The sequence below is a fragment of the Nocardioides faecalis genome, assembly GCF_018388425.1.
GTDB classification, from domain to species: domain Bacteria; phylum Actinomycetota; class Actinomycetes; order Propionibacteriales; family Nocardioidaceae; genus Nocardioides; species Nocardioides faecalis.
In genome coordinates this window covers 3,182,203-3,239,435 of the sequence record NZ_CP074406.1, presented here as the reverse complement: position 1 = coordinate 3,239,435, position 57,233 = coordinate 3,182,203, and the positions used below count along the sequence as shown (strand labels likewise).

General features: G+C 72.7%; 52 protein-coding genes and 1 tRNA gene (2 of these 53 only partly in view). 29 read left to right on the top strand and 24 right to left on the bottom strand.

Annotation, left to right across the window (positions count from 1 at the left end):
• The 4 genes from rlmB to KG111_RS15215 form a co-directional block, all read left to right on the top strand.
• Positions 1 to 495, top strand: the 3' portion of a protein-coding gene (gene rlmB / locus KG111_RS15230; protein ID WP_205289629.1) for a 23S rRNA (guanosine(2251)-2'-O)-methyltransferase RlmB. It extends 468 nt beyond the left edge of the window; only the last 495 of its 963 coding nucleotides appear in the window; its start codon lies beyond the left edge, outside the window; it ends in the stop codon at positions 493 to 495.
• 15 nt (positions 496 to 510) lie between these two features.
• Positions 511 to 2,202 carry a metallophosphoesterase gene (locus KG111_RS15225; RefSeq protein WP_205289628.1) on the top strand — a complete coding sequence of 564 codons (1,692 nt, stop codon included), beginning with the start codon at positions 511 to 513 and terminating at the stop codon, positions 2,200 to 2,202.
• Positions 2,203 to 2,261: 59 nt separating this feature from the next.
• Positions 2,262 to 3,410 carry an acyl-CoA dehydrogenase family protein gene (locus KG111_RS15220; protein ID WP_205289627.1) on the top strand — a complete coding sequence of 383 codons (1,149 nt, stop codon included), beginning with the start codon at positions 2,262 to 2,264 and terminating at the stop codon, positions 3,408 to 3,410.
• A 47-nt stretch (positions 3,411 to 3,457) separates the two neighbouring features.
• Positions 3,458 to 3,536 (top strand) — tRNA-Gln (locus KG111_RS15215).
• Here KG111_RS15215 and KG111_RS15210 read toward each other — a convergent pair.
• The 3 genes from KG111_RS15210 to KG111_RS15200 all read right to left on the bottom strand — a co-directional run bounded on the left by KG111_RS15210 (position 3,525) and on the right by KG111_RS15200 (position 5,927).
• Positions 3,525 to 4,298 (bottom strand): potassium channel family protein, encoded by a 774-nt coding sequence (locus KG111_RS15210; RefSeq protein WP_205289626.1) that lies wholly within the window; start codon positions 4,296 to 4,298, stop codon positions 3,525 to 3,527. The two genes, KG111_RS15215 and KG111_RS15210, sit on opposite strands and share 12 nt — an antisense overlap.
• Before the next feature lie 86 nt (positions 4,299 to 4,384).
• Complete coding sequence (locus tag KG111_RS15205; protein WP_205289625.1) at positions 4,385 to 4,576, bottom strand: hypothetical protein; 192 nt, start codon at positions 4,574 to 4,576, stop codon at positions 4,385 to 4,387.
• 28 nt (positions 4,577 to 4,604) lie between these two features.
• Complete coding sequence (locus KG111_RS15200) at positions 4,605 to 5,927, bottom strand: HNH endonuclease signature motif containing protein (RefSeq protein WP_205289624.1); 1,323 nt, start codon at positions 5,925 to 5,927, stop codon at positions 4,605 to 4,607.
• A 127-nt stretch (positions 5,928 to 6,054) separates the two neighbouring features.
• Between KG111_RS15200 and KG111_RS15195 the strand changes: the two genes are divergently transcribed.
• Positions 6,055 to 6,747, top strand: a complete 693-nt coding sequence (locus KG111_RS15195) for a CPBP family intramembrane glutamic endopeptidase (RefSeq protein WP_205289623.1) — start codon at positions 6,055 to 6,057, stop codon at positions 6,745 to 6,747.
• Between the two features lie 35 nt (positions 6,748 to 6,782).
• Here KG111_RS15195 and KG111_RS15190 read toward each other — a convergent pair whose 3' ends face one another.
• The gene (locus tag KG111_RS15190; RefSeq protein WP_205289622.1) at positions 6,783 to 7,691 is read right to left on the bottom strand and encodes an NAD(P)H-binding protein; all 909 of its coding nucleotides are present in this window, start codon (positions 7,689 to 7,691) and stop codon (positions 6,783 to 6,785) included.
• 61 nt (positions 7,692 to 7,752) lie between these two features.
• Entirely contained in the window at positions 7,753 to 7,932 is a 180-nt protein-coding gene (locus KG111_RS15185; protein ID WP_205289621.1) for a DUF5999 family protein, read from the bottom strand.
• 178 nt (positions 7,933 to 8,110) lie between these two features.
• Here KG111_RS15185 and KG111_RS15180 point away from each other — a divergent pair, with 178 nt between their 5' ends.
• Positions 8,111 to 9,313 carry an oxygenase MpaB family protein gene (locus KG111_RS15180; protein ID WP_205289620.1) on the top strand — a complete coding sequence of 401 codons (1,203 nt, stop codon included), beginning with the start codon at positions 8,111 to 8,113 and terminating at the stop codon, positions 9,311 to 9,313.
• A gap of 32 nt (positions 9,314 to 9,345) precedes the next feature.
• Here the strand turns inward: KG111_RS15180 and KG111_RS15175 are convergent, their stop codons facing one another.
• On the bottom strand, positions 9,346 to 10,374 hold the full coding sequence (locus KG111_RS15175; protein WP_205289619.1) for a hypothetical protein: 1,029 nt from the start codon (positions 10,372 to 10,374) through the stop codon (positions 9,346 to 9,348).
• A 93-nt stretch (positions 10,375 to 10,467) separates the two neighbouring features.
• On the opposite strand from KG111_RS15175, the gene glmU reads away from it, so the two are divergent.
• Both glmU and KG111_RS15165 read left to right on the top strand, forming a co-directional pair.
• Positions 10,468 to 11,934 (top strand): bifunctional UDP-N-acetylglucosamine diphosphorylase/glucosamine-1-phosphate N-acetyltransferase GlmU, encoded by a 1,467-nt coding sequence (gene glmU, locus KG111_RS15170; RefSeq protein WP_205289618.1) that lies wholly within the window; start codon positions 10,468 to 10,470, stop codon positions 11,932 to 11,934.
• 136 nt (positions 11,935 to 12,070) lie between these two features.
• Positions 12,071 to 13,051, top strand: coding sequence for a ribose-phosphate diphosphokinase (locus KG111_RS15165; protein WP_205289617.1), 981 nt, complete (start codon positions 12,071 to 12,073; stop codon positions 13,049 to 13,051).
• A gap of 33 nt (positions 13,052 to 13,084) precedes the next feature.
• On the opposite strand, the gene KG111_RS15160 is transcribed toward KG111_RS15165, so the two are convergent.
• Positions 13,085 to 13,714, bottom strand: coding sequence for a maleylpyruvate isomerase family mycothiol-dependent enzyme (locus KG111_RS15160; RefSeq protein WP_205289616.1), 630 nt, complete (start codon positions 13,712 to 13,714; stop codon positions 13,085 to 13,087).
• Between the two features lie 481 nt (positions 13,715 to 14,195).
• Here KG111_RS15160 and KG111_RS15155 point away from each other — a divergent pair, with 481 nt between their 5' ends.
• The 4 genes from KG111_RS15155 to KG111_RS15140 all read left to right on the top strand — a co-directional run bounded on the left by KG111_RS15155 (position 14,196) and on the right by KG111_RS15140 (position 16,910).
• The gene (locus tag KG111_RS15155; protein WP_205289615.1) at positions 14,196 to 14,828 is read left to right on the top strand and encodes a 50S ribosomal protein L25/general stress protein Ctc; all 633 of its coding nucleotides are present in this window, start codon (positions 14,196 to 14,198) and stop codon (positions 14,826 to 14,828) included.
• A 122-nt stretch (positions 14,829 to 14,950) separates the two neighbouring features.
• Positions 14,951 to 15,553 carry an aminoacyl-tRNA hydrolase gene (pth, locus tag KG111_RS15150; protein ID WP_205289614.1) on the top strand — a complete coding sequence of 201 codons (603 nt, stop codon included), beginning with the start codon at positions 14,951 to 14,953 and terminating at the stop codon, positions 15,551 to 15,553.
• Positions 15,554 to 15,623: 70 nt separating this feature from the next.
• The gene (locus KG111_RS15145; protein ID WP_205289613.1) at positions 15,624 to 16,433 is read left to right on the top strand and encodes a 3'(2'),5'-bisphosphate nucleotidase CysQ; all 810 of its coding nucleotides are present in this window, start codon (positions 15,624 to 15,626) and stop codon (positions 16,431 to 16,433) included.
• Between the two features lie 66 nt (positions 16,434 to 16,499).
• A complete protein-coding gene (locus KG111_RS15140; protein WP_205289612.1) occupies positions 16,500 to 16,910 on the top strand; it encodes a VOC family protein in 411 nt (136 codons plus the stop codon).
• A gap of 33 nt (positions 16,911 to 16,943) precedes the next feature.
• Here the strand turns inward: KG111_RS15140 and KG111_RS15135 are convergent, their stop codons facing one another.
• The 4 genes from KG111_RS15135 to KG111_RS15120 form a co-directional block, all read right to left on the bottom strand.
• Entirely contained in the window at positions 16,944 to 17,582 is a 639-nt protein-coding gene (locus KG111_RS15135; RefSeq protein ID WP_205289611.1) for an alpha-ketoglutarate-dependent dioxygenase AlkB, read from the bottom strand.
• Between the two features lie 83 nt (positions 17,583 to 17,665).
• The gene (locus tag KG111_RS15130; protein ID WP_205289610.1) at positions 17,666 to 18,034 is read right to left on the bottom strand and encodes a DUF8819 family protein; all 369 of its coding nucleotides are present in this window, start codon (positions 18,032 to 18,034) and stop codon (positions 17,666 to 17,668) included.
• Positions 18,035 to 18,125: 91 nt separating this feature from the next.
• Entirely contained in the window at positions 18,126 to 18,812 is a 687-nt protein-coding gene (locus KG111_RS15125; protein ID WP_240195196.1) for an HD domain-containing protein, read from the bottom strand.
• Between the two features lie 95 nt (positions 18,813 to 18,907).
• Entirely contained in the window at positions 18,908 to 20,107 is a 1,200-nt protein-coding gene (locus KG111_RS15120) for an RtcB family protein (protein ID WP_205289609.1), read from the bottom strand.
• Positions 20,108 to 20,346: 239 nt separating this feature from the next.
• Here KG111_RS15120 and KG111_RS15115 point away from each other — a divergent pair, with 239 nt between their 5' ends.
• The gene (locus tag KG111_RS15115; RefSeq protein ID WP_372440109.1) at positions 20,347 to 20,649 is read left to right on the top strand and encodes a chorismate mutase; all 303 of its coding nucleotides are present in this window, start codon (positions 20,347 to 20,349) and stop codon (positions 20,647 to 20,649) included.
• Between the two features lie 37 nt (positions 20,650 to 20,686).
• On the opposite strand, the gene KG111_RS15110 is transcribed toward KG111_RS15115, so the two are convergent.
• The 3 genes from KG111_RS15110 to KG111_RS15100 form a co-directional block, all read right to left on the bottom strand.
• Complete coding sequence (locus KG111_RS15110; RefSeq protein ID WP_205289607.1) at positions 20,687 to 22,966, bottom strand: SpoIIE family protein phosphatase; 2,280 nt, start codon at positions 22,964 to 22,966, stop codon at positions 20,687 to 20,689.
• A gap of 156 nt (positions 22,967 to 23,122) precedes the next feature.
• A complete protein-coding gene (locus KG111_RS15105; RefSeq protein WP_205289606.1) occupies positions 23,123 to 24,778 on the bottom strand; it encodes a DNA repair helicase XPB in 1,656 nt (551 codons plus the stop codon).
• A gap of 69 nt (positions 24,779 to 24,847) precedes the next feature.
• Positions 24,848 to 26,989 (bottom strand): helicase-associated domain-containing protein, encoded by a 2,142-nt coding sequence (locus KG111_RS15100; RefSeq protein ID WP_249666159.1) that lies wholly within the window; start codon positions 26,987 to 26,989, stop codon positions 24,848 to 24,850.
• Positions 26,990 to 27,169: 180 nt separating this feature from the next.
• On the opposite strand from KG111_RS15100, the gene KG111_RS15095 reads away from it, so the two are divergent.
• The 4 genes from KG111_RS15095 (at position 27,170) to KG111_RS15080 (ending at position 31,600) form a co-directional block, all read left to right on the top strand.
• A complete protein-coding gene (locus tag KG111_RS15095) occupies positions 27,170 to 28,018 on the top strand; it encodes a PP2C family protein-serine/threonine phosphatase (RefSeq protein ID WP_205289605.1) in 849 nt (282 codons plus the stop codon).
• Complete coding sequence (locus KG111_RS15090; RefSeq protein WP_205289604.1) at positions 28,015 to 29,718, top strand: FHA domain-containing protein; 1,704 nt, start codon at positions 28,015 to 28,017, stop codon at positions 29,716 to 29,718. Before KG111_RS15095 ends, KG111_RS15090 begins: the two co-directional genes overlap by 4 nt.
• Positions 29,719 to 29,756: 38 nt before the next feature.
• Positions 29,757 to 31,118, top strand: a complete 1,362-nt coding sequence (locus tag KG111_RS15085; protein WP_213450000.1) for an RDD family protein — start codon at positions 29,757 to 29,759, stop codon at positions 31,116 to 31,118.
• A gap of 86 nt (positions 31,119 to 31,204) precedes the next feature.
• Positions 31,205 to 31,600: a cold-shock protein gene (locus KG111_RS15080; RefSeq protein ID WP_205293120.1), complete on the top strand. Its 396-nt coding sequence runs from the start codon at positions 31,205 to 31,207 to the stop codon at positions 31,598 to 31,600.
• A gap of 42 nt (positions 31,601 to 31,642) precedes the next feature.
• On the opposite strand, the gene KG111_RS15075 is transcribed toward KG111_RS15080, so the two are convergent.
• A complete protein-coding gene (locus KG111_RS15075) occupies positions 31,643 to 33,169 on the bottom strand; it encodes an MFS transporter (protein WP_249666158.1) in 1,527 nt (508 codons plus the stop codon).
• A 105-nt stretch (positions 33,170 to 33,274) separates the two neighbouring features.
• On the opposite strand from KG111_RS15075, the gene KG111_RS15070 reads away from it, so the two are divergent.
• Positions 33,275 to 34,063, top strand: a complete 789-nt coding sequence (locus KG111_RS15070; protein ID WP_249666157.1) for a DUF3027 domain-containing protein — start codon at positions 33,275 to 33,277, stop codon at positions 34,061 to 34,063.
• 218 nt (positions 34,064 to 34,281) lie between these two features.
• Here the strand turns inward: KG111_RS15070 and KG111_RS15065 are convergent, their stop codons facing one another.
• Entirely contained in the window at positions 34,282 to 34,902 is a 621-nt protein-coding gene (locus KG111_RS15065; protein ID WP_205291093.1) for a class I SAM-dependent methyltransferase, read from the bottom strand.
• Positions 34,895 to 35,194: a DUF2530 domain-containing protein gene (locus tag KG111_RS15060; protein ID WP_249666156.1), complete on the bottom strand. Its 300-nt coding sequence runs from the start codon at positions 35,192 to 35,194 to the stop codon at positions 34,895 to 34,897. Before KG111_RS15060 ends, KG111_RS15065 begins: the two co-directional genes overlap by 8 nt.
• A gap of 92 nt (positions 35,195 to 35,286) precedes the next feature.
• Between KG111_RS15060 and KG111_RS15055 the strand changes: the two genes are divergently transcribed.
• The 10 genes from KG111_RS15055 to KG111_RS15010 all read left to right on the top strand — a co-directional run bounded on the left by KG111_RS15055 (position 35,287) and on the right by KG111_RS15010 (position 46,616).
• Positions 35,287 to 35,754: a MarR family transcriptional regulator gene (locus KG111_RS15055; protein ID WP_205291091.1), complete on the top strand. Its 468-nt coding sequence runs from the start codon at positions 35,287 to 35,289 to the stop codon at positions 35,752 to 35,754.
• A 140-nt stretch (positions 35,755 to 35,894) separates the two neighbouring features.
• Positions 35,895 to 37,139 (top strand): MFS transporter, encoded by a 1,245-nt coding sequence (locus tag KG111_RS15050; protein ID WP_205291121.1) that lies wholly within the window; start codon positions 35,895 to 35,897, stop codon positions 37,137 to 37,139.
• A complete protein-coding gene (locus tag KG111_RS15045) occupies positions 37,136 to 38,614 on the top strand; it encodes an NCS2 family permease (protein WP_205291090.1) in 1,479 nt (492 codons plus the stop codon). The genes KG111_RS15050 and KG111_RS15045 overlap by 4 nt, the downstream gene beginning before the upstream one ends.
• A 219-nt stretch (positions 38,615 to 38,833) precedes the next feature.
• Entirely contained in the window at positions 38,834 to 39,208 is a 375-nt protein-coding gene (rpsL, locus tag KG111_RS15040; RefSeq protein WP_109692297.1) for a 30S ribosomal protein S12, read from the top strand.
• A gap of 1 nt (position 39,209) precedes the next feature.
• Positions 39,210 to 39,680 carry a 30S ribosomal protein S7 gene (gene rpsG / locus KG111_RS15035; protein WP_205291089.1) on the top strand — a complete coding sequence of 157 codons (471 nt, stop codon included), beginning with the start codon at positions 39,210 to 39,212 and terminating at the stop codon, positions 39,678 to 39,680.
• An 80-nt stretch (positions 39,681 to 39,760) separates the two neighbouring features.
• The gene (gene fusA, locus KG111_RS15030; protein ID WP_205291088.1) at positions 39,761 to 41,884 is read left to right on the top strand and encodes an elongation factor G; all 2,124 of its coding nucleotides are present in this window, start codon (positions 39,761 to 39,763) and stop codon (positions 41,882 to 41,884) included.
• Between the two features lie 87 nt (positions 41,885 to 41,971).
• A complete protein-coding gene (gene tuf, locus KG111_RS15025) occupies positions 41,972 to 43,165 on the top strand; it encodes an elongation factor Tu (RefSeq protein ID WP_205291087.1) in 1,194 nt (397 codons plus the stop codon).
• Positions 43,166 to 43,395: 230 nt separating this feature from the next.
• On the top strand, positions 43,396 to 44,121 hold the full coding sequence (gene trmB / locus KG111_RS15020; RefSeq protein ID WP_205291086.1) for a tRNA (guanosine(46)-N7)-methyltransferase TrmB: 726 nt from the start codon (positions 43,396 to 43,398) through the stop codon (positions 44,119 to 44,121).
• A 211-nt stretch (positions 44,122 to 44,332) separates the two neighbouring features.
• Positions 44,333 to 45,661 (top strand): RNA 5'-3' helicase PhoH2, encoded by a 1,329-nt coding sequence (gene phoH2 / locus KG111_RS15015; protein ID WP_249666154.1) that lies wholly within the window; start codon positions 44,333 to 44,335, stop codon positions 45,659 to 45,661.
• 289 nt (positions 45,662 to 45,950) lie between these two features.
• A complete protein-coding gene (locus tag KG111_RS15010; protein WP_205291085.1) occupies positions 45,951 to 46,616 on the top strand; it encodes an aggregation-promoting factor C-terminal-like domain-containing protein in 666 nt (221 codons plus the stop codon).
• A gap of 92 nt (positions 46,617 to 46,708) precedes the next feature.
• On the opposite strand, the gene KG111_RS15005 is transcribed toward KG111_RS15010, so the two are convergent.
• From KG111_RS15005 to KG111_RS14980, 6 genes are all read right to left on the bottom strand, one after another.
• Entirely contained in the window at positions 46,709 to 48,154 is a 1,446-nt protein-coding gene (locus KG111_RS15005; protein WP_205291084.1) for an acyl-CoA synthetase, read from the bottom strand.
• Positions 48,155 to 48,300: 146 nt separating this feature from the next.
• On the bottom strand, positions 48,301 to 49,704 hold the full coding sequence (locus tag KG111_RS15000) for a class II fumarate hydratase (RefSeq protein WP_283770566.1): 1,404 nt from the start codon (positions 49,702 to 49,704) through the stop codon (positions 48,301 to 48,303).
• A 332-nt stretch (positions 49,705 to 50,036) separates the two neighbouring features.
• Positions 50,037 to 50,309, bottom strand: coding sequence for a TFIIB-type zinc ribbon-containing protein (locus KG111_RS14995; protein ID WP_205291083.1), 273 nt, complete (start codon positions 50,307 to 50,309; stop codon positions 50,037 to 50,039).
• Between the two features lie 101 nt (positions 50,310 to 50,410).
• Positions 50,411 to 52,564, bottom strand: coding sequence for a PAS domain S-box protein (locus KG111_RS14990; protein WP_205291082.1), 2,154 nt, complete (start codon positions 52,562 to 52,564; stop codon positions 50,411 to 50,413).
• 92 nt (positions 52,565 to 52,656) lie between these two features.
• On the bottom strand, positions 52,657 to 54,348 hold the full coding sequence (locus KG111_RS14985) for a fumarate hydratase (RefSeq protein ID WP_205291081.1): 1,692 nt from the start codon (positions 54,346 to 54,348) through the stop codon (positions 52,657 to 52,659).
• 29 nt (positions 54,349 to 54,377) lie between these two features.
• A complete protein-coding gene (locus tag KG111_RS14980) occupies positions 54,378 to 55,061 on the bottom strand; it encodes a YdeI/OmpD-associated family protein (protein WP_205291080.1) in 684 nt (227 codons plus the stop codon).
• 59 nt (positions 55,062 to 55,120) lie between these two features.
• Between KG111_RS14980 and KG111_RS14975 the strand changes: the two genes are divergently transcribed.
• On the top strand, positions 55,121 to 56,137 hold the full coding sequence (locus KG111_RS14975) for an asparaginase domain-containing protein (protein ID WP_205291079.1): 1,017 nt from the start codon (positions 55,121 to 55,123) through the stop codon (positions 56,135 to 56,137).
• A 28-nt stretch (positions 56,138 to 56,165) separates the two neighbouring features.
• Here KG111_RS14975 and KG111_RS14970 read toward each other — a convergent pair whose 3' ends face one another.
• Positions 56,166 to 57,233, bottom strand: the 3' portion of a protein-coding gene (locus tag KG111_RS14970) for a DUF4032 domain-containing protein (protein WP_205291078.1). Its footprint extends 144 nt past the window's final position; only the last 1,068 of its 1,212 coding nucleotides appear in the window; the start codon falls outside the window, past its right edge; its stop codon occupies positions 56,166 to 56,168.

The following is a 57,233-nucleotide window of genomic DNA, read 5'->3' as shown; positions in this document are numbered from 1 at the left end:
GCCGCCGACGAGATCGGCGAGGCGCCGCTGGTGGTGCTCCTCGACTCGATCACCGACCCGCGCAACCTGGGCGCGATCGTGCGCAGCGCCGCCGGGTTCGGCGCGCACGGCGTGGTCATCCCGGAGCGGCGTGCCGCCTCGATGACCGCCGCCGCGTGGAAGACCTCCGCCGGTGCCGCCGCCCGCTGCCCTGTCGCGCAGACGGTCAACCTGACCCGCCAGATCAAGGCCTACCAGGACGCCGGCTGCTTCGTGCTGGGCCTGGCCGCCGACGGCGACCTGACCCTGCCCGAGCTCGTCGCCGACACCGACCTGGTCACCGGACCGCTGGTGCTCGTCGTCGGCTCCGAGGGCGACGGGCTGTCCCGGCTGGTGGCGGAGAACTGTGACCGGCTGCTGTCCATCCCGATGGCCGGCGTGCTGGAGTCGCTCAACGCCGGTGTCGCCGCCTCCGTCGCCCTGTACGCCGTCGCGGACGCCCGCGAGCGCGCCTAGGCCGCTATCGATCCCGTGCCGGCCGAGAAGGCGGAACAGGCGGAGCAGGAGCGAGCGCACCCGGTCCCGGGCCGGCGCGCGCTGGTGCTGCGCGTCCTGGTCGGCGTGCTCGTGTGGCTGGTCTGCTCGACGGCAGCCGGGCTCGCGATCTTCGTCGCCAGCGAGCGCTCGATCGACCTGGCCAGCCACGACGCGGTGATCTCCCCGGACTTCTCCGGGGACCTGGTCCTGCACACCGGACCGGTGCTGCCCGACGTGCGGACCGACTCCGGCTCGCGGCTCGGGGTCACCGTGGACCTGGGCAAGTCCGACACCGCCTCGGTGGAGGAGCTGACCCAGCGCTACGCCGCCATCGCCTCCCACCCTGACGGCCAGGTCGCCGTGGTGGAGCGCGCCGTGCGGTCGATGGCGGTGTCCGCCGCGGTGCAGGGCGCCGGCATCGGGGCCGTGCCGCTGCTGGCGTGGCTGGCGCTCGGGCCCGCCCGGCGCCGCGAGCTGCTCGCAGGCCTGCGCAGCCGGCGCGGCGCGGCCGGTGTGACGCTGGTGGTGGTCGTGGCCGCCGCGGTGGTGGTGCCCACCCGGCTGGGCCGCGCCGAGCCCACGGAGCAGCGGTGGCTCACCCTGTCGGAGTTCGTCGGGGACGCCGTACCGCTGCCGGAGGAGGTGCGCGAGGTGCAGGTCACCGGCGACGCAACCACCGAGCAGACCCGCCGCCTCATCGAGAGCGCGGTCAGCACCTACGACAAGAGCAAGGCCTTCTACAACGAGGCCGCCGAGGACGCCGCCTTCCTCGACCTGCGCCAGCCGAAGGCCGACGAGACGGTCGTCCTGCTGATCTCCGACCGGCACGACAACGTCGGCATGGACAAGGTCGCCCGCGCCATCGCCGACGCCGGCGGAGCGACCGCGGTCTTCGACGCCGGCGACGACACCTCCACCGGTGAGCGGTGGGAGGCGTTCTCCCTGGACTCGGTCTCCGCGGCCTTCGCCGACCTCGACCGCTGGGCGGTCGCCGGCAACCACGACAACGGCACGTTCGTCCGCAAGCACATGTCCGACCTGGGCTGGACCTACTTCGACGAGGACGTCGTCGACGGGCCCGGCGGCGCCCGGCTGCTCGGCATCGACGACCCGCGCTCGAGCGGCCTGGGCAACTGGCGCGACGAGACCGGCCTGAGCTTCGTCGAGGTCGCCGACCGGGTGACCGAAGCGGTGTGCGCCGCCAACGACGAGGGCGAGCGGATCTCCACCCTGCTCCTGCACGACGCCAACCTCGGCGACGGCGCGCTGGCCGCCGGCTGCGTCGACCTGGTCCTCGGCGGGCACGTGCACGTCTCCAGCGGACCGACGGCGGTGGTGGGGGAGAACGGCGACGTCGGCTACCGCTACACCGTCGGCACGACGGGAGGGGCGGCGTACGCCATCGCGATCGGCTCCAAGCTGCGCCGCGCGGCCGGGCTCGCGCTGCTCACCTACCGCGACGGCCGGCCTGTGGGGATCCAGGAGGTCACCTTGGAGACCAACGGCCGGTACGACGTCGCCGACTGGGTGCCGCTCGACTACACCGTGCCCGGGGACGAGCCCGGCGACGAGCCCGGGGACGAGACCGGTGAGCCCGGCGAGCAGGGAGCCGGCACCCCGGCCGCCGAGGACTCCGGCACCCCGAGTGCCACCCCGAGCGGACGGACGACCGAGCCGGGCGAGTGACACCGGCCGGCCCTCGGCCCCCGGCGGGGTGCGGAGAGCACCGTGCGAAGGTAGGCGCCATGGGAACCACCGTCGACCGTCTGCTGCCCAGCGAGGAGGCCACGGAGCTGCTGGCTCTGGCCCGTGAGATCGCGACCAAGGAGCTGGCGCCGCAGGTGGCCGAGGCCGAGGAGCGGGCCGAGTTCCCCGCGGCGGCCTACCGGCTGCTGGGGCGCGCGGGGCTGCTGAGCCTGCCGTTCGACGAGGAGCACGGCGGGGGCGGGCAGCCCTACGAGGTGTACCTGCAGGTGGTCGAGGAGATCGCCACCGCCTGGCCGAGCGTCGGGGTCGGCACCAGCGTGCACGCGCTGACCGCCACCGTCGTGGCCGCCAACGCCTCGCAGGAGGTGCGTGGGGCCTGGCTGCCGCGGATGCTGTCGGGTGACTGGCTGGGTGCCTACGCGTTGTCCGAGCCGCAGGCCGGCTCCGACGTCAGCGGCATCCGCACCGCCGCCCGCCGCGACGGCGACGACTACGTCCTCAAGGGCGTGAAGCAGTGGATCTCCAACGGTTCCTGCGCCGACTACTACATCCTCTTCGCGCGCACCGCCGAGGACCCCAAGCGCGGCCTGTCCGCGTTCGTCGTCCCGGCCGACACCGCAGGCATGAGCTTCGGTGCGCCGGAGAAGAAGATGGGCCTGCACTGCGACGTCACCACCCAGGTGATCTTCGACGACGCCCGGGTGCCCGCCGCGAACCTGATCGGGGAGGAGGGCGCCGGCATGAAGGTCGCGCTGTCCGCCCTCGACGCCGGCCGCCTCGGCATCGCTGCCGTCGCCACCGGCATCGCGCACGGCGCGCTGGCCTACGCCGTGGAGTACGCCAAGGAGCGCCAGCAGTTCGGCAAGCCGATCGGGGAGTTCCAGGGCCTGCAGTTCCTGCTCGCCGACATGGCTGCGGAGGTGGAGCGGGCCCGTGCGTCGTACCTGCACGCGGCGCGGCTCAAGGACGCCGGGCGGCCCTTCTCCCGCCAGGCCTCCATCGCCAAGCTCACCGCCACCGACGCCGCGATGCGGGTGACCACGGACGCCGTGCAGGTGCTCGGCGGCAACGGCTACACCCGCGAGTACCCGGTGGAGCGGATGATGCGCGACGCCAAGGTCACCCAGATCTTCGAGGGCACCAACCAGATCCAGCGGATGGTCATCGGGCGCGACCTGCTGCGCTGAGCCATTTGCTCCAGCGGTGCCGCCGGGCTCTAGGCTTTGGGCACCGATCCCCGGTTGGTCTGCCGGCAGGGCCCGCCTGACTTTGAATCAGGACAAGCGACGTAGGTTCGACTCCTACCCGGGGAGCTCGTCAGTCTCGGTCGGTGTCCCCGACGAGGGAGGCGCTGACACCGAGGCGGTGTCGGTCTCGTCGCTGGCCTTCCGGTGGGCTGCCTGTTCTTCTGCAACGCGCCCGAGGATCCACGTCGCCACGGTGGCGGTCACCGTGCCCACGAGCCCGATGCCCACCACCATCAGCACCCCCGCGACCAGCCTTCCCTCCAGCGTCACCGGGAAGCGGTCGCCGTATCCCACGGTGGTGACCGTCGCGCACGCCCACCAGATCGCGTCCCCGAACGTGGTCAGGTTCGCGCCGTCGGCGTCTCGCTCGGCGTCGAGCACCGCCAGGGACCCGAGCAGCACGGCAAGACTCGTCGCTCCCGAGACGTAGACGAGCACCCGGCCGGCGAGGTTGGACGAGGCTGAGCGGTCGAGGATGCGGACCAGGGCCAGCAGCCTCAGCAGGCGCAGCGGGCGAAGCAACGGCAGCGCGACCAGAGCGACGTCGTACCAATGGCTGAGCGCGTAGCGGCGCCGGTCCTGCGCGAGCACGAGCCTGATCAGCAGGTCGGCGGCGAACGCTACCCAGACCGCCCACGAGACCCACGTCAGGAAGAGGCGCAGGTCAGCATCGATCCGTGGGTCGAGCACCGGCCAGGCGTAGGCGACAAGGAACGCGAGCGCAAGCAGGATCAGCGGTACCTCTGACCGGCGCTCCCACTGCTCGACGTCGATCCTGCGCCGCCGCGGCGCCGGCAACGCGGCGACCCGGGGTCGGAAGAGCGACACGGGCGCAGTCTGACACGCGCGAGGGGGTGCAAGAGGTCAGTCGCGCGACAACCCACCGGTCCCATGCGCCGGTGTTGCTCCGGTCATCAGCCTCGGTGCGCGCGGTTCCAGGGCAGCACCTCGCTGCGGTGCCGCCCGCCGTGAGCCCGCGCAACCCGACGGCGGAAGATCCAGGGGCCGAGGATCAGCCACGCCGCGAGCAGCACGGTGCCGACGGCGGCCAGTGCTGAGGGCAGGTTGTCGAGGTTGCCGGTGACGGTGAGGGCGACCACGTACACCGGGGCGATGAGCAGTGGGCGGTGGCCCTCAGCCGCCGGGGTCTCGCCGCCGCGGTAGGTCGAGTGCCCGCGTGCCGGACGGTCCGACGTGGAAGAGGCGCCCGTGGGGACTGCGCCAAAGCAGGTTCCCGGGTTCGAGGACGGTGTAGGTCCAGTCGGAGTGGGTCTTGGCGCGGTGATGTCGCCTGCAGCACGGGAACTCGTTGCAGGGGCAGGTCGGGCCGCCCTCGGAATGGGGGATGCGGTGGTCGAGGTCGCAGCGTTCGGCGCGGGTGGTGCAGCCGGGGAACCGGCAGGTGGTGTCGCGCAGCTCGACCTGCTTGCGATGCCTGGTGGGGATCTCGTACCGGTCGACCGGGTCGCAGCCAGCGAGGTCGATCACCGGTTGCACGGTGATCGAGGTGGCGGTGCGCAGCCACTCGCGGATCTGGTCCTTGAGCACCGGCCGGCGGCTGTCGTGCCAGCGGCCCACGGGGTTCGTTTCGCCCAGCATCGTGTCGGTGATGTGCACCGCGATCTCGGCCTTGCGGCCGGCGGAACGGACGGTGACCTCGCCGGTCTCGACGTCGGTGGTGAGCAGGTCGAGCTCGAGGTCGTTGCGCGCGAGCTCACCGACTGCGACGGCACGCCGCACGTCGAGGGAGTCCTCGGAGCCGAGACGCCCCAGCAGGCTGGCCCGCCGGCCGACGGCGTCGTCGAGGTCGGCGGCATCGGCGGCGTCGAGGAGACCGCCGATGACCGCGAGCCCGTTGTCGTTCGCCTCACCGACGTCGAAGTGCCGGTGGTCGGCGGCTTCCTTGCGACGGGCCTCGGCGGCTTCGGGGTCGTGGCGCAGGATCGCGGTGGCGACGATCCGCTCGAGCTCGGCCCAGCCGACGCGGCCGGCCCGGGAGGCGACCTGGCGGTCCACGAACGCCGCAGCATCGGCGTTCAGTCCGTGGGTCAGCTCCGCGACCCGCTCGGCACGCCACGTCGCCACGCGGCCCGCCATCACCTGCGCATAGAGCAACGGCAGCCGCCACGCGCACTCGACGATCCGACCCACATAGATCCGCCCGCCGTCGGGGGAGCGGCCCAGCACCGCGATGAGCTCCATCAGGTTGAACTCCGACACCAGCGGAGCACCCGCTCCTGCGATGGGCACCCCGGTGTCGACGAAGGAGTCACGGACGGTGGCGGCGTGCTCGGGTGCATCCACGACGTTCTGGTCCGCCCACGCCACGATCGCGGTCCACTCCCGGACCTGGGAAGCCTGGCGGAGCCGGGTCTCGTCGGCCACGGCGTCGAGCAGCGCGGCGACCGTCCGGTCATCGTGCTGCGCCGCCACCGCGGTGGCCGTCCTGAGGTCCATGACCAGATTCTTCCCGGGACCCCCGACAGAACCCGGGCCCTTCGAGCCGCCCGCGAACCGCCCGCTGGGTAGTTTCGACAACAGGCCGTCGCACCCGTCCCGCGCGCGGCCCCGACGGGAGGACGCGGTGCAACGCTGGCTACGCCGCTCGCTGTGGGACGTCGTACCCCGCGACCAGCGCGACAGCCCCGAGGTGCTTCGCCGCCGGCAGGTCATCACGGTCCTCACCGTGCTCCTCGGGGCGGTGCTGCTGGGCGTCTCGCTGCGGATCGAGCCGGGCAGCGACTGGTTCTACGTGGGCACCTTGGCGCTGGCCGCGGTGTGGACGGTCGGGGCGTTCGCCTCGGGGCCGTTGCACCTGGGCCGGATCGCGCGGCTGCGCGGGGAGGGGATGGTCCGCCCGGTCGTCGCGCCGGTGGTGATCGGGCTGGGCCTGGCGGGGGTGTTCGTCCTCGGTGCCCTGGTGGTCCGCGAGATCCCGTGGCTGGAGGACCAGGTCCGCTCCGTCACCGACTTCGCCGACCGCGGCGCGCTGCCGGTGCTCGTGGTGGTCACCGCCGTCAACGGCGCCGCCGAGGAGCTCTTCTTCCGCGGCGCCGCCTACGCCGCCGTACCGCGGCACCCGGTGCTGTGGACCACGGTTGCCTACGTGATCGCCACCGCCGCCACCGGCAACGTGATGCTCGCGTTCGCGGCGATCCTGCTCGGCACCCTGGTCGGACTGCAGCGCCGCGCCTCGGGCGGGATCCTCGCGCCCGTGCTCACCCATGTCAGCTGGGGGTTGGCCATGCTGCTGGTGCTGCCGCTGCTGTTCGGCTGACACCGCCCACGCGTGAGAACGTCAGGAGCCCCCGCCTAGGAGCCCAGTGCCGCCGCCCGCTCCTCCAGCGCGCGCCGCACTGCCTCCTCATAGGGCAGCGGCTCCAGCGGCACCACGTCGCGGATCCGGTCGTCGGTGACCACCACCTCGGTGGACATGGAGTCGATCAGGTTGCGCCCGGTCGTCACGTCCACGTCGGTCACCAGCGCCAACCAGTACGACGACAGCCGCGGCGTCAGCACCGGCACCTGCACCACCCGCACCGGATGGCCCGAGGCCATCTGGGAGGCGACCTGCAGCATGTCCCGATAGGTCAGCTGCTCCGGGCCGCCGATCTCGAACACCTGCCCGATCGCGTCGGGGTTGTCGATCACGCCGGCCAGGTAGGCGACCACGTCGTCCACGGCGATCGGCTGGGTCAGGGTGCTCGTCCACCGCGGCACCACCATCGCCGGCAGGTTCTTCACCAGCTGTCGGGTCAGCTCCCAGGAGATTCCGCCGTGACCGACGACGATCGCGGCCCGCAGCGTCGTCACCGGCACCCCGGCCTCGCCGAGCAGCCCCTCCACCTCGCGGCGCGAGCGCAGGTGCGGGGAGAGGTCGGCGCCCTCGGCGCCGAGGCCACCCAGGTAGACGATCTGGCGGACCCCGGCCCGTGCCGCCGCCCGGCCGAACGACCGGGCCGCAGCGGCGTCGCGGGCCTCGTAGTCGTCGTGGTCGAGCGAGTGCACCAGGTAGACCGCGACGTCCACGCCGGCCAGGGCGGCGTCCAGGGACGCCTCGTCGGCGACGTCCGCACCGACCGGCTCGCCGGGGCCGTCGTACGACGCCGGGCGACGGGTCATCGCCCGCACGTCCCACCCGCGGCCGGCCAGCTCGCGGGCCACGCGGCGCCCCACGAAGCCGGTGGCGCCGGTGACCAGCACGGTCGGCGGAACGGTCATACCCCAGGAGCGTACGTCGCCGATCGCGACCGTTCAGAGAACGACGACTCGGGCCGCCGGCTCAGGCGGAGCGCTGCAGGCTGACGGCGGTCCCGTCAGGCCTCAGGTAGGCGCCGTCGTCGAAGAGGATCACGCCGTTGCACAGCCGACACCACCCCTGCTCGTTGTGGTCGGCGGTGACGTGCGCGCTGCAGCAGGCCGGGTCGTCGGCACTGGGGCACCGCGGAGTGTGGTCGCACATTGATCGTGCTCCCTCCCTGTCGGTCTCTCGGTGATGGGGGAACGGATCCTGTGATGGGGATCACCGACAGTGGTACGCCTTCTTGTTGGTCTTTGCAGCGGTTTCCACAGAACCGTGTCCGAGAATCCTGCGCGGCGACGCGCTTCCGCCGGCGCCGACCCGGTGCTTCAATGCCGAGATGAGCACCGACGGCGTCCGCCCGGCCCCGACCGCGCTGCCCCACGCAGCCCTGGCCGTGCAGCGGTACGGCGCCGCGGGCACCACCTGGTTGGACGCGATGTGGCGCGCCGACCCGCTGGCCGACGCCGTGGTGGCGGACAGCGCCGGTGCCGGAGCGGCGCAGGCGGTCCGGGCGATGATGACCGACGGCATCGGCGCCGTCGCCGACCCGCCGGAGACGGTGCAGGCGCTGCTCGCCCAGCTGACGAGGGAGCCCGAGTGGCTCGACCGGGACCGGCTGGACCGGGCCGCCGACGTCCTGGTGCGCTACACCGCGCAGTGGGGGCTGGTGCTCGGTGCGGCGTCGCTGCTGCGCGGTGCCGACAACTGGATCGCCGCCAAGCCGCTGCTGCTGACCGGCCGCTACGGACACCAGCCGGCGGTGCGCTCCATCGAGGTCGGCTCGTGGCTCTCCCAGGTCGTGCGCCGCGGCGGGATGGCGCTCGATGCCCCTGGTTTCCAGCACACGGTTCGGGTGCGGATGATCCACGCGCACGTGCGGCGCTTCATCCGCCGTACGGTCGTGGACTGGGACGAGCCGGCGTGGGGCGTGCCGATCCCGCAGCCCTACATGGCGTTCACGCTCGCGGAGTTCGGCCACGTCTCGCTGGCCGCGATGGCCGATCTCGGCGTCCGGCTGCGCGACGACGAGCTCACCGACATCTACCACCTGTGGCGCTACGTGGGGCACGTGATCGGCGTGGAGGAGGCGCTCAACCCGACGTGTGAGGCCGACCAGGTGCGGATCGAGGAGCTCTACGCGCTGACCTCGCCCGGCCCGGACGCCTACAGCCGCGAGTTCGTCCGCGCGCTCACCGAGGACTATCTGGCGCCGCAGCTGGCCACGATGCTGCCCGGTCCCGCAGCGTTCCGCTCCACGCTGGCGGTGCGGACCATGTACGGGATGACCCGGGTCTTCCTCGGCGACGAGGCCTCGGATGCGCTCGAGGTGCCCGACGGGCGCGCCAAGCACGTGGTGCGGGCGCTGCGGCCCGCCCTGTTCGCCGCCGACCAGGCGCGGCTGCTGCTGGTGGGCCGCGAGCGCGCCACCCGGCGCGGCTACGCCGCCCGCGACCGCGAGCTGGCGCGGCTCAAGGCCGAGCAGGCGATGGAGCACGACCTCGTCGACGCCGTGCCCGGGGCGGTCGGCGCCACCGCCTGAGCGCCCCAGCCCTCAGGCCCAGCCCTCGGGCCTCAGTCGCCGAGGATCGCGGCGACCTCGGGGGATGCGTAGAACGGCTCGAGCCGGGTCCGGATCAACCGCTCCGCCTCGCCGGAGTCCACCGCGTGCTGCAGCAGCCGCGGCACCAGAGCCTGGGCCTGGGCGAGGAGGTCGTCGCGGCTGATGCCGAGGTCCTCGACGAGGGTGGAGAGCTTCTCGGTGCCGTAGACGGCGAAGAAGCCGTCGACCACGCCGTCGATGAAGGTCAGCACCGGCTCCGCGGCCACCGCGTCGATCACCACGTCCTGCAGCAGCCCGGCGACGTGGTGCAGCTCCTCGGCGCTCACCGGCGGCTCCGCGCCCGGGCGTCCGATCGGCTGGTCGGCGTACAGGTCGAACACCTGCAGCGCCGCCGCCCGCGCGGTCGGGTCCGACATGGTCTCCACGACGAGCTTGTTGAGCCGTCGTACGGCGAAGCTGGCGCCCTTGCCGGCGGTGTCGCCGAGCAGGCTCTCCAAGGGGACGCCGGCCACCCCGCGGGCGACGTTGCCGGCCATGCTGGTGCCGAGGTTCATGAGTGAGCCCATCCCGGGGATCCGGTCGGCCACCGCCCGGTTGGTGGCGAGCACCTCGCTCAGCACCCGGGAGAGGAAGCGGGACGCCAGGGTCGCGACCAGCGGGCTCTCGGCGACCTTGTCGAGCACCTTCGCGGCCAGGTCCGGGCGGGACAGCGCGGCGGCGACCAGCGCGTCCAGGTGCTCGCGGCGGATCAGGTCGGTGGCGGTGAACGGCTCCGCGGGGCCCGCGTACACCCGGTCCGCGAGGACACCCACCAGGGTGCTGGCCGCCGCGCTCGGCGGGACGTGGCGCAGCACGAGGCGCAGCAGCTCCTTCACCGCGTCGGGGTCGGCCAGCGTGTCGACCTGCAGGCGGGTGGCGGCGTCCAGCAGGTCGTCGATGTCGTCGCTGAGCGCGTCGCGCAGCGTGTCGCCGCTGATCCGGGCCAGCAGCCAGGCGACCTGGGCGTCCAGCAGCTGCTGGGCGGTGCTCGAGAGTGGCATGCGCCGATTGTGGCGGGGAAGTGGTCACACGGCGAGCACAACGGACGCGACCGGCCGCCCCCGCCGATCGCGCCGGAGCTCTAGGGTGGCTGCGTGAGCGACCAGTTGACCGTCATCGTCCTCGCTGCCGGCGGCGGCACCCGGATGAAGTCCAAGACACCCAAGGTGCTGCACCGCATCGGCGGGCGCAGCATGATCGGCCACGTGCTGACCGCGGTCGCCAGCCTCGACCCGCAGCGCGTGGTCACCGTGGTCGGCCACCAGCGCGAGCTGGTCGCGCCGCACATCACGCAGCTGCGCCCCGATGCGGTGCTCGCCGTGCAGGAGGAGCAGCTCGGCACCGGGCACGCCGTACGGGTCGCGCTGGAGGCGCTCGGCGACGTGCCGCGCGAGGGAACCGTTCTCGTCGCCTACGGCGACACGCCCCTGCTCGAGGGCTCGACGCTGCGCGAGTTCGCCCAGGCCCACCGCGCCGCCCAGGCCGCGGTCAGCATCCTGTCCGGCGTCGTCGAGGACCCCTTCGGCTACGGCCGGATCGTGCGCGACGCGGAGGGTCTGGTCGCCGGCATCGTGGAGGAGAAGGACGCCACGCCCGAGCAGCGCGAGATCACCGAGATCAACTCCGGGATCCTCGCCTTCGACGCCGGCTTCCTCCTCGACTGCGCCGGGCGGATCGGCAACGACAACGCGAAGGGGGAGTACTACCTCACCGACGCCGTCGGCCTGGCCCACGCCGACGGGCTGACCGTCGCCGCGCACGCCGTCGCCGACGCGCTGCAGACCGAGGGTGCCAACGACCGGGTGCAGCTCGCCGAGCTGGGTCGCGAGCTCAACCGCCGCATCGTCACCCGGTGGATGGAGGCCGGGGTGAGCGTCGTCGATCCGGCGACCACCTGGATCGACGCCGACGCCGTGCTCTCCCGGGACGTGACGCTCCTGCCGGGCACCCAGCTGCTCGGTGCCACCGTGGTCGGCGAGGACGCGACCATCGGCCCGGACACCACCCTGACCGACTGCGAGGTCGGCGTGGGCGCCACGGTGGTGCGCACCCATGCCCAGCTGGCGGTGATCGGCGCGGAGGCCCACGTCGGCCCCTTCGCCTACCTGCGCCCGGGCACGGTGCTGGAGGAGGCCGGCAAGATCGGCACGTTCGTGGAGACCAAGAACGCCCGCATCGGCGAGGGCGCGAAGGTGCCGCACCTGTCCTACGTCGGCGACGCCGAGATCGGCGAGGGCACCAACATCGGCGCCGGCACGATCTTCGCCAACTACGACGGCATCGCCAAGCACCGCACCACGGTCGGCCGGCACGCCCGCACCGGCTCCAACAACACCTTCGTCGCCCCCGTCACGATCGGCGACGGCGCGAGCACCGGCGGTGGCACCGTCGTACGACGCGACGTGCCGCCCGGCGCGCTCGCGGTGAGCGGCGGGCCGCAGCGCAACCTGACCGGCTGGGCGCAGGCGCGTCGTCCCGGCACGGCCCAGGCCCAGGCCGCCGAGGCCGCCGAGGCTGCCGAGGCCGCCGGCGAGGGGCCGAGGGCGACCTCGCCGGAGTAGCCCGACCGGGGCCCCGGACGCCGCGCGTGGCGACGATCACGCAAACCCTTGCAAAACAGGTGCGGAGTTGGGGCGGCCCCTGGGCGAAGGGCAGAATCAGGCCCACCACCTCAGGCGATCCAGGGGAGACACGCTAGTGAGCGGCTTCAAGCGCACGACCGAGAAGAACATGATGGTCTTCACGGGACGAGCCCACCCCCAGCTGGCGGACGAGGTGGCCCAGATCCTCGACCAGCAGCTGGTCCCCACCACCGCCTACGAGTTCGCCAACGGCGAGATCTACGTGCGGTACCAGGAGTCCGTGCGCGGCTGCGACGCGTTCGTGCTGCAGAGCCACACCACTCCGATCAACGAGTGGATCATGGAGCACCTGATCATGGTGGACGCGCTCAAGCGTGCCTCCGCCAAGCGGATCACCGTGGTGATGCCGTTCTGGGGCTACAGCCGCCAGGACAAGAAGCACCGCGGCCGCGAGCCGATCTCCGCGCGGCTGATGGCGGACCTGTTCAAGACCGCCGGCGCCGACCGGATCATCACCGTGGACCTGCACGCCGACCAGCTGCAGGGCTTCTTCGACGGCCCCGTCGACCACCTGATGGCGCTGCCGGTCCTCACCGACTACATCAAGAACAAGTACGGCGACCAGCCGCTCGCGATCGTCTCCCCGGACGCCGGCCGGATCAAGGTCGCCGAGAAGTGGTCCGCCCGCCTCGGTGGCGCTCCGCTGGCGTTCATCCACAAGACGCGGCGCACCGACGTGGCCAACGAGGTCGTCGCCAACCGCGTCGTCGGTGACGTCGCGGGCCGCATCTGCGTGCTGACCGACGACATGATCGACACCGGCGGCACGATCGTGAAGGCCGCCGAGGCGCTCGTCGCCGAGGGTGCGGCCGGCGTGATCATCGCCGCCACCCACGCGATCCTCTCCGGTCCCGCCGTGGACCGGCTGAAGAACAGCCCCGCGGTCGAGATCGTCATCACCAACACGCTGCCCGTGCCGCCGGAGAAGCAGTTCGACAAGCTCACCACGCTGTCGATCGCGCCGCTGGTCGCCCGCGCCATCCGCGAGGTCTTCGAGGACGGCTCGGTCACCAGCATGTTCGAGGGCCAGGCCTGAGCCACCCACGCGAGCCCGCGACGCGGTGAGGCGTCAGCGGGGGAGCAGCGCTAGGCCGTCGCCCTCGAGCAGGGTGAGGTCCGGGCGTCGTCCCGACGCCAGCATGAGCAGCTCCTGGACCGGTCCGCGCACGTCCGGTCCGCGCCCGCGGGTCCAGTCGACGTCGCTGGCGACCAGCCGGATGCTGCGCAGCAACCGGCTGGTGCCCATGAGCGGCGCGAGCCGCCGTACCCGCTCCGCGGCGACGGCCGCGGCGTCCGGTGCCATCGTGCGGGTGCGCCCGAGCGGGCGGACGATGTCCTGGTGGTGCACGAGCGCATCGATCAGCGGCTCCACCGACGTGGTGACGGGCACGTGGTGGGTGCTGGTGGCGTAGGTGGCGAAGTCCGCGAGGACCTGCTCGTGCGTCCTCGTGGCCGCCAGCCGCTTCACCTCGCGGAAGATCATCGCGTGATAGCTCCGCCCCAGGTTGCGTGCGGCCATCGCGCCCATCTCCCGCCAGCCCGTCTGCGGGGTGGCGATGACGTGGGTCGCCACGTCGTGCACGGTCCAGCCGGGGCACAGCGTCTCGTGCGACCACGCCGCCTCGTCGAGGTCGTGCAGCAGCGCGGCGAGCGCGGCCCGCTCCGCGTGGACGTGCGCCCAGAGGGTGGTGGAGTCCATGGTCCCTCCCTTGTCGTCCTCTTGTCGTCGACGCGGTGCGACGGGAACTCGGTCAGGCCTCCTGACCGAGATCGTCCGTCTTCCTGGCCGGTTCGTCAACGGTCGGTCGCCTGGCTCGGAGGGGAGGTGCGGTGCACCCGGCGCTCGGGATGTTCATCGGCTCCCGCTACGCCGAGCAGCGGATCCGCGACACGATCGCCGCGGCCGGGCACGACGGCCTCAGCCCGGCGACGGCCTCAGCCCGGCGATGTCCCGGGCCGCCGCTCGGGCCCGGCGACGATTTTCTCGTGGGCGGGAGCGCGGTTAGTCTTGCGCGGTTGCCTCGGCGAGGGAGTACGGCGCTTCTGTGACTCCGTGATCGACTGGGCCGGTTTCGTCCTCATGGCGACGCCGCGCGCCCGCTCGGTCACCGGGTGAGAGAAGCGCGGCGCTCCTCCTCTCCGGGGTCCCGTCCCAAACCCAGACGATCGAGGAGATCGACATGAGCACCGAGAAGATCAAGGCCGAGCTCCGCAGCGAGTTCGGCAAGGGCGCCGCCCGCCGCATCCGCCGCGAGAACAAGATCCCCGCGGTCGTCTACGGCCACGGCGCGGACCCGCTGCACCTGACCCTGCCGGGCCACGAGACCATGATGGCGATCCGCCACGGTGGCGCCAACGCGCTGCTCGAGATCGACCTGGACGGCGAGATCCACCTCGCGCTGACCAAGCAGGTCCAGGTCGACCCCGTCCGCCGCGTGCTCGAGCACGTCGACCTCGTCACCGTCGTGCGCGGCGAGAAGGTCACCGTCGACGTCCCCGTCCTCATCGTGGGCGAGGCCGCCGCGGAGACCCTGGTCGTCACCGAGAACACCACGCTGCAGGTCGAGGCCGAGGCCACCCACATCCCCGAGTCGTTCGAGGTCAGCATCGAGGGGGCCGAGGCCGGTACCCAGATCCTCGCCAGCCAGGTCGAGCTGCCGCAGGGCACCACGCTGGTCACCGAGCCCGACACGCTGATCGTCAACGTGACCGCCCGGCAGACCGCCGAGGCCGCCGAGGCCGAGCTCGAGTCCGCCGAGGCCGAGGCCGGCATCGAGAAGGACGCGCCGGCCGAGGACACCGAAGGCGAGTGAACGTCCCTCGGCTCAGGTGGTTCCTGGGCCGGCTGATCTCCCCGGTGCGAGCTCTCGCACCGGGGAGTTCTGGCATCTCCACCCGTTCCACCCGCACGTACGACGAGACCGAGGAGCAAGACGTGGCCGAGCAGGGTGCCGCCGAGGTGTGGCTGGTCGTCGGGCTCGGCAACCCCGGACCGTCGTACGCCGGGCACCGGCACAACATCGGCTACCTGGTCGTCGACGAGCTGGCGCGGCGCATGGGCAGCGGCTTCCGGGCACACAAGACCGGCCGCGCCGACGTGGTCGAGGGGCGCCTGGGGCCGCCCGGAGCCCCCGCGCCGCGGGTGGTGCTGGCCAAGGCGCGCTCCTACATGAACGAGTCCGGCGGGCCGGTCAAGGCGCTGGCCACCTTCTACAAGGTGCCACCCGAGCGGGTGATCGCCATCCACGACGAGCTGGACATCGACTTCGGCACCCTGCGGATCAAGCTCGGCGGCGGCGACAACGGCCACAACGGGCTGAAGTCGATGCGCTCCTCGCTCGGCACCGGCGACTTCTACCGGGTCCGCGCCGGCATCGGGCGCCCGCCCGGGCGCCAGGACGTCGCCGACTTCGTGCTGTCGAACTACTCCACGACCGAGCGCAAGGAGCTGCCGTTCCAGATCGACACCGCCGCCGACGCGGTGGAGTCGCTCGTCGCCGACGGCCTGGCCACCACCCAGAGCCGCTACAACTCCTGACCCGCGCCCGCGGCGCTCCGGCCCTCGAGCCGCGGCCGGGCGCCACTGCGCACCGCACTAGGGTGAGCCGGTGACCACCGCTCCTGACGCACCCGCCGCCGACGTCGTCGCCGACGACCACCGCCTCGCCGCCTGGCTCGCCGAGGCCGCCGGCCGGCGCCTCCTCGAGGTCCGCAGCGAGGGCCTGGAGGGCAAGGCGCTCAAGGACGCCGGCGACCGCGCCGCCCACGTCCTGCTCACCGAGCTGCTCGCGACGTACCGGCCCGAGGACGCCGTGCTCAGCGAGGAGGCCCTGGAGAACGCCGCCGACAAGGACGCTCGGCTGCGCGCGGAGCGGGTCTGGATCATCGACCCGCTGGATGGGACCCGGGAGTTCTCCGAGCCTCCCCGCGACGACTGGGCCGTCCACGTCGCGCTGTGGCAGGACGGCGCCCTGGTCGCCGGCGCCGTCGCGCAGCCCGCGCTGGGGGAGACCTTCAGCACCGGCACCCCGCCCGTCGTGCCCGGCCTCGGCTCGGACGCGCACCGGCCGGGACAGCCGCCGCGGATCGCGGTCTCCCGCACCCGACCGCCGGCGTTCGTGCAGGCGCTGGCCGCCGAGCTGGGCGCCGAGCTGGTCCCGATGGGCTCGGCCGGGGTGAAGATGATGTCGGTCGTGCGCGACCTCGCCGACGCCTACGTGCACGCCGGCGGGCAGTACGAGTGGGACTCCGCCGCCCCCGTCGCGGTCGCCCGGGCCGCCGGGCTGTTCACCTCCCGGGTGGACGGCAGCGAGCTGGTCTACAACCAGGCCGACGTCTACCTGCCCGACCTCGTCGTGTGCCGCCCCGAGCTCGCCGAGCGGATCCTGGCGTTCATCGCCGCCCACGGCACCGACTGAGTCGTCGGCGGCGGTGAGGCCGGTTGAGGCTTGTCCCGCGGCAGCGTGCGGGGCGAGGGTGGTCCGATGACGTCGTACATCTCCCACACCACGGTCGACTGCGCCAACGCCTACGAGCTCTCCGAGTGGTGGAAGCCGGTGCTCGGCTACACCGACCTGCCCGACGAACCGAACCTGCCCGGGCACCCCGAGTGCGCGATCGCCGACCCGGAGACCGGGCACGAGGTGCTGTTCCTCGAGGTGCCCGACGCGAAGTCGGTCAAGAACCGGCTGCACTTCGACCTCCGGCCGCGCCAGGGCTCCCAGCAGGAGGAGCTGGTCCGGCTGCTGGCCCTCGGCGCCCAGGAGGTCGCCGACCACCGCGGCATCGGCGGGCCCGGCACCGGCTGGGTGGTGCTCGCCGACCCGGAGGGCAACGAGTTCTGCATCCTGCGCTCGATGGCGGAGGTCGAGGCGCGGTCGGAGCCGGGAGCCTGAGCCGGGGCCTGGGCGGAAGCCTGGGCCGGGGCTTCAGAACACGTTGAACGGGCGGAACTGCACCGAGAGCCGCGGTCCGGCCGCCGCGACCTTGGGCACGGCGTGCTCCCAGGTCCGCTGGCAGGAGCCGCCCATCACGACCAGGTCACCGTGGCCCATCTCCACGGCGAAGGACTCCTCGCGCCGCTCCACGTCGCGCGGACGCAGGTGGAGCCTGCGGGGGTCGCCCACGGACACGATGGCGACCATCGTGTCGTGGCTCGAGCCGCGCCCGATGGTGTCCCCGTGCCAGGCCACGGAGTCGCGGCCGTCGCGGTAGTAGCAGCAGCCTGCGGTCCGGAACGGCTCGCCGAGTTCCTCGGCGTAGTGCGCGCTGAGCGTGTCCCGGGCGGCGGCCAGCGCCGGGTGCGGCAGCTCCTCGCCGATCATGTACGTGTAGATCAGCCGCGGCACCGCGACCACCTTGTCGTACATCGCACGCCGCTCCGCGCGCCACGGCACGTGCTCGATGAGCGCGGCCATCACCGCGTCCGGCTCCGGCAGCCACCCCCGCGCCACGTCCACCCAGGCACCCGAGCTCAGCTCGCGGCGCCGGATGGGTGCCGTCATCGCCGGCGCCGGAGCCTCGGCATCCAGACCGTCGAACAGGGTGGACTGGAAGTCGAGGGTCATGCCCCGAGAATACCTCGGTGGTCGAACAGGCGTTCGATGCGCGGCGTCGGTGCGTCGCTACTCGGCGGCGCCCAAGGAGGGGCTCAGGCGTGGGACAGCTCGCCGAGGCGGGCGACGGGGGTGCCGGACTCCTCGCACACCCAGCGCGGGTCCGGCCCGCCCAGGTCGGGGTCGATGTGCAGCGTGTGCACAGGCCCGCTGGTGCACGTGACGCACACCGGCCACAGTCCCTCGGGCGCGCTGCGCCCGAACTTGTCCGCCAACCCGTCCTGCACGTCCTGGGCGATCAGCCCGGCAATGTACGGCGCCCCGTCGGGCCACTGCTGCAGCCACCACCGGCGCTCGGAACAGGCCTCCTCGAGCAGGGTCACGGAATCCGGCGTGCACAGGCCGCGGGCCTGAAGGTCGGCAAGCACCTGTGCTCGGGCCGCGTAGATCACGCTGTCGTCCACGCGCCCATTGTGCGTCGGATCGTCAAGTCGCCCCCAACGCCCGCCGCTCGCCGCTCGCCGGTCGCTGGTCGCTGGTCGCCGGGGGTGGGGGTCAGCAGGCGGGGTTGCCCGCCGCGGCGAGCTCGGCCAGCTCCCGCGTCAGGTTGGCGCGCGCCGGCGCCTCCCAGGCCGAGGCCCCGTAGGCGGTCTGGAACAGCCGCGGCTTGGCGGCCAGACCGCGCAGCACGGCGGCCCGGCCCTCGGCGAACACCTCGTCGTCGAGGTGGGCGTACTCCGTGCGCACCGCAGCCACGTACGCCGCGTACCGGGCCGGGGGTGCCGCCAGGATCGCCAGGTCGGCGTCCGAGAGCGCGCAGCCGTTGGCGTCCGACTCCTCGGGCTGGTGGTGCTCGGTCAGCCGCACCAGCCGCGCCACCTCGGTCACGGTGGCGGCGTCGAGCCCGCCGGTCGCGGCGAGCTGGCCCAGCGCCACCTCGGCCCAGACGGCGGAGCGCTCCTCGGCGTCGCGTTCGCCGTCGTACACGGCGTCGTGGAACCACGCCGCGAGCAGCACGCTGGTCCGGTCGTACGACGTCCCGGCGGCGGCCAGCTCGTCGAGCCGGGCGATCACCTCGGCCAGGTGGCCGACGCCGTGGTGCCCGCGGGACGGCTCACCGTAGGCGGCGAGCAGCTCCTCGCGCAGGGCGTCGGCTCCCGTCAGCGGCCAGGGCAGGCTGGGCCCGGTGGGTTCGGAGCGGGTGGGGTCGGGGCGGGTGGGGTCGGGATGGTCGTCCTCCATGGCGCACATTGAAACCGACGCCACCGACTCTGTCACGGCCCCGGTCCGGCTCCCCGGCCCGTGCCCCCGGGGGGCACGGGGGCACGGGCCGGGGTTCAGTCACCCTTGACGTTCACGATCTGGCGCAGCGTGTGCACCACCTCGACCAGGTCGGCGGCGTCGGCCATCACTCGGTCGATGTCCTTGTAGGCCGCCGGGATCTCGTCGATGAACGCGTCGGTGTCGCGGTACTCGATGCCCACCATCGCCTCGCGCAGCTGCTCGCGGGTGAACGTCCTGCGCGCCCGGGTGCGGGAGTACTCCCGGCCGGCGCCGTGCGGTGCGGAGCGCAGCGACGCGGCGTCGCCGAGCCCCCGTACGACGTACGACGCCGTGCCCATCGACCCCGGGATGAGGCCCATCCGGCCGTGCTCGGCGTTGATCGCGCCCTTGCGGGAGAGCCACACGTCGCGGCCGTAGTGGTGCTCGGGCTCGGTGTAGTTGTGGTGGCAGTTGATCTCCTCGGTCCGCTGGACGTCGGCGACGCCGGCCACCGTGGAGCCGGGTGCGCCTGCGACCCACTCGGCGAACTGCCGCACCACCCGGTCCATCATCTCCTCGCGGTTGAGCAGCGCGTAGTGCTGCGCCCAGCGCATCTGGGTGATGTAGGCGTCGAACTCGTCAGTGCCCTCGCTCAGGTACGCCAGGTCGCGGTGCGGCAGGTCGACCCCGCGGGCCTCGCAGCCGCGCCGGGCGACGGCGATGTGGTGCTGGGCGATCTTGTTGCCCACGCCGCGCGAGCCGGAGTGCAGGAACAGCCAGACCCGCTGGGCCTCGTCCACGGTGACCTCGATGAAGTGGTTGCCCGACCCCAGCGTGCCCAGCTGCAGCTCCCAGCGCTTCGCGTAGCGACCGGGGTCGAAGCCGGCCTCCTGCGCCTCGCGGGTCAGCTCGTCGAGCCTGCGCTGGGTGTGCTCCCGGCTGACCGTGCGGTTCGCGGCGCCTGCCGAGAGCGGGACGGCCCGCTCGATGGCCTCACGCAGCGGGCGCCGGTCGCGGGGCAGCTCGTCGGCGACGAGCTGGGTGCGGACCGCGATCATGCCGCAGCCGATGTCGACGCCGACCGCGGCCGGGATGATCGCGCCGAGGGTCGGGATGACCGAGCCCACCGTCGCTCCCAGCCCGAGGTGGGCGTCGGGCATCAGTGCCACGTGCGGGTGGATGAACGGCATCGACGCCGTCGTCACCGCCTGCTCGCGGGTGCCCTGGTCGAGGATCGAAGCCCAGCTCAGCAGCTTCGGGGTGATGGTCTCCATGGTGGTCTCCTGCGTCCTGGCCTCTCTGCTCGTACCGCCACCCCTGCGGTGGCCGGCGGGGAGGAGGCTAGGTACCCCGAAACCGGTGGCACACCTGGTTTCCGACCTGCTACGACGCTCCGCTTCCCAAGAGAATTCGTCGAGATTTCGAGGATTCTCGACGAATTCGCTTGGGAAGCGGAGCGGACCGAGCCGGGGCAGGACCGGCCCGGGCCCACGGGTACGGCAGGATGGGCGACGTGAGTGCAGAAGACGCCCGGGCCGAGCTCCTCCGGCTGCGCAGCAGCATCGACAACCTCGACGCGGCCCTCGTGCACCTGCTCGCCGAGCGGTTCAAGTGCACCGAGCAGGTCGGCAAGCTCAAGGCGCGCGCCGGCATGCCGCCGGCCGACCCCGCCCGTGAGGCGGTCCAGATCGAGCGGCTGCGGTCGCTCTCGGAGAGCTCCGGGCTCGACCCGCACTTCGCGGAGAAGATCCTGAACGTGATCATCGCCGAGGTGATCCGCAACCACGAGCAGTTCGCGGAGACCGCGGAGTCCTGAGCGGGGAGGAGGCGATCGGCGCTCTCGCCGAATCGACTCAGCGCGGCATGCGGCGGATGGCGAGCACGGTGGTGTCGTCGTCCCGGTCGCCCGGTACGGCGTCGACCAGCGCCGTCGACCACGGTTCGGTCTGCCCGGGCTCCGGGCCCGGCTCACCGGAGAGCCGCAGCTCCTCGATGCTCTCGGCCAGGTCACGGCCGCGCCGCTCGATCAGCCCGTCGGTGAACAGCAGCAGTGTCGCGCCCACGGGGAGGTCGCTGACCGACGCCTCCGCGCCGCCGGTGCCCACGCCGAGCAGCGGGCGGTGGGCGGTCCGCAGCACCCTCGCCGGCCCGTCGCCGTACAGGACCGGGGGCGGGTGGCCGGCGTTGACCAGCTCCAGCGTGCCGCCGACGGGGTCGATGACGGCGACGATGGCGGAGGCGACCTGGTCGCCCATCAGCCGGGCCATCATCCGGTCCAGCAGGTCGAGGCTCTCGGCGGCCGGGGTGCCGGCGAAGAGGTGGGCGCGCAGCGCGGTGCGGACCTGCGTCATGGCGGCCACCGCGGCGACACCGTGCCCGGCGACGTCGCCGATCACGAACGCGACCCGGTCGTCGGGCAGGTCGAGGGTGTCCCACCAGTCGCCGCCGAGCTGGTACTCGCTGGCCGGCAGGTAGGTGGCCGCCACCTCGAGACCGCGGTGGTCGGTGACGAGGTCGGTGACGATGCTGCGCTGCAACGACTCCGCGACCACGATCTGCTCCCGGGCGCGGTGCAGCAGCAGGGTCGAGGACTGGGTGCGCAGCGAGTTCGCGAGGCCCAGGTCGGCGTTGGACCACGGCAGGGAGTGCCCGCGGACGACCTCGCGCCACTTGTCGAAGGACTTGCGCGGCGAGAGCCGGATCTCGGGGCCCTCGGTTGAGTAGAGCTTGGCGTTGCTGGGATCGCCGCCCCAGTTGACCTCCTGCTCCTGCTCCGGTCGGAACCAGGCGAGCCAGCGGTCCTCCGCGGTGCCCACGACCAGGGCGCCGGCGGCGACGTGGGAGTGCTCGGCCAGGTCGGGGTCCAGGCCGGCGAGGTTGTCGTGGGAGGCGGCCTCGCCGTCGATGCGGCGCAGCAGCTTGGCCACCCGCCGGCACACGTCCTCCGGCGGGACCCTGCCGCCGGAGGTCAGCCGGTCGTTGAAGCACAGCGCGATGCCGTGCGCGCCCACCAGCTCGCGCACCGCGGGCTCCTCGACGAGTACGTCGAGCAGCCGGTCTCCGGCGCCGAGAAGCGCGGCGGTCACCTTGGCCAGCACCTCCTGGCCGGCCAGCGCACGCTCGCGCTCGTCGTTGCGCTCCCGCTCGGCCATCATCTGCGAGGAGATCTGGCCCAGGTACTCCGCGGCGGCGCGAGCCTCGTGACCGGGACGGTGCGGGCCGGAGTAGTGGTGGCAGGCGATGAGGCCCCACAGCTTGCCGTCCACGACCAGCGAGACGGACATGGACGCGCTGACGCCCATGTGCGAGAGGTACTCGATGTGGATGGGGGAGACGCTGCGCAGCGTCGAGGCGGACAGGTCCAGCGGCCGACCGGTGGTCGGGTCGAGCACCGGGTGCAGCGGCACCGGCACGTAGCCGATGTCGGCGATCAGCCGCAGCCAATTGGTGGTGTAGAGCCGCCGTGCCTGCGCCGGGATGTCCGTGGCCGGGTAGTGCAGCCCGAGGAACGGGTTGAGGTCCTCACGGCGGTCCTCGGCGATGACCTCGCCGTTCCAGTCCGCGTCGAAGCGGTAGACCATGACCCGGTCGAAGCCGGACACCAGCCGCACCTCCTGGGCCAGCTGGTCGGCCAGCTCGGCGACCGTGCCCGCGGCGACGAGACGGGCCATCGCGGCGCGCGCGGAGGAGTAGGTCAGGCCCTCGCGCTCGGCGAGCGGCTCCAGCTCGACCACGATCCGGTCGCCGGAGGTGTGCACCGCGACGTCGACCTCGCGACCGCGCAGCCCGCCGACGCCGTCGGGGTCGGCGGCCGACACGGGCAGGACGGCGGTGAGCGGCTCGTGCCGGTCGGCCAGCGCGTGCGTCTCGGCGCGGGTGGCGAGGTCGGCGCCGAGCAGCGCCGGCAGGTCGAGGCCCAGGGCGTCGGGTGCGCTGACGCCGAGCATCGCGCCCAGGTTCTCCGACGCGGTCACCACGACGCCGCTGCTCCGGTCCACGGCGAGCAGGCAGCCGTGCGGCTGGATCGCCCCGGGGATGTGGATCGGCTCGGTGTCACAGGTGGTGAGGTCGGCGGTCTCGTAGGCGGGGGTGTGCGCGGAGGGTGGCACGCCGTGGGACTCCGGCTGGCTCACGACGCTCCCCGATCAGTTGTGGTGTCAGGCCCCGTTCCCCTCGCCTGAGAGCGAGGCTAACCGAATCCACGGACAACCGTCCTGTCTCCGCGGCAACCTCACAGAACCCGTCCAGTGCCGACCGTCGGCCGGATGGATCACCGCGCCCCGGCGCGCTCAGGCGGTGATGTCCTCGGCGTCGACGATCCGGTAGGCGTACCCCTGCTCGGCGAGGAAGCGCTGCCGGTTCTGGGCGAACTCTGCGTCCACGGTGTCGCGGGCGACGATCGTGTAGAAGTGCGCCACCTTGCGCTCCCCGTCCGGCCCGGGCTCGCCCGGTCGCAGCAGCCGTCCGAGCCGCTGGGCCTCCTCCTGGCGGGAGCCGAAGGAGCCGGAGACCTGGATCGCGACCTCCGCCGAGGGCAGGTCGATGGAGAAGTTGGCGACCTTGGAGACCACCAGCAGCCCCACCTCCCCGGACCGGAAGGCGTCGAAGAGCCGCTGGCGCTCCTTGACCGGCGTCTGCCCGGTGATCACCGGCGCGTCGAGGGCCTCGGCGAGCTCGTCGAGCTGCTCCAGGTACTGCCCGATGACCAGCGTCGGCTGGTCGGGGTGGCGCGCCACCAGGTCGCGCACCACCCGGGTCTTCTCCGGGGTGCAGGCGGCGAGGCGGTAGCGCTCCTCGGACTCCGCGGTGGCGTAGACCATCCGCGAGGTCTCCGGCAGCGAGACCCGGACCTCGATGCAGTCCGCGGGCGCGATCCAGCCCTGCGCCTCGATGTCCTTCCACGGGGCGTCGTACCGCTTGGGGCCGATCAGGGAGAACACGTCGCCCTCGCGGCCGTCCTCGCGGACCAGGGTCGCGGTCAGGCCGATCCGGCGCCGCGCCTGCAGGTCGGCGGTCATCCGGAAGATCGGCGCCGGCAGCAGGTGCACCTCGTCGTAGACGATGAGGCCCCAGTCGCGGGCGTCGAAGAGCTCCAGGTGCGGGTAGACGCCCTTCCGCTTGGTCGTGATCACCTGATACGTCGCGATGGTGACGGGGCGGATCTCCTTGACGGTGCCGGAGTACTCCCCGATCTCGTCCTCGGTCAGCGAGGTACGCCGGACCAGCTCGTCCTTCCACTGCCGGGCGCTGACGGTGTTGGTGACCAGGATCAGCGTGGTGGCCTGGGCGTGCGCCATCGCGGCGGCGCCGACGATGGTCTTGCCCGCCCCGCACGGCAGCACCACGACCCCGGAGCCGCCGTGCCAGAACGACTCGGCCGCCTCCCGCTGGTAGTCGCGCAGCACCCAGCCGTCGGTCGCCAGCTCGATCGCGTGCGCCTCGCCGTCGACGTACCCGGCGTAGTCCTCCGCGGGCCAGCCCAGCTTGAGCAGCGCCTGCTTCAGGTTGCCGCGCTCGGAGGGGTGCACCACGACGGTGTCCTCGTCGACGCGGGCGCCGAGCATGCCGGAGATCTTCTTGGCGCGCAGCACCTCCTCCAGCACCGGGCGGTCGGTGGAGGACAGCACCAGGCCGTGGGTGGGGTGCTTCTCCAGCCGCAGCCGGCCGTAGCGCGCCATGGTCTCGGCGACGTCGACCAGCAGCGCGTGCGGCACCGGGTAGCGGGAGTAGGCGAGGAGGGTGTCCACGACCTGCTCGGCGTCGTGCCCGGCGGCCCGGGCGTTCCACAGCCCTAGCGGCGTGAGCCGGTAGGTGTGGATGTGCTCCGGTGAGCGCTCCAGCTCGGCGAACGGGGCGATGGCCTTGCGGCACTCACCGGCTTGGGGGTGGTCCACCTCGAGCAGCAGCGACTTGTCGGACTGCACGATCAAAGGTCCCTCGCTCACCGCACGAGTCTACGGGCGGAGCCGTCGGAACCTGGCGCGGGCGAGCCGGCCCGCCCGGCCGGGCTCGGCTCAGTCGCCGAGCGGGACCACCCGGCTGATCCGGTGCACCGCATAGCTGCGGCGGGCGTCCGGGTCGTCCTCGGCGGCGTCGCGGTCCCAGGCGGTCAGTCGGCCGCCCTCGACCACCAGCGGTCGTACGGCGCGCTCGTGCAGCACGCCCTGGTGGTCGGTGAAGCCGATGAGCACGTCACCGCGCCGCTCGATGGCGTCGCGCAGCGCGGACAGCACGCCACCGCCCGCTGCGCTCGCCGACGCCGGCCGCTGCTGTGCCTCCGCGTCACCCTCACGCAGCGCGTGCACCGCGGAGACCACCTGCGCCGCGGTGCGGGCCGCGGCCCGGGCGGGGTCGGCGGAGTCGCGGGTGCGGGGCGCCCGGGCGCGCAGCGGCTCGGCCGCGCCCACCCGCACCACGCCGTCGGGGCCCTCCAGCACGGGCGCCAAGCCGAGGTCGCGCAGCCGGGGCAGCAGCACGTCGATGGGGACCGTCGCCACCAGCACGGTCGGCGCCAGCAGCTGCAGGCCCAGACCGGCGGCCCGGGGGTGTCCCAGCAGCTCGGTCAGGGCCGAGGCGTCCTCGGAGCGGATGAACGCCGAGGCGACGCCCACCCGCAGCCGGCCGAAGCTGCGGGCCACGTCGTCGACGAGGTAGCTCAGCGGCTGCGGCACCGGCGTGCGGGAGGAGGCGAGCAGGAAGGCGTGCAGCTCGGCTGCGGTCCAGCCCGCGTCGAAGGCGCGGCGTACCGAGTCCGGGGTGAACCGGAAGACGGTCGCCGCACCGTGGGACTCCACGTCGGCGACCTGGTGCAGCTGGCGGGCCAGCCCGGGCTCCAGCGGCCCCGGCGCGACGGCGGTCAGGTCGGCCTGGATCAAGACGTGGTCCACCGGCGGCGGCAGCAACGCGGCCAGCACCGGCACCGGGTCCTCACCCGCCGCCAGCGCCCGGCCGTACGGCGCCAGCACGTCCACCCCGCTCACCCCCAGCGCCGCGGCCTCGGCGACCGCCCACGCCAACAGGTCGGGCCGGGTGCGCGGGCGCCGCGGGCGCAGCCAGGTCAGGTGCGCCACCAGGCTGGGCAGCCCGGTGCCGCTCGCCAGCCCGTGCCCGGGCGGCAGCGAGGCGAGGGCGTCGAGCACCATCGCCTTCGCCTCGGGCATGCCGGGCGCGCTCAGCTCCGGGCTCAGCGCGTTCCACGTCTTGCCGTCCGCCCCGCGCGAGCCGACCAACGACGGCACCCGGGTGCTGCGCAGCCAGGCGCCGGCCAGCGTGGACCACTGCTGCGCGGGGGGCAGCTCGCGCCACGTGTCGAAGCCGCTCGTCGGCACCCACACCGGGTTGCCGTCGGCGTCGGCCCGGCTGCCGAGCAGCCCCGCCTCGGCGGCGACCTCCACGAGCAGCGCGACCTCGGTCTCGGCGAGCTGCAGGTGCGCGGCGGCCGCCCGCAGCTCGCGCACCCCCAGGCCGGTGGTGCGCAGCGCGGCCGCGGGCCGGTGGCCCCACCACTCGAGCAGGGTCTCGGTACGTCGTACCGCCTCGGTGGCGGCGCCCACCGCGGCGCCGGTGGCCATCCGCTCGCTGCGCTCCTCGCTCGCGATCCGCGGCGGCACGTCGATCCGCTCCGTCGTGGTCCGCCCGCCGCGCAGCGCGAGGCCGACCTCGCCGGGCACCACGAACAGCCCGGGCAGCAGGGAGCCGCCGGGCATCAGCAGCCGGTGCGCCACCAGCAGCTCGGCCGGCGTCTCGGCGTCCTCGGGGCGCACCCCGAGCCGGGTGGCGCCGGTCTTGGCGGTGGAGCCCTCCGCGACGACGTGCTCCAGCAGCGCTCGCGCTGGGCGCGGCAGCGTCTCGACGAGCCGAGCCACCTCGGCGACCGCGCGGCGCTGCGCGGACCGCGGGCGAAGGCCGCTGGCCCCACCCTCGGGGCCGGTCAGGCAATCCGCGACACCGCTGAGCGGGCGCAGCCCCTCCGGGGAGGACCAGACCAGCGCCAGGTCCGCCAATCGCTCCAACGCCGCACGGGTGAAGTCCGGGTCGGCGTGCACGATCGAGACGAGTTCGTCGGAGGTGGTTTGACCGGCGACGACGAGGGCATCAAGGACCGAAAGCTCGCCCCGGGTGAGGCCGTCGAGAGCGCGTGCGATCGAGTTCCTCACCCCGGCGCGCGAGGCCAGCTGACTGAAGTCGTGAGGGGCAGGGGTGGCAAGGTCGGGACGAGCCCCGAGCAGGAACTGGAGGCGTTCGTCGGACCACGACCGCAGCTGGTCGGCCAACGACCGGTGTCCGTCCACTGCGCCTCCCACGCCGGTCAACCTACCGATCCGGGGCGCGGGCGCATGAGCGGCGTCAGGCAGGTCGAGCTGCACCACGGAGCCGCGACCGACATCGGCCGGGTGCGCACCGCCAACGAGGACGCCTACCTGAGCGCTCCGCCGGTCTTCGTCGTCGCGGACGGGATGGGCGGCCACGACGCCGGCGACGTCGCCAGCCGGATCGTGGTGGAGGAGTTCTCCCGGCTCTGCGTCACCGAGTACGACGCCAAGGTCGGCGCCGCCACGGTGGCCGCCACGCTGCGCGAGGTGCAGGAGCGGATCGGCCGGTTCGACGCTGAGCAGCGCGCCAACGGCGCCTCCTCGTCGTTCTCCGCCGGCACCACCGCCGTCGTCGCGTTGCTCGTGGACTCCGACGACGGGCCGCGGTGGCTGCTCGCCAGCGTGGGGGACTCCCGCATCTACCGGTTCACCGACGGCGTGCTGGAGCAGGTCAGCGTCGACCACAGCGTGGTGCAGGAGATGCTCGACGCCGGCGAGATCAGCGAGGCGGCGGCTGCGGTGCACCCCAGCCGCAACGTGATCACCCGCGCGCTCGGCGGCTCCTCCCTGCCCGGCGGGGTCAGCGGCGAGGCCGACTACTTCCTGCTGCCGCTGGCCGCGGCCGAGCGGCTGCTGCTGTGCTCCGACGGGGTCAGCGGGATGCTGAGCGACGAGCAGATCCGCGCGCTGCTCGCCCGGCACGAGGACCCGCGCGACGCGGCCGAGCAGGTGGTCGCGGCCGCGGTGGAGGCGGGCGGACGTGACAACGCGACTGCCGTCGTCGTCGATGTGGTGGGATTGGCGCACACGGATTCGTACGACTCCGAAGCGCAGCGGGTGAGTCTGGAGCAGAAGTTGGGAGCGCTGCCATGAGGGAGAACGCAGCCGGCGACGCCGGCGCATGGTCCTACCGCAGCGGCGCGTGGTTCGCCGTGTTCGGCGAGCGGGCCACGGTGCTGCTGCCGGCGTCGCAGAAGGAGCAGGTCGTCACGCTGTGGTCGTTGGTCGACGGCGGCGCCGGCTTCGACGAGGTCCTCGACGGGCTGCTCGCCTCCGGCCTCAGCCGGCTCCCCGGCTTCGTGCTGATCAGCACCGACGACGGCCCGACCCGGATCCTGCTGCGCGGCCGGGGCGTCGAGGCGCGGCTGCGCGTCGGTGACGAGGACGTGGCCCTCGACGGATCCGCGAGCCACACCTGGGTGGAGCGGACGGTGGAGCGCGTCGACCAGCTGAGCGTCTCCTTGCCGGACACCGACGAGACCGGCACCGGCGCCGTCGACCTGCCCATCATCGGTGGCCTCGTGCGCGTGGGTCGGGTGGACCATCCGGCGGTGCTGCCCGCCCCGGCCGCCTCGGCCGGATCCACGGTCTCGGAAGACTCGGAAGAGTCCGCCGCCGGTGTGCCGTCGGTCGGGGGAGCCGTGGCGACCGACGTGCCTGCCGCGGCGCAGGCGCCGGACGACTCGGACGCCCCGGACGACTCGGACGCAGAGGCGGCGGGTGTCGTGGCCGCGCCGGTCGCCGAGGACCCGCTCACCGACCCGATCGTCGGTGGGATGGGGACCCCGCCCTTCGATCCGCTCCTCGACCCGCTGCCCGGCCCCGCCGCCGAGGTCGACGCCGCCGAGGTCGACGCCGTCGAGCCCGAGCTCGCGTCCGCTGAGGCTGAGGGCACCGACCCCGCCGACGCCGACGACGCCGCGACCGAGGTGCTGGAGATCATCGACGAGCCCCTCGTCGAGTCCGTCGACGAGCCTGCCGGGCAGCCGGAGCCCGCGGCCGACCCCGAGGGCTGGGCCACGCCGTGGTCGGCCTCGTCGCCGATCGAGGAGGACACCGCGCCCCCGCCCTCGGCCGGGCCCTCGCCGCTCGCCGAGCCGGACACGCCGGCGGTGCCGCCGCCGTCGTACCCGGGGGCGGCCACCGAGGTGACCCCGCCCGGCTGGGTCCCGCCGCCGCCCTTCCCGCCCTCCCCGCCGTCCCCGCCGTCTCCGCCGTCTCCGCCGTCTCCGCCCTCGCGCCCCGGCGCCGACGTACCTCCGCCGCCGCTGCCGGTGGGCTCCTGGGAGCCGGCCGGCACCGTGCCGCCGGGCGCGCCGCCGGCGCCGTCCTCGCTGGCCGGCGACCACGACGGCCTGACGATCGCCGGCGCCGGTGAGAAGCCGGCTCCGCCCGAGCCGCCCGGCATCCCCGGACAGCCCCCCGCGCCGGCGGTGACGCCGCCGGTCGCGAAGCTGATGATCTCCGACGGGCAGTCGATCGTGGTCGACCGTGCCGTGCTGATCGGCCGGGCGCCCGAGGCACGCCGGTTCACCTCCACCGAGCAGCCGCTGCTGGTCACCGTGCCGAGCCGGCTGCACGAGATCTCCTCCACCCACGTGGAGGTCCGCCCCGGCACGGGTGCCGACCACGGCAGCGCCGTGGTCACCGACATGGGCTCCACCAACGGCACCGTGCTGGTGCAGCCCGGCCTCGGCCCCGAGGACCTCAAGCCGGGCATCGCCGTCCAGCTGATCCCCGGCGCCATCATCAACCTGGGCGACGGGATCACCATCCAGGTCCTGCGGCCCTGACCGGCCGGAGCCCTGTGGAGCCAGCCATGCCGCCAGCCATGTCCCCGACCCCCTCGCCGGGTGCGGCGCCTGCCGACCCGGTCACCTTCCCCTCGGCCGAGCTCGACCGGCGCTTCACCGCGTTCCTCGTCGACCGCGCCCTGGGCTGGGGGATCGCTGCGGGCGTGGCGTATCTGGTCTGGGCCATGCTCGACGACCGGGTGTGGGTCGCCCTGCTCACGTTCGCGGGCACCACGGTCCTGCTGGGCGCCCTGCTCGCGGTCCTCGTCGGCACCACCGGGCTCACCCCCGGCAAGGCGCTCGTCGGCCTGCGCGTCGTACGACGCACCACCGGCCGCCCGATCGGGGTGCTCGCGGCGCTGGGACGCGGGTGCGTCCTCGGGCTCGCCGGGCTGCCCACCGTCGGGCTCGGGCTGGCCACGCTCGCCTGGACGGCCGCCGCGGACCCCGGCCGCCAGCGCCGCGGTCTGCACGACCGGTTCGGTGAGGCCGTGGTCGTCGACGTCCGGCCGGTGCCGGTCGTCGAGGAGGAGGCCGGCGAGCGTCCGCAGCAGATCGTCAACCTGACCGCGATGCGTCTGGTGCCGGTGGCCGCGCCGGAGCCCGTCGAGGCGACGTCCGCGGGCCGGTCCGCCCCCTCCGTCGCCCCGGCCCTCGCCGCCGTCCCGCCGGTCACGGTGCCGCCCGTCCCCGTGCCGTCCGCCGCCAGGCCTGCCGCCGGCGTCGCGCCGCCACCGGTCGCGTCCCCCGTCGCTCCGAAACCGGTGACCCCGCCGACCCCGGCTGCTCCGGTGGCGCCGACGCCGCCGGCGGTCCCGCCCGCGCCGCGGGCCCCGGCGCCGATGCCTGCGTCCCCGCCCGCCCGTCCCGCCGCGCGCCCGGCGGCCCCCGCCCGGCCCATCCCGGCCAGCCCCGCGGCCGGCAGCGCCGGTGCTGCCGGCCCCGGCCAGGCGCCCCGGATGCCGGTCGAGCAGACCCAGGTGCGCGGCGCCCACAGCGGCGGTGCCGCGGTGTCCGGTGCCGCGGCGTCCGGTGCTGCGTCCGGTGCCGTCGAGGCCACGGCGGCACCGCGCTGGCGGGTCACCTTCGACACCGGCGAGGTGTTCGTCGTCGAGGGCCTCGCCCTGGTCGGCCGCCGCCCGGAGGCTCGGCCCGGCGAACCCGTCCGCCACGTCGTACCGCTGCGCTCGGCCGACATGTCGCTGTCCAAGACGCACGCCCAGTTCCAGGTCGCCCCCGACGGCGCCCTGGTGGTGATGGACCGCGGCTCCACCAACGGCTCGTTCGTCACCCGTGGCGACGCCGCCAAGCAGCTCACACCGGGCCGGCCGAGCACCCTGCTGCCCGGCGACGTGGTGCGGTTCGGTGACCGGACGATGCGGGTGGAGCGCGACGACTGAACGTCGGCGTGGTCTGAGCCACTACGATGAGCGCGCGTGTCCGCCGGGCTCGCGAGAACGGTGATCAAGCAAGGAAGGTCGAGCCCGTGCCGACTGGCAAGGTGAAGTGGTACGACGCGGAGAAGGGCTTCGGCTTCCTCTCCCAGCCCGACGGGCCGGACGTCTACGTGCGCTCCGACGCGTTGCCCGAGGGGGTCACCACGCTCAAGGCCGGCACGCGGGTGGAGTTCGGCATCGCGCAGGGCCGCCGCGGCGACCAGGCGCTGCAGGTCAAGCTCATCGACGCCCCCGCCTCGGTCTCGCGCAACCAGCAGCAGGCGCGCCGCAAGTCGCCCGAGCACATGGTGCCGATCGTGGAGGACCTGATCCGGGTGCTCGACGGGGTCGGCGAGGCCTACCGGCACGGCCGTCACCCGGACCGTCGTACGGCGCAGCCGGTGGCCAAGCTGCTGCGGGCGCTGGCCGACGAGCTCGAGCTCTGACCCGATCCGGTCGACCCGGTCGAGTCAGCCTGCCCGGCCGGATCAGCCGGCGGCCGCGGTGAGCTTCTTGCGTGCCACCTGACCGGGCCTTCCGGTGCCCAGCACCAGCACCGCCCAGCCGGCGAGGACCGCCGCGGCGAGGCCGAGGCCGAGCTGCGGGATCCAGGGCATCGCGATGCCCACGAACCCGCCGACCACCCAGGCCAGCTGCAGGGTCGTGTCGCCGCGGGCGAAGGCGCTGGCGTGCGAGCGGGTCGGCACGTCGGTCTGGATGGTCGAGTCGAGCGACACCTTCGCCAGGTACTGCATCAGCCCGGCCGTCAGCCCGAGCGCGGCGAGTGCGAGCAGGCTGTAGAAGAGCGCGGCGACCACCACGATCGCGATGTCGGCCAGCAACGCCACCACCACCGTCACCGACGGACTGAGCTTGCGGGCCAGGGACGCCAGCACGATGCCGATCGTGTTGCCCAGGCCGGCGGCGCCCACGACCACACCGATCAGCAGCGTGGTCTTGTCCTCCCACCCCTTGATCGGCTCGGCCTGCAGCAGGAACGCCATGTACATGGTCAAGAAGCCCGACAGGAACCGCGGACCGCAGTTCACCCGCAGCGCGAACGCAACCCGCGGCGGGTTGCCGGTGGGACGGCGGCGCCCCGAGGGGTCCGCGCCGACCTCGACCTCGCCCTGGGTCGAGTCCACCTTGGCCGGCAGCAGGATCGCCGCGATCGTGCCGAGCGCGAAGACGACGAAGGCGTAGCGCAGCGTCCACTCCGGTCCGAAGTACGCCGCCGCGCCGGCCAGCGGCGCCGAGACCGAGGCGCCGACGACGCCGGCGAGCGAGACCCGTCCGTTGGCCTTGACCAGGGTGATCTCCTGCGGGACCAGCCGCGGCACCGCGGCCGCCCGGGTCACGCCGTACGCCTTGGAGGAGACGAGGACGCCCAGGGCGGCGGGGTAGAACCAGATCGAGTCGGTGGCGATGGCCCCCGCCAGCACCCAGCACAGGAAGCCCCGGATCGCGAAGGTCGCCCCGATCGCCCATCGGCGACCGTGGCTGAACCGGTCCAGGAACGGGCCGATCAGCGGTGCCACGATCGCGAACGGCAGCATCGTCAGCGCCAGGAACAGCGCCACCTGCTCTCGTGCGCCGCTGGTGGCGCCGGCGAAGAAGATGGTGCCGGCCAGCGCGATCGTCACCGCGGCGTCGCCGGCGGCGCTGCACGAGTGCAGCTCGATCAGCCGGTTCAGCCCGGACCGCTCGGCGCCTTGGGCGCCAGCGGCCTTGCGGGCCTGGCGGATGGAGGCGCGGCTCGCCCGGCCGGTGACCCGTGCGGCGCCGCGCAGCCCGCGTGCCGTCGCCCGGGCGCTGGTGCCCAGGCCGCGGCCCACCCGTCGGGCCGCGGGCTCAGGGGCGCCGGGGCCGCCGGGGTTGCCGGGGCCGGTCGGGTGGCCGCCCGGGGGCGGCTGGTCGACGCCCGTCGAGCCCGGCGGGGGAGGCGGGTACGTCGGGCCCGTGCCCTGCTCGCGCGAGCCGCCCGACGTGCGGGGGTCCGGTCCGGGCGCGGTCACGCGCCTATCTTGCCTGCCCGGCCCGAACCGGGGGTCCGCGACTCACCCTGCACCCGGAAGCGCCCCGACGTGACTCCGGTCGCGGTGATGGTGGATGCTGTGCCCGTGTCCATCCTGGAGCGCAAGCTGACCGACGCCGTCACCGCCGCCGCGGTCGATGTGGCGCGCGCCGCGCTGCTCGACGAGATCGATGCCAGCGACGTCGGCGCCCACCTCGGCCACCAGGTCGACGGGCTGAGGGTCGTCACCCACCTCTTCGAGTGCCGCCGCAAGGGCTACCAGGGCTGGCACTGGGCGGTCACCCTGACCCGCGCCTCGCGGCAGCGGAAGGTCACCGTCGTCGAGGTGGTGCTGCTGCCCGGTGACGACGCGATCGTCGCGCCGCCGTGGGTGCCCTACCGCGACCGCCTCCAGCCCGGCGACATGTCGCCCGGCGACCTGCTGCCGGTCGAGGACGACGACCCGCGCCTGGTGCCGACGTACTCCTTCGGCGACGCCGACACCGACCCGCAGGTCGACGAGCCGGACAAGGCGCAGGTCCGCGCCGTCGCCAAGGACCTCGGCCTCGGCCGGGTCCGCACGCTGTCGCCCGAGGGCCGCGACCTGGCCGCCGAGCGCTGGTACGACGGCGACGCCGGCCCCGATGCCGCCATCGCCAAGTCCGCCCCCGACCAGTGCTACTCCTGCGGCTTCCTGGTCCGCCTGGCCGGGCCGCTGTCGCAGATGTTCGGCGTGTGCGCCAACGGCGACGCCAACGACGACGGCCGGGTCGTCGCCCTCCAGCACGGCTGCGGCGCCCACTCCGAGGTGCGGCTGACCAAGCGACAGCAGCCCGTCCCGCCGGCCCCGCCCGTCGTAGACACCATCGGCACCGACGACCTGGAGCCCTTCTAACCCCCTCCGGCCCCGAGTCGTGAGCTCCCGTCCCCCGAGTCGTGAGCTCCCGTCCCGCGAGTCGTGAGTTCCCGTCTGCCGAGTCGTGAGTTTTCGTTCGCCGACTCGTCACCTCCCGTCGTACGACGCCACGACGGGTGTCTCGCACGACCACCACGCGTGATTCGCGCCGCCAGAACAGGTGACTCGCGCGACCACAAGGGGTGATTCGGCGACGATCAGGCGCGGGCGAGCACCCACACGGCGTACTGGTCGTCCACGGGGCGCAGGTCGTAGCCGCCGAACCGGTGCTGCACGAGGAGTCCCGCGGCGGCCACGTCGGCGAGGAACTCGGCAGGGGAGTAGGACCGGGCGGAGGCCGGGCCACCGGTGAGGTGGAAGCCGACGAGGATCCGTCCGCCGGGGGCGAGCAGCTCGCCGAGCCGGCGCAGCACGTCGGCCTCGGTGCCCTCGGCGACGAAGGGGAGCACGTTGCCGACGCAGACCACGAGGTCCAGCTCGTCCGGTCCGCCGGCAGCACGCAGCGTGGCGGCGTCCAGGGCGAGGATCTCGGCGGGCACGACCCGCAGGTCGGGGTAGGTGCGTCGTGACTGGGCCACCAGCACGGGGTCCGGCTCGGCGGCCAGGACCCGGTGCCCGCGAGCGAGCAGGTAGGCGCCGACGCGTCCCATGCCGGAGCCGGCGTCGAGGATCCTGGCGCCTCGCGGCACCATCGCATCGGCGAGCCGGGCCTCGCCGTCGACGTCCTCGCCGCGCTCGATCAGCTCGGCGAAGCGGGTGCCGTAGCCGGAGGTCCGGGCGCCCTCGAGCGCCCAGCGGGTCGGCGGCAGCTCAGGCATCGGTGCCGTCGCCGGACTCCAGCTCGGTGCGCACGATGCGGCGGCGCTTGCAGTAGGCCGAGCCGATCAGCCCCAGCCCGGCGCCGGTGAGGCACATCCACAGCAGCCAGGTGTTCTGCGCCTCCTCGAGGCGACCCCAGAACGGCAGCAGCGCGAGGAACGCGACCACGAACAGCACGGTGCCGACCTGCACGGTGCGCACCCCGTCGACGTCGAGCGGCTCGACGGGAGCGATCAGGAAGGTCCGGTTGCCGATCTCGTGCTGGGTCGGTTGGTCGTCGCGGAGATCCACGGGGACGATGTTACGCCGGGGTGCGGCGAGCATCACGACGCCGACCTGCGGACCGAATTTGTTTACCCAAGGTAATGACCTAGACTAAGGACATGCCTACCGCCGCGGCCTCCGTCCGCTCGAACGTGGGCCTCGCCTCCGAGCTCCGCTTCGGGGTGATGCGGCTGCGGCGCAGGCTGGTGCGTGAGCGCCACCCGGACAACGACCTGAGCCTGTCGGCGATGGCCGTGCTGTTCGGTCTGAACCGGTTCGGCGACCTCACCGTCGGCGCGCTCGCCGCGCGCGAGCAGGTCCGCCCGCCCAGCATGACGCGCACCGTCACGACCCTTGCGGAGGCCGGGCTCGTGGAGCGGCTCGCCCATCCCACTGACGGGCGGCAGGTCGTGGTGCGGCTCACCGACGCAGGGAAGACGCTGATCGAGGCCGACCGTGTCCGTCGGGACCGCTGGCTCTCGCGCCGGCTCGCCGAGCTCAGCGCCGAGGACCGCGACGTGCTGCGCCGGGCCGCGCCGATCCTGCAGCGGATCGCCGACTCGGACCAGCCCGACGACCACGCCTGAGCCAGGCGCCCGAAACCCCCAGAACACCCCCAGAAACACTCCCGGCGCCGCGCCCCGGCACCAGCCGGCATCGCGCCGGTCTCCAGACTTGTCCGCCACCCTGCCGAAGGAGCGTCACCACGAGCCCCCGATTCCGGTCCCTGTCCCACCACAACTACCGGCTCTACCTCGCCGGCAGCCTGGTCTCCAACGTGGGCACCTGGATGCAGCGCGTCGCCCAGGACTGGCTGGTCCTGACCATCCCCGGCAACGGCGGCGCCGCCCTGGGCCTCACCACCGGCCTGCAGTTCCTGCCCGTGCTGCTGCTCTCGCCGTACGCCGGCGTCGTCGCGGACCGCATGTCCAAGCGCCGGCTGCTGCAGATCACCCAGACCGTGATGGCGTTGTCCGCCCTCGCCCTGGGTGTGATCGCCGCGCTGGGCGTCGCGCAGACCTGGCACGTCTACCTGATCGCGTTTGTCTTCGGCATCGGCTCGGCCTTCGACGCCCCGGCCCGCCAGGCGTTCGTCTCGGAGATGGTGGGCTCCGAGGACGTCACCAACGCGGTCAGCCTCAACTCCGCCGTGTTCAACGCCGCACGCCTGGTCGGCCCCGGCATCGCGGGCCTGCTCATCGGCCTCGGTGGGGGAGGGATGCAGGCGACGGGATGGGTGATCCTGATCAACGCGGTCTCCTACGTCGCGGTGATCTACCAGCTGCGCCGGATGGACCCGGAGGCGCTGCACTCGCCGCGCCCCGTCGCCCGCGAGCCGGGCATGCTGCGTGCCGGCGTCGCCTACGTGCGCACCCAGCCCAAGATGATGCTGATCCTGGTCGTGGCGTTCTTCGTGGGCACCTTCGGGATGAACTTCCAGATCACCTCCGCGCTGATGGCCACCGAGGTCTTCGGCAAGGGCGCCACCGAGTACGGCGTCCTCGGCTCCGTGCTCGCCATCGGGTCGCTGGCCGGGGCACTGGTCGCAGCCGGCCGCACCCGGGTGCGGCTGCGGCTTCTGCTCGGCGCGGCGGTCGCGTTCGGGGCGGCGGAGATCGTCGCCGGCGTGGTGCCGACGTACCTCACGTTCGTGCTGCTGTGCCCGGTGCTCGGGTTCGCCTCGATCACCGTGCTGAACTCCTGCAACGCCCTGCTGCAGACCGAGAGCACCCCGGCGATGCGGGGCCGGGTGCTGGCGATCTACATGACCATCGTGCTCGGCGGAACGCCGCTCGGCGGCCCGTTCATCGGTTGGATCGGCGAGCACTTCGGCGCCCGCTGGACGCTCATCGTCGGGGGAGCGCTGGTGCTCGTCGGCGTCGCTGCCGCGGTGTCGGTGCTGGGCCGTTCGCGGCGTCGGCAGGAGGCGCTTGCGAGCCCGGAGCGGGAGCCTGCCATGCTGCACGCGTGAGCACAGCACCATCCTCCACGACCCCCGCCGCTACCGGACAGGGCGGCGCCCTGGACCGCTACTTCCGCATCGGCGAGCGCGGCTCGACGCTCGGCCGCGAGGTTCGCGGCGGCGTCGTCACCTTCTTCACGATGGCCTACATCGTGGTCCTCAACCCGCTGATCCTCGGCGCGGCGACCGACATCGACGGCAAGTTCCTCGGCGGCGGCGAGGAGCCGAACGTCACCGCCATCGCGGCCGGCACGGCGCTGGTGGCTGGGGTGCTGACGATCCTGATGGGGGTCGTGGCGAACTACCCGATGGCCATCGCCACCGGGCTCGGCCTCAACGCCTTCCTCGCCTTCTCGGTGGCCACCCAGATGACCTGGGCGGACGCGATGGGACTGGTGGTGATCGAGGGCCTCATCATCCTGGCGCTGGTGCTCACCGGGTTCCGCACGGCGGTGTTCCGGGCCGTGCCCGCCCAGCTCAAGGTCGCGATCTCGGTCGGGATCGGCCTGTTCATCGCGCTGATCGGGTTCGTCGACGCCGGCCTCGTCACCCGGGTCGGTGACGCCGCCAACAGCACCGTGCCGGTGCAGCTCGGCACCGGCGGTCACCTGGCCGGGTGGCCGGTGCTCGTCTTCGTCGTCGGCCTGCTGCTCATGGTCGCGCTGTGGGTGCGCCAGGTGCGGGGCGCGATCCTGATCTCGATCCTGGCGATGACCGTGGTCGCCGTCGTCGTCGAGGCCGTGGGCGACCTCGGCAGCGCCGCCGAGAAGGCGGGCGGCTGGGCGCTGACCGTGCCCGCCTGGCCCGACGACCTGTTCGTCGCCCCCGACTTCGGCACCCTCGGCGAGTTCAACCTGCTCGGCTCGTGGGAGAACGCCGGCGTCGTCACCGTCCTGCTCCTGATCTTCTCGCTGCTCCTGGCCGACTTCTTCGACACCATGGGCACGATGACCGCGATCGGTGCGGAGGCCGGCCTGCTCGACGAGGAGGGCATGCCGCCCAACGCCCAGCGGATCCTCGTGGTCGACTCGCTGGCCGCCGCGGCCGGCGGCGCCGCCGGCGTCTCCTCCAACACCTCGTTCATCGAGAGTGCCTCGGGCGTCGGCGAGGGGGCCCGTACCGGGCTGGCCTCCGTGGTCACCGGCCTGCTGTTCCTGCTGACCATCTTCTTGTCGCCCTTCGTGGCGATGGTGCCGTCGGAGGCGGCCGTGCCGGCCCTGGTCCTCGTCGGCTTCCTGATGATGCAGCAGGTCACCGGCATCAGCTGGAACGACCCCGACATCGCGATCCCGGCGTTCCTGACGATCGTGCTGATGCCGTTCACCTACTCCATCTCGGTGGGCATCGGCGCCGGCTTCGTGTCGTACGTCTTCATCAAGCTGGTGCGCGGAAAGTTCCGCGAGGTGCACCCGCTGATGTGGATCGTGGGCGCGCTGTTCGTCGTCTACTTCGCCATCGAGCCGCTGACCGGCTGGTTGACCTGATCACCCCGTTACCAGATGGCCGGCCGCATTTTGACCCCTGCTCCGCACGGCGGGTAACCTCGAATCTTGTGTCTGGGGTGACCCGACACGTCGAGCACGCCCTCGATCACGCCGGCTCGCGCCGGCGACGAGCGGGAGCTCATTCGGCACAGCAGGATCGCAACACCCCGTGTCCGGCAAGGTGCCGGCACAGAGAGCTAACCGAAAGGGAACCACCAGGTGCCCACCATTAATCAGTTGGTCCGCAAGGGCCGCCAGGACAAGGTGTCCAAGAACAAGACGCCTGCCCTGAAGGGTTCGCCCCAGCGCCGCGGTGTCTGCACCCGCGTCTACACCACCACCCCCAAGAAGCCGAACTCCGCCCTGCGCAAGGTCGCCCGTGTGCGTCTGTCCAGCGGCGTCGAGGTCACTGCCTACATCCCGGGTGAGGGTCACAACCTCCAGGAGCACTCGATCGTGCTCGTCCGCGGCGGTCGTGTGAAGGACCTGCCCGGTGTTCGCTACAAGGTCATCCGCGGCGCCCTGGACACCCAGGCCGTGAAGAACCGTAAGCAGGCTCGCAGCCGCTACGGTGCCAAGAAGGAGAAGAGCTGACATGCCGCGCAAGGGCCCCGCTCCGAAGCGGCCGATCGACGTCGACCCGGTCTACGGTTCGCAGCTGGTGAGCCAGCTTGTGTCGAAGGTGCTGCAGGACGGCAAGAAGCAGGTCGCGCAGCGCATCGTCTACTCGGCGCTCGAAGGCACCCGCGAGAAGACCGGCACCGACCCGGTGATCACCCTCAAGCGTGCGCTCGACAACGTGCGCCCCGCGATCGAGGTCAAGTCCCGCCGCGTCGGTGGCGCGACCTACCAGGTCCCGATCGAGGTCAAGGGCACGCGCGGCACCACGCTCGCGCTGCGCTGGCTGGTCGGCTACGCCGCGGACCGTCGTGAGAAGACGATGGCCGAGCGCCTGCAGAACGAGATCCTCGACGCTGCCAACGGCCTCGGTGCCGCGGTGAAGAAGCGCGAGGACACGCACAAGATGGCCGAGTCCAACAAGGCCTTCGCTCACTACCGCTGGTGACTTCGTCGGAGCGGGCCTCCTGCGGGCGGCCTGCTCCGGCCCACCGGTTCCATCCACTTACCTAAGGAACGCTGACTCACGTGGCAGTCGACATCACGACGGACCTCAACGTCGTCCGCAACATCGGCATCATGGCGCACATCGACGCCGGCAAGACCACCACCACCGAGCGGATCCTGTTCTACACCGGTATCAACTACAAGATCGGCGACACCCACGAGGGGTCGGCGACGATGGACTGGATGGAGCAGGAGCAGGAGCGTGGCATCACGATCACGTCGGCCGCGACGACCTGCTGGTGGAAGAAGCACCAGATCAACATCATCGACACCCCCGGGCACGTCGACTTCACCGTCGAGGTCGAGCGGTCGCTGCGCGTCCTCGACGGCGCGGTCGCGGTCTTCGACGGTGTCGCCGGTGTGGAGCCCCAGTCCCAGACGGTGTGGCGTCAGGCCAACAAGTACGCCGTCCCGCGGATGTGCTTCGTCAACAAGCTCGACCGGACCGGCGCGGACTTCTACCGCGTGGTCGACTCGATCATCCAGAAGCTGAACTCGACCCCGCTGGTCCTGCAGCTGCCGATCGGTTCCGAGGGCGACTTCATCGGCGTCGTCGACCTGGTCGAGATGAACGCCAAGGTCTGGCGTGGCGAGACCAAGACCGGCGAGGACTACGTCGTCGAGGAGATCCCCGCCGACCTGGCCGACAAGGCCGCGGAGTACCGCGAGAAGCTTGTCGAGACCCTCGCCGAGGCCGACGACGACATCATGGAGGTCTACCTCGAGGACGGTGACGTCTTCGACGTGCCGACTCTCAAGGCCGCCATCCGCCGCGCGACCCTGGCCGACAAGCTCAACCCGATCCTCACCGGCACCGCGTTCAAGAACAAGGGCGTGCAGCCCCTGCTCGACGCGATCGTCGACTACCTGCCCTCGCCGCTCGACGTGGAGGCCATCGTCGGCCACAAGCCGGGCGCCGAGGAGACCCCGGAGAACGAGGTCACCCGCAAGCCGTCCAGCGACGAGCCCCTGGCCGCCCTGGCGTTCAAGATCGCCGCCGACCCGCACCTGGGCAAGCTGACGTTCGTCCGCGTCTACTCGGGCAAGCTCGAGGCCGGCGCGACCGTGCTCAACTCGAGCAACGGTCGCAAGGAGCGGATCGGCAAGGTCTACCAGATGCACGCCAACAAGCGTGAGGAGATCGCGTCGGTCGGCGCCGGGCAGATCGTCGCGGTCATGGGCCTCAAGGACACCCGGACCGGTCACACGCTCTCGGACGCGTCCAAGCAGGTCGTGCTCGAGTCGATGACCTTCCCGGCCCCGGTGATCTCGGTCGCCATCGAGCCGAAGACCAAGGCCGACCAGGAGAAGCTCGGCGTGGCCATCGGCCGTCTGGCCGAGGAGGACCCCACCTTCGTCGTCAAGACCGACGAGGAGACCGGCCAGACCATCATCTCCGGCATGGGCGAGCTCCACCTGGAGATCCTGGTCGAGCGGATGAAGCGCGAGTTCAAGGTCGAGGCGACCGTCGGCAAGCCGCAGGTCGCCTACCGCGAGACCATCCGCCAGAAGGTCGAGAACCACTCCTACACGCACAAGAAGCAGACCGGTGGTTCGGGTCAGTTCGCAAAGGTTGTCATCAGCCTCGAGCCGAACATCGACCCCGAGACCGGCCTCGGCGCCGGCTACGAGTTCGTCAACAACGTCTCCGGCGGCCGTGTGCCCCGCGAGTACATCCCCTCGGTCGACAACGGCGGCCAGGAGGCCATGGAGTTCGGCGTGCTCGCCGGCTACCCGATGGTGGACGTGAAGTTCACCCTCGAGGACGGCGCCTACCACGACGTGGACTCCTCGGAGCTCGCGTTCAAGATCGCCGGCATCCAGGCGTTCAAGGAGGCCGCTCGCAAGGCGAAGCCGGTCCTCCTCGAGCCGATGTTCGCCGTCGAGGTGACCACGCCCGAGAACTTCCTCGGCACGGTCATCGGCGACATCAACAGCCGTCGCGGCCAGATCCGGGCCCAGGAGGAGCTCCACGGCGACATCGTGGTGTCCGCCATTGTCCCGCTGTCCGAGATGTTCGGGTACGTTGGCGACCTGAGGTCCAAGACCTCCGGTCAGGCGTCGTACTCGATGGAGTTCGACTCGTACGCCGAGGTTCCCACGAACATCGCCGACGAGATCGTCAAGAAGGCGCGCGGCGAGTAGTCCCGACCGGGACCTCTCGGCGCCGGGCTTCGGCGCACCACCCCATAAGTACGAGTCAAGTAACACACACATCAGGAGGAGCCCCCAGTGGCTAAGGCGAAGTTCGAGCGGACCAAGCCGCACGTCAACATCGGAACCATCGGTCACATCGACCACGGGAAGACGACGCTCACCGCGGCGATTTCCAAGGTTCTGCACGACAAGTACCCGGACCTCAACGAGGCCTCGCCGTTCGACCAGATCGACAAGGCCCCCGAGGAGCGCCAGCGGGGCATCACGATCTCGATCGCGCACATCGAGTACCAGACCGAGGCGCGCCACTACGCGCACGTCGACTGCCCGGGTCACGCGGACTACATCAAGAACATGATCACCGGTGCCGCGCAGATGGACGGCGCGATCCTGGTGGTGGCCGCGACCGACGGTCCCATGCCGCAGACCCGTGAGCACGTGCTGCTCGCCCGCCAGGTCGGCGTGCCCGCCCTGGTGGTCGCGCTCAACAAGTGCGACATGGTCGACGACGAGGAGCTCATCGAGCTCGTCGAGATGGAGGTGCGCGAGCTCCTCTCCGAGTACGAGTACCCGGGCGACGACATCCCGGTCGTGCGCGTTGCTGCCTTCCCGGCGCTGAACGGCGACGAGAAGTGGGGCAACTCGGTTGCCGAGCTCATGGCGGCCGTCGACGAGTACATCCCCCAGCCGGAGCGCGAGGTCGACAAGCCGTTCCTCATGCCCGTCGAGGACGTCTTCACGATCACCGGTCGTGGCACCGTCATCACCGGTCGTATCGAGCGCGGCATCATCAAGGTCAACGAGGAGGTCGAGATCGTCGGCATCCGCGAGGGCGCGATGAAGTCGACCGTCACCGGTGTCGAGATGTTCCGCAAGCTGCTCGACGAGGGCCAGGCGGGCGAGAACGTCGGCCTCCTGCTCCGCGGCACCAAGCGCGAGGACGTCGAGCGCGGCATGGTCGTGATCAAGCCGGGCACGACCACCCCGCACACCAACTTCGAGGCCTCGGTCTACATCCTCTCGAAGGAGGAGGGCGGCCGCCACACGCCGTTCTTCAACAACTACCGTCCGCAGTTCTACTTCCGGACCACCGACGTGACCGGTGTCGTGACCCTTCCCGAGGGCACCGAGATGGTCATGCCGGGCGACAACACCGACATGTCGGTCGAGCTGATCCAGCCGATCGCCATGGACGAGGGTCTGAAGTTCGCGATCCGTGAGGGTGGCCGCACCGTCGGCGCCGGCCGGGTCACGAAGATCACCAAGTGATCTGACCTGCTTCGGGGAGACCCCCGCTGCCTTCGGGCAGCGGGGGTCTTCTGCTTTTCCGGTACGTCTCCTCGGCCGGTCCGGTCCTGGGCGGGTGTGGGGCGTCCTCGGTCCACCCGGTCAGGCTTCCCGAGGGCGCCCTCCGCGCCCCGTGCGGCCCGGCTCTCCAAGCTACGCCGCGGGAGGTCCGGCATTTCGGTGAGAGGACTCCGGACCCGGAGAATGGGGGCGTGAACCACGGAGTACGACCGGCGCGCCCGCACCTCAAGCTGACCGAGGACGGGCGGTCGTTGCGCGAGGTGCTGACCTACGCGCGGCGGGGCAGCCGGCTGACGTCGCCGCGCCAGCAGCGCGGGTGGGAGCAGCACGCCGAGGAGTGGGTGATCCCGGACGAGGCCGTCGACGCCGAGGACTTCTCCTTCGCGCAGTGGTTCGGGCGCGAGGCGCCGATGATCGTGGAGATCGGCGGCGGGGTCGGCGAGGCCACCGCTGCGCTCGCGGCGGCCCGGCCGTCGTACAACGTGCTGTCACTGGAGGTCTGGATCCCCGGGGTCGCGGAGAGCATGTGGCGCGTCGGCGAGGCCGGCGCGAGCAACGTGCGCTTCTGCAGCGTGGACGCGGTGTGGACCTTCGAGCACCTTCTCGCCGAGTCCAGCCTCAGCGAGGTGTGGACCTTCTTCCCCGACCCGTGGCACAAGTCGCGTCACCACAAGCGGCGGCTGGTCAACGCCGAGAACGCCGCGCTGATCGCCTCCCGGCTCGAGCCCGGCGGGCTGTGGCGGCTCGCCACGGACTGGGCGGAGTACGCCGAGCAGATGGCCGAGGTGCTGGACGCCGAGCCGCTGCTCGAGGGTGGCCGGGTGGAGCGGTGGGCCGAGCGCCCGGTGACGAAGTTCGAGCGCAAGGGCCTGGCCAAGGACCGCGACATCGCGGACTTCGCCTACCGCCGCGTCTGAGCCCGGCGCGGTAACACAAGGTTGACCGTCACGAGGCGGCGTGTCGCCGGGGGCCGCACCACGGGCGGCGTACGTTCCGATCAATGACGGGTGGGGAGCCCGTCACTGCGGGAGGCCCGACGTGAGACTTCACGACTGCGCACCCCGGCCCCTCTACAACGGATAGGGCCGGGCGGCCCTCGCGGGCGCGTGCGGTCCGGTGAGGTGAATCGTGTCGAACACCAGCACCAGCGAGATCGGCGCCCAGCGCCGTACGTACGTCCTCGACACCAGCGTGCTGCTGGCCGACCCGGCCGCGATCCGCCGGTTCGCCGAGCACGAGGTCGTCCTGCCCGTCGTCGTCATCACCGAGCTCGAGGCGAAGCGGCACCACCCCGAGCTGGGCTACTTCGCCCGCGGCGCGCTGCGGATGCTCGACGGCCTGCGGGTCAGCCACGGCCGGCTCGACGCGCCCGTCCCGGTCGGCGACGAGGGCGGCACGCTGCGCGTCGAGCTCAACCACACCGACGCGTCCTCGCTGCCCTCGGGCTTCCGGCTCGGCGACAACGACACCCGGATCCTCGCGGTCGCGCGCAACCTCGCCGACGAGGGCCACGACGTCACGCTGGTGTCCAAGGACCTGCCGCTGCGGATCAAGGCGTCCGCGGTCGGCCTGAGCGCGGAGGAGTACCGCGGGGAGGCCGTCGCCGACTCCGACACGGGCTACAGCGGCATGGCCGAGGTCGAGATCGAGGCCGAGGCCCTCGACGAGCTGTACGACGACGGCACCCTCGACCTCGCCGAGGCACGTGAGCTGCCCTGCCACACCGGGCTGGTCCTGCTCTCCGAGCGCGGCACCGCCCTGGGACGCGTCGGCCCGGACAAGCAGGTGCACCTGGTGCGTGGCGACCGGGAGGCGTTCGGGCTGCACGGCCGCAGCGCCGAGCAGCGGGTCGCCCTCGACCTCCTGCTCGACCCCGACGTCGGCATCGTCTCCCTGGGCGGCCGTGCCGGCACCGGCAAGTCCGCCCTCGCGCTGTGCGCGGGGCTCGAGGCGGTGATGGAGCGCCAGCAGCACAAGAAGGTGGTCGTCTTCCGCCCGCTGTTCGCCGTCGGCGGCCAGGAGCTCGGCTACCTGCCGGGCTCGGAGTCGGAGAAGATGTCGCCCTGGGGCCAGGCGGTGTTCGACACCCTCGGCGCACTGACCTCCACCGACGTCGTCGACGAGATCCTGCACCGCGGCATGCTCGAGGTGCTGCCGCTGACCCACATCCGCGGCCGCTCGCTGCACGACTCCTTCGTGATCGTGGACGAGGCGCAGTCGCTGGAGCGCAACGTGCTGCTCACCGTGCTCTCCCGCATCGGCGCCAACTCCAAGGTGGTGCTCACCCACGACGTCGCCCAGCGCGACAACCTCCGCGTCGGCCGCCACGACGGCATCGTCGCGGTCGTGGAGAAGCTCAAGGGGCACCCGCTGTTCGCGCACGTCACGCTGACGCGTTCCGAGCGCTCCCCGATCGCGGCCCTGGTCACCGAGATGCTGGAGAACGTCGTCGTCTGAGTGGCGGCCTGAGAGGCAGTCTCAGCGGTGCTCCCCACGTCGTACGGCCCACACCTGGCGGTGTGGGCCGTACGACGTTCTGGTGCGGGTTCGTCGCAACTGGTGTGGCCTGAAGACACCAGTGGTGTCCACGTGACGAATGAGGCACCCAGGCTGTCCACAAGCCCGGCGGTTCGGTTTGCAAGCCCTCGCTGACTCAGGCATGGTGAACGCTGGCCGCCGGCGGTGTGACAACGGTGTCGGGCCCGATGATGGCGGCAGTCCTGTAGTCGAGCCCGGATGCGAGAACTTGTCGAAGCACGCGAAGCCTGTGCCCAAGCACCGCGGAACCCCGAAGCACGCCCACCTCGCCGAGGCGCCCCGCAAGGCGGCTCGTAACGCGTTGGTGCTGTCGTCGGTCGCCGCTGCCGTCACGGGCGTCTCGGTCGCTGCCGGCACCTTGGGCAAGGACGCCGCAGCTCCGGCCGCCGCGACCCGCGCTGAGATGAAGTCGTTCACCGTCGACACCCCGGCCGCCGATGCCGGCAAGGCCGTCGAGGAGCGCCGCGAGGTCGTCTCCCGCTCCGACCGGCGCCCCGCCGCCGACCCGGCCAAGGCCGCCACGCTCGTCGAGAGCGACCCCGCCGCGCTGACCGATGCGCGCAAGCTCTCCGACTCCGACCCGCGCGACATCGCCCGTGCGCTGATGGGGGAGTTCAACTTCTCGGCCAGCCAGTTCGGCTGCCTCGACTCGCTGTGGACGCGCGAGTCCAACTGGCGTTGGAACGCCGACAACCCGAGCTCGAGCGCCTACGGCATCCCGCAGGCCCTGCCCGGCTCGAAGATGTCGTCCGCCGGGGCCGACTGGGCCACCAACCCCGCCACCCAGATCCGCTGGGGCCTGGGCTACATCAAGGACCGCTACGGCAGCCCCTGCAGCGCCTGGGGTCACTCCGAGTCCCACGGCTGGTACTGAGCTGAGCTGCCGCCGAGGCGCCCTCGTCGCTGCGGCCCGCCGCGCTGCCGCACAGGGCGGCGCCGGGGCTCTCGCAGGTCGGTGCCGGATCCTCAGACCAGTCGTTTCTTCTGCACCTTCCCCATCTCGTTGCGGGGGAGGTCCGCGACGAAGCGGACCTCGCGCGGGCGCTTGTGGGCGGAGAGCTCGGCGCCGACGAGGCTGACGAGCTCCTCGGCCAGGCCCGCCTCGTCCACCACGGGCTCCCGCGGCACGACGTACGCGACGATGCGCTGGCCGAGGTCCGCGTCGGTGACCCCGACGACCGCGCACTCCGCGACGGCGGCATGGCCCAGCAGCACCGACTCGATCTCGCCGGCGCCGACCCGGTAGCCACCGGTCTTGATCAGGTCCACCGACTCCCGACCGACGATCCGGTGCCGGCCCGCGGCGTCGATCGTGGCGACGTCGCCGGTGCGGAACCACCCGTCCGCGGTCCACGCCTGCGCCGTGGCGTCGGGGCGGTTGAGGTAGCCGGCGAAGGTCGTGGCGCCGCGCACCTGCAACTGGCCGACCGACTCGCCGTCGTGGGCGACCTCGGCGCCGTGCTCGTCGCGCAGCCGGGTCGCCACGCCCGCGATCGGCACCCCGACACAACCCGCCGTGGCGGAGCCGTCGGCGCGCGTGGCGACGGTGATCAGGGTCTCGCTCATGCCGTAGCGCTCCACGACCCGCAGGCCGGTCAGCCGCTCGATGCGTTCGAAGACCGGCACCGGGAGCGCCGCGCTGCCCGAGACCAGCAGCCGGGCACCGCGCAGGGCGGCGGCATCCGCGGGGGAGTCCGCGACCCGGCTCCACACCGTCGGCACGCCGAAGAACATCGTCGCGCCAGCGCGCGCTGCGGCGGCGTAGCGCTCCGGGGTGGGTCGTGTCGTGTGCAGCAGCCCGCAGCCCAGCCGCAGCGGGCCGAGCACGCCCAGGATCAGGCCGTGCACGTGGAAGAGCGGCAGGCCGTGGGCGAGCACGTCGTCCCCGGTCCAGTCCCAGGCCTGCGCCAGGCCGTCGAGCCCCGCGGCCACCGCGCTGCGCGGCATCAGCACACCCTTGGGCGGCCCCGTGGTGCCGGAGGTGTAGAGCACGAAGGCGATCGCGTCGTCGGCCACCGCCACCGGCCGGTACGACGCCCGGGCGGTGACGTCCACGCCGAGGTGCTCCAGCGGGGTGCTCCCGGGAGGCAGCCCGGCGGCGACGGCGGGTGGTGCGGCGCCCAGCCAGGCGTCGGGTCGGCTGTCGCGCAGCACGTGCTGCAGCTCGGCGGCGCCGGAGTCCGGAGGCACCGGCACCACGGTGACGCCGGCGAGCACCGCGCCCGCGACGGCGACGACGGTCTCGATGCTGGGTGTCGCGTTGACCGCGACCCGGGTGCGCCCGTGGAGCCCGCTCGCCACTGCCGACGCCGCGCCGAGCAGCTCCGAGCCGGTGAGCGTCGTGCCGTCGATGCTCACCGGCCGCTGGGTGCCCTGGATCAGGGCGCTCAGCAGCGCCGTCGAACCGGCCACGTCTCCACCGTCTCCACCGTCTCCGCCGTCGTGCACGCGCCCATCATCCTCCGCCTCGGCCCGGGGTGGGGCCGGAGGGGCGGGCGTCCGCGCCGGGCGTCAGGGCAGGCGTCAGGGCAGCGCTCAGGGCAGGCGGGGGCGACCGCTCACGGGTGGGTCATCGACATCAGGTCGAGCGCCGCGTCGAGCTGCTCGAGGGTGAGCTCGCCGCGGTCGACGTACCCACCGGCGAGGACCGTCTCCCGGATGGTGGCACCCTCGGCGAGCGCCTGCTTGGCGATCTTCGCGGCGGTCTCGTAGCCGAGGTACTTGTTCAGCGGGGTGACCACCGACGGCGAGGACGCCGCGTAGCGCGCCATCCGCTCGGCGTCCGCGGTGATGCCGTCCACGCACCGATCCGCCAGCGTGCGCGAGGCGGCCGCGAGCAGCCGGGTCGACTCCAGCACGTTGCGGGCGATCACCGGGATCGCCACGTTGAGCTCGAAGCTGCCGCTGGCGCCGGCGGCGGTGACGGCGGCGTCGTTGCCGATCACCTGCATGCACACCATCAGCGTCGCCTCGGGCAGCACCGGGTTCACCTTGCCGGGCATGATCGAGGAGCCCGGCTGCAGGTCGGGCAGGTGGATCTCGGCCAGCCCGGTGGTCGGCCCCGAGCCCATCCAGCGCAGGTCGTTGCAGATCTTGGTCAGCCCGACGGCGATGGTGCGCAGCACCCCGCTCAGCTCGACGAGGGAGTCGCGCGTGCCCTGGGCCTCGAAGTGGTTGCGCGCCTCGGTGAACGCCTCGCCGGTGGCGGCCGAGAGCGCCTCGATCGCGTTCGCGGCGAAGCCGGGCGGGGTGTTGATGCCGGTGCCCACGGCGGTGCCGCCGAGCGGCAGCTCCCGCACCCGCGGCAGCACGGCCTCGAGGCGCTCGATGCCGTAGCGCACCGTGGCGGCGTACCCGCCGAACTCCTGGCCGAGGGTGACGGGGGTGGCGTCCATCAGGTGGGTGCGGCCGGACTTCACCAGGTCCGCGAACTCCTCCGCCTTCGCCTCCAAGGACCCGGCGAGCACATCCAGCGCCGGCACCAGGTCGCCGGTCGTGGCCAGCGTCGCGGCCACGTGCACCGCGGTCGGGAAGGTGTCGTTGGAGGACTGGGAGGCGTTGACGTGGTCGTTGGGGTGCGCCTCGACGCCGGCGCGCTGGCACAGCGAGGCGATCACCTCGTTGGTGTTCATGTTGGAGCTCGTGCCCGACCCGGTCTGGAAGACGTCGATGGGGAACTGCGCGTCGTGCTCGCCGGCGGCGACCGCCTGCGCCGCGGCGATGATCGCCTCGGCGACCTCGGGTGCCAGCACCTCGAGCTCGGCGTTGGCGCGCGCCGCGGCGGCCTTGACGTGGCCCAGCGCGTGGATCAGGGCGGGTTCGATCGGGGTGCCGCTGATCGGGAAGTTCTCCACCGCCCGCTGCGTCTGGGCGCGCCAGAGCGCGTCGGCGGGCACCTGCACCTCACCCATGGAGTCGCGCTCGGTGCGGAAGCCGGGGCTCTGTTCGCTCGCGTCGCTCACGCCTCGAACCTAGCGCGGCCAGGAAGGGGCGCCGGCTCTCCAACAAGCCGCATTGTTCTAGTGCGATACGGCGATCATCGACGGCTCGCTGGCGCCGGGGGACAGGCTCCCGCCCGCCCGCGAGCTCGCCGTCGGCCCTCGACGTCAACATGCACACGGTGCTGCGTGCCTACGGCGTGCTGGGCGGCGGCAGGTCCACGAGCTCCTCCAGCAGGCCGCTCGCCTCGGGATGAGTCCCGACGGGCTGGTCGACGAGATCCGGAGGGCGGCCTCATGACGAACCGGCTCGGACGGCCCAGTGCTGGCCGCGCCGTCGACTGGGCCGCGCCGCCTCAGTCGAACAGCTCGGAGAGCCAGCTCTCCCGCTTGCGCTTCTTGTACGGCTGGCCCTGCGGCCCCTGGCTGCGCCGCTCGTCGTACCTGTCGTAGGTCGGGGCGGGCTGGACCGGAGGCTGCTGCGGAGAGGTGATGGTGACCGAGCGGTCGATGATCTTGTCCAGCTCGCCGCGGTCGAGCCACACGCCCCGGCACTGCGGGCAGTAGTCGATCTCGATGCCGCTGCGCTCGGTCATCACGAGCGTGGTCTCATCGTTGGGGCAACGCATGGGCTCTCCTCCTGCGGTGGGTCGGTACCCCGGCAACGACCGGCACCGGCCCGCGGTTCCCACCCGACGGCCTCGGCACACCCGCCTCGGTGGCTCCCGCCTCAGTGTCTCGGCGAGCGCTGCACCGTACGACGCCCCGCGAGCGCCGGACGCGGCCGGCGCACGGCGGGTGACCAGAGCACCGCGGTGTCGCGGCCCTGCGCCTTGGCGGCGTAGAGCGCGTCGTCAGCGGCGACCATCGCCGCGTTGCTCGTCGGCGGCTGGTCCAGCAGCTCGAAGGGCGCCGCGCCGATGGAGGCCGTCACCGCCACCGGCAGCCCGGAGCGCAGGCCCGTGCGCCGTACCGCCTCGAGGATGCCCTCCGCGACGGAGCGGACCGCCGCGGTGCCACCGGAGTCCAGCAGCACGGCGAACTCGTCGCCACCGAGCCGGCTCAGCGCGGAGCCGGCGGGAAGGCAGGGGCCGATGGCCTCGACGATCTCGACCAGCAGGGTGTCGCCGGCGCCGTGCCCGGTGCTGTCGTTGACCTCCTTGAACCGATCGATGTCGACGATCAGCAGGCCGCCGACCGCCGGGCGCTCGGTGAGGTGGCGCTCCAGGGCGGTGCCGAACCAGCGCCGGTTGGTGGTGCCGGTGAGCGGATCGTGGTCGGCGAGGTAGCGGGCCCGCTGCTCGGCGTGGCGCAGCGCGAGCTCCGCGGCGCGGCGCTGCGTCACGTCGCGCAGCGCGGCGGCGGTCCAGGTGCCCTCCTTGGTCTCCACGGGGCCGAGGCTGACCTCGACCGCGACCCGGGAGCCGTCCTTGCGCAGCGCGGCCAGCTCGCTGCCCGAGCCCATCGCACGGTGCTCCGGTGACCGCAGGTAGGCGGCACGCTTCGCGCTGCGCTCGCTGCGGGTCGGCTCGGGCACCAGGCACTCGACCTCCGTGCCGACCAGCTCGTCGGGCCGGTAGCCGAGCAGCTCGTTGACCCGCCGGTTGGCGTAGCGGATGGTGCCACTGCGGTCGATGATGATCGTGGCGTCCGGGGCGGCGTCGAGAAAGCTGCGCACACGCTCGGAGGCGGCTGCCGCCTCGCGCTCGGTCCGCTTGCTGGCCGTGATGTCGAGCCCGATCGTGCCGATCCCGAAGACCACCCCGCTCCCGTCGGTGACCGGGAAGCGCGTCAGCTGCCAGTCCCGGCGCTCCCCGTGCATGTCGACGTAGAGCTCCTCGGTGCTGGTGACGCCGTGGTCGCGGGTCCGCTGCGCCTGCGCGGCGAGCGCCTCTCGGGCATTGGCGGGGTAGTGGTCCCGGGCGTTGCGCCCCGGCAGGGTGCCGCCCTCGGGCAGCAGCAGCCGGTCCGCGAACGGGCTGGAGCGCACGTAGGTACCGTCGGTGTCGGCCAGCGTCACCATGGCGGGGATGCTCGCGAAGATCGCCTCCAGCTCCTGGGTCAGCCGCAGGCGCTCCTGCTCGGTGCGCTGCACGGTCAGGCCGGTGATGGTGACCACGCACGCCAGGCCGACCACCATCACGGCGGTGAACAGCGCCAGGCCGAGGTGGGGGTCCAGCAGCCCGCGGTGCTCGGTGACGTCGTGCACCTGCGCCAGCAACGCCGGGCCGAGGACCACCGCGGGCAGCAGCCGGCGCACGAGCGTGCCGGCCAGGCCGCGGTCCATCAGCAGGTTGAGCGGCGGCATCGGCGCGTTGCAGCACAGCAGGCCGACGAGCATCACGTCGAGCGTCACGAGGAGCAGAGGCAGGCTGGCCAGGTCCGCGGTGACCAGCCCGGTCGCCTCGCCGCCGAGCAACAGGCCCATCTGCACGGCGAGGACCACCGCGGAGAAGACCGCGCCCGCCACCGCGCCGAGGATCCGCGCCCGGGGGCGGGTGGCGCCCGTGAGCAGCCGGCTCAGCGCGAAGGTGATCATCGCCAGCACGCCGGTGGGGTGCGGAGGCCGTACGTCGTCGGCGACGAGCGGCAGGGCGCGCAACGTGGCCCCGGCGCCGGTGGTCAGCTCGAGTGCCATCAGCAGGCCGACCGCCAGCGGCACGAGCGCCATCCGGCGGGCGAGCCCGGGACGCCGGCGGTGCAGTGCGAGGCTGGCACCGGAGCCGAGGAGGCTCAGCGCGAGGTCGGGACGCAGCGCCCTTGTCGCGTCACCGAGCAGGAACGCCGCGAGCAGCGCGGCCCCGACCGCCGCGACCAGGGCGCCTGAGAGCACCGGGGCGGCCGCGACCCACCTCGGAACCGGAGCCCCCACCACTCCCTCCACGGGACCATCCCACCTGTTCTGCGCGTCTCGCGCAGCACATCCGGGACGAAGTGGTCCGACCGGGACGCCGCATGGTCAGGCCGGACCAGGACCTACTGGGACGAACGGACCCGGATGCCCGCCAGCGGCACCGTCACCGCACCGCCGGGGTCGGTGAAGAAGTCGTTGCCCTTGTCGTCGACGACGATGAAGGCGGGGAAGTCCTCGACCTCGATCTTCCAGACCGCTTCCATCCCGAGCTCGGGGTACTCGATGACCTCCTGGCTCCGGATGCAGTCCTGGGCCAGGCGGGCGGCGGGGCCGCCGATCGAGCCGAGGTAGAAGCCGCCGTGCTCGGCACACGCCTCGGTGACCTGCTTGGAGCGGTTGCCCTTGGCCAGCATCACCATCGACCCGCCGGCGGCCTGGAAGGACTTCACGTAGGAGTCCATCCGGCCGGCGGTGGTGGGGCCGAAGGAGCCCGACGCCATGCCCTCGGGGGTCTTGGCCGGCCCGGCGTAGTACACCGGGTGGTCCTTCATGTACTGCGGCATCTCCTCGCCGGCGTCGAGGCGCTCCTGGATCTTGGCGTGCGCGATGTCGCGGGCCACCACGAGAGGGCCGGTCAGCGAGAGCCGGGTCTTGACCGGGTACTGCGAGAGCTGGGCGAGGATCTCCCTCATCGGTCGGTTGAGGTCGACCTGGACGACCTCGCCGCCGGCGATGTCCTCGGCGATGCCGGCGTCGGGCATGTACTGCGCGGGGTCGGTCTCGAGCTGCTCGAGGAAGACGCCCTCGGCGGTGATCTTGCCGAGCGCCTGGCGGTCCGCGGAGCAGGAGACCGCGATGGCGACGGGACAGGAGGCGCCGTGTCGGGGCAGGCGCACCACGCGCACGTCGTGGCAGAAGTACTTGCCGCCGAACTGGGCGCCGATGCCGAAGCCCTGGGTGAGCTTGAAGACCTCCTCCTCCAGCTCGAGGTCCCGGAAGCCGTGGGCACTCATCGAGCCTTCGGTGGGCAGGTTGTCGAGGTAGTGCGCGGAGGCGTACTTCGCGGTCTTCAGGGCGAACTCCGCCGACGTGCCGCCGATGACCACGGCCAGGTGGTACGGCGGGCAGGCGGCCGTGCCGAGCGAACGGATCTTCTCGTCCAGGAACTCCAGCATCCGCTTGGGGTTCAAGATCGCCTTCGTCTCCTGGAAGAGGAAGGACTTGTTGGCCGAGCCGCCGCCCTTGGCCATGAAGAGGAACTTGTACTCCGGCGACTTCTGGTCCCCGCCGGGGGTGGAGTAGAGCTCGATCTGCGCCGGCAGGTTGGAGCCGGTGTTCTTCTCGTCGTACGTCGTCAGCGGGGCCAGCTGGCTGTAGCGCAGGTTCAGGCTGGTGTAGGCGTCGAAGACGCCCTTGCTGATCCACTCGGCGTCGTCGGCGCCGGTGAGCACACCCTCGGACTTCTTGCCCATCACGATCGCGGTGCCGGTGTCCTGGCACATCGGCAGCACGCCGCCGGCGGAGATGTTGACGTTCTTGAGCAGGTCCAGGGCGACGAAGCGGTCGTTGCCGGAGGCCTCGGGGTCGTCGATGATCCGGCGCAGCTGGCGCAGGTGCGCGGGACGCAGGTAGTGGCTGATGTCGTGCATCGCCTCGGCGGTGAGCCGCTGGATGGCGGCCGGGTCGACCTTGAGGAACGTCCGGCCGTCCGGCCCGGCGACGGTCTCGACGCCCTCGGTGGTGATCAGCCGGTACGGCGTGTCGTCCGCGCCGGTCGGGAGGAGGTCGGAGTACCGGAACTCTGCTTCAGCCACGGTCGCTGAGGATAACCGCTGCGCCGCCCTCACGAGGTGGCGGCCCGGGCCGCGGCGGCGGCCCGCTCCACCCAGCGCGGCACGTCGCCGTAGCGCTGGGAGGGGACCAGCCCGCCGGCCGCACAGCACGCGACCAGCTGGCTCATCCGGCGCTCCCGGGTGGCCTCCTGCTTGGCGTTGAGCACCCACGTCACGCACAACCGCCGGTATCCCGCGGTCGCCTCGGCCCAGAACGCGGCCGCGGCCGGGTCGGTGGCCAGGCGGGCGGCGTACGCCTCGGGCAGGATCGGCTCACCGTCGCGCTCGTGGAGGTAGGGCGCGGGGGAGGTGCGGCGTTGCTCCCAGATCGCCAGGCCGCTGGGCTGCATCCGGCCCTCGGCCCGCAGCCGCTCGACGAGCTCCAGGTTCACCCGGCTCCAGTTGCTCGTGGGCCGCCGCGGCGTCCAGCGCTGGCGCCTCGAGTCGTCGTCGATGCGCTGGGCGACCGAGTCGATCCAGCCCCAGCACAACGCCTCCGGCACGGCCTGCTCCCAGGTCAGGCCGCGATCGGGCACGTGCTTCTTGTACAGCCCCATCCACAGCTCCGTCGCGGTGTCGTGGTGCGCGGCCAGCCAGGCGCCGAACTCCGCGGCGTCGGCGAAGAACCGGGCGGGCCGCTCCGGCGTGCCGCCCATCCGCCCCGGCCCCGGGTCCTCGCTCAGGGACTCGTCCATGGCTCCAGCCTGACACCGGCCGCCGACAGCGTCGGTACGGCGCCGGGCAGGATGGGCCCATGAGTCGACCCGTGCTGGCGGTGGGTGCCCTCGGCGGCACCATCGCCTCGACCCCCTCCGCCGCCGGCGGCTCCGCCGTGGTGCCGACCGCGGGTGCCGCCGAGCTCGCCGCCGCGGTGCCCGGCCTCGCCGACCTCGCCGCGGTGCGAGCCACGACGCTGGCCCGGCTGCCGAGCCCGTCGCTGGCCGAGACCGACCTGCTGGGCGCGCTGGCGTGGGCGCGCGCGGAGGTGGGCGCCGGCGCGCAGGGCGTGGTGCTCACCCAGGGCACGGACACCCTCGAGGAGTCCGCGTTCCTGCTCGACCTGCTCTGGGACTCCCCGGTGCCGCTGGTGCTCACCGGGGCGATGCGTGCGGCCGATGCCGCTGGCGCCGACGGTCCCGCGAACCTGCTCACCGCCGCCCGGGTCGCCCTCGCCCCGGCCTCGGCCGGCCGCGGGGTCCTGGTCGCCCTCGCCGAGCAGGTCCATGCCGCCCGCTGGGTGAGCAAGACGGACTCGATGGCACCGGCGGCGTTCGCCTCGCCGTCGTTCGGCCCCGTGGGGCGCTGCGTGGAGACCGAGGTCCGCTATGCCGCGCCGCCGCCCCGGCGCGCCGCGGCGCTGGCCGTCCCCGGCGACCGCGCGCCGGCCGCGCGGCGGCCACGGGTGCCGCTGGTGGCCACCCACCTGGGCGACGACGGGTTCGTGCTGGGCTCGCTCGACCTCGCCGGCGTCGACGCGGTGGTGGTGGCCGGGCTCGGTGCCGGGCACGTGTCGACGGCGATGGCCGACGTCGTCGGGCAGGTCGCCGCCGTCGTGCCGGTCGTGGTCGCCACCCGCACCGGTGCAGGACCGACCGCCCGGGCGACGTACGGCTACCCGGGGGCCGAGCTGGACCTGCTCGACCGCGGCGTGCTGGGGGCGGGTTGGTTGCCGCCGGTCAAGGCGCGGCTGCTGCTGTGGGCGCTCGCGCTCACCGGTCCGCTGGACCGGGGCCGGGTGGCCGCCGCCCTGGCGGAGCACGGCGCGCCCTGACGCCCGCCCTCGGGTCGGGGCGCCACGGTCAGGACGGGGGAGGCAGCGCACCCGAGGTGTCGGAGGGGCGCCCGGGCAGCACGGTGGCGACGTAGTCGGCCGCGGAGTCGAAGATGTCCACCTCGTGACCGGCCTGCTCGGAGAGGTACCACCGGTGCTCGAGCACCTCGTGGAAGTACTGCGCCGGTGCGATCTTGCCGGCCAGCTCCTCCGGCAGCATGTCCACGATCGGCGTGTAGACCTGCGCCAGCCACCGCCGGGCGGCGACGCGGCGCGGGAGGTGGCCCAGCTGACGGTGGGCGGTGAACGCCGCCAGGTCGCCCAGCAGCCGGCGCGCCTGGCTGTCCTCCACGTCCAGGCCGGTCAGCTCGTTCAGCTCGCGACGGTGGTGGCCGGCCTCGACCACCTTGGGCTGGATCCGCACCCGCTCGGAGTCGCTGCGGATCTCCAGCTCGTCGACGTCGAAGCCCAGGTCGTTGAGCCGGGCGATGCGCTGCTCGACGCGGTACAGCTCGTCGACGCCGAACTCCTCGACGGCCGTGAGCTCCTGCCACAGGGCGTGGTAGCGCTCCTGGAGCTGGGCCACCACGGCCAGCGCGTCCACCTCGACCTCGGTCTCGCCGCTCGCCTTGAGGTCCATGAGCTCGGCGAAGATGTTCTCCGAGCCGACCGTCACGTCGTGCTCGCGCAGCGCGTCGGAGATCCGTTCGCGCAGCTCCCCGGTCTCGGCGTCGACCAGGTAGGCGGCGAAGCCCTCGGCGTTGCGGCGGAAGAGCGTGTTGGACAGCGACACGTCGCCCCAGTAGAAGCCCGCCAGGTGCAGCCGGACGAGCAGCACGACGAGCGCGTCGACCAGGGCGGGGGCCTGCTCGAGGCTCAGGCCGTGCTGGAAGACGGTGCGGTAGGGCAGCGAGTAGTGCAGGTGCTCGGTGATCAGCGCGGCCGGCAGCGGCTCGCCGTCGGTGCTCACCCGGCCCGTCACCACGCCCCGCGGCACGACCGCGGGCTGGTGGATGCGCTGCAGGTCGCGCAGGACGTCGTACTCACGCAGGGCGATCGGCTCCTCGGTCTCCTTGATCGCCAGGAACTGCCGGTT

Excerpts from the sequence above, each read along its gene's own strand:
- KG111_RS15220 (WP_205289627.1), top strand. The coding sequence starts at position 2,262 with ATGGGAACCACCGTCGACCGTCTGCTGCCCAGCGAGGAGGCCACGGAG.
- KG111_RS15200 (WP_205289624.1), bottom strand. The coding sequence starts at position 5,927 with ATGGACCTCAGGACGGCCACCGCGGTGGCGGCGCAGCACGATGACCGG.
- KG111_RS15190 (WP_205289622.1), bottom strand. The coding sequence starts at position 7,691 with ATGACCGTTCCGCCGACCGTGCTGGTCACCGGCGCCACCGGCTTCGTG.
- KG111_RS15185 (WP_205289621.1), bottom strand. The coding sequence starts at position 7,932 with ATGTGCGACCACACTCCGCGGTGCCCCAGTGCCGACGACCCGGCCTGC.
- KG111_RS15180 (WP_205289620.1), top strand. The coding sequence starts at position 8,111 with ATGAGCACCGACGGCGTCCGCCCGGCCCCGACCGCGCTGCCCCACGCA.
- KG111_RS15175 (WP_205289619.1), bottom strand. The coding sequence starts at position 10,374 with ATGCCACTCTCGAGCACCGCCCAGCAGCTGCTGGACGCCCAGGTCGCC.
- KG111_RS15160 (WP_205289616.1), bottom strand. The coding sequence starts at position 13,714 with ATGGACTCCACCACCCTCTGGGCGCACGTCCACGCGGAGCGGGCCGCG.
- KG111_RS15155 (WP_205289615.1), top strand. The coding sequence starts at position 14,196 with ATGAGCACCGAGAAGATCAAGGCCGAGCTCCGCAGCGAGTTCGGCAAG.
- KG111_RS15140 (WP_205289612.1), top strand. The coding sequence starts at position 16,500 with ATGACGTCGTACATCTCCCACACCACGGTCGACTGCGCCAACGCCTAC.
- KG111_RS15135 (WP_205289611.1), bottom strand. The coding sequence starts at position 17,582 with ATGACCCTCGACTTCCAGTCCACCCTGTTCGACGGTCTGGATGCCGAG.
- KG111_RS15125 (WP_240195196.1), bottom strand. The coding sequence starts at position 18,812 with ATGGAGGACGACCATCCCGACCCCACCCGCCCCGACCCCACCCGCTCC.
- KG111_RS15120 (WP_205289609.1), bottom strand. The coding sequence starts at position 20,107 with ATGGAGACCATCACCCCGAAGCTGCTGAGCTGGGCTTCGATCCTCGAC.
- KG111_RS15095 (WP_205289605.1), top strand. The coding sequence starts at position 27,170 with ATGAGCGGCGTCAGGCAGGTCGAGCTGCACCACGGAGCCGCGACCGAC.
- KG111_RS15090 (WP_205289604.1), top strand. The coding sequence starts at position 28,015 with ATGAGGGAGAACGCAGCCGGCGACGCCGGCGCATGGTCCTACCGCAGC.
- KG111_RS15085 (WP_213450000.1), top strand. The coding sequence starts at position 29,757 with ATGTCCCCGACCCCCTCGCCGGGTGCGGCGCCTGCCGACCCGGTCACC.
- KG111_RS15065 (WP_205291093.1), bottom strand. The coding sequence starts at position 34,902 with ATGCCTGAGCTGCCGCCGACCCGCTGGGCGCTCGAGGGCGCCCGGACC.
- KG111_RS15055 (WP_205291091.1), top strand. The coding sequence starts at position 35,287 with ATGCCTACCGCCGCGGCCTCCGTCCGCTCGAACGTGGGCCTCGCCTCC.
- rpsG (WP_205291089.1), top strand. The coding sequence starts at position 39,210 with ATGCCGCGCAAGGGCCCCGCTCCGAAGCGGCCGATCGACGTCGACCCG.
- KG111_RS14995 (WP_205291083.1), bottom strand. The coding sequence starts at position 50,309 with ATGCGTTGCCCCAACGATGAGACCACGCTCGTGATGACCGAGCGCAGC.
- KG111_RS14980 (WP_205291080.1), bottom strand. The coding sequence starts at position 55,061 with ATGGACGAGTCCCTGAGCGAGGACCCGGGGCCGGGGCGGATGGGCGGC.
- KG111_RS14975 (WP_205291079.1), top strand. The coding sequence starts at position 55,121 with ATGAGTCGACCCGTGCTGGCGGTGGGTGCCCTCGGCGGCACCATCGCC.